This is a genomic window from Pelodictyon luteolum (assembly GCF_001622165.1).
GTDB classification, from domain to species: Bacteria; Bacteroidota; Chlorobiia; order Chlorobiales; family Chlorobiaceae; genus Chlorobium; species Chlorobium luteolum_B.
Genome location: NZ_LVWG01000034.1, coordinates 7,501 through 62,272, shown reverse-complemented (window position 1 = coordinate 62,272; position 54,772 = coordinate 7,501). Strand labels below are relative to the sequence as shown.

The 54,772-nt window shown below is 56.9% G+C and carries 65 protein-coding genes and 1 tRNA gene (1 of these 66 cut by a window edge); 33 read left to right on the top strand and 33 right to left on the bottom strand.

The window, feature by feature from the left end; all coding sequences use genetic code 11:
* The 8 genes in view from A3K90_RS08485 to obgE are tightly spaced (at most 24 nt apart) and all read right to left on the bottom strand, a layout consistent with a single transcriptional unit that may run on beyond the window.
* Positions 1 to 856, bottom strand: partial view of an oligosaccharide flippase family protein gene (locus A3K90_RS08485; RefSeq protein ID WP_303682184.1) — the 5' portion only. It extends 632 nt beyond the left edge of the window; the window shows 856 of its 1,488 coding nt (coding positions 1-856); its start codon is at positions 854 to 856; its stop codon lies off the left edge, out of view.
* Entirely contained in the window at positions 853 to 2,052 is a 1,200-nt protein-coding gene (locus A3K90_RS08480) for a glycosyltransferase (protein WP_303682232.1), read from the bottom strand. Before A3K90_RS08480 ends, A3K90_RS08485 begins: the two co-directional genes overlap by 4 nt.
* Complete coding sequence (locus tag A3K90_RS08475) at positions 2,052 to 2,738, bottom strand: methyltransferase domain-containing protein (protein ID WP_303682183.1); 687 nt, start codon at positions 2,736 to 2,738, stop codon at positions 2,052 to 2,054. The genes A3K90_RS08480 and A3K90_RS08475 overlap by 1 nt, the downstream gene beginning before the upstream one ends.
* Entirely contained in the window at positions 2,735 to 3,610 is an 876-nt protein-coding gene (locus A3K90_RS08470) for a glycosyltransferase family 2 protein (protein ID WP_303682182.1), read from the bottom strand. Before A3K90_RS08470 ends, A3K90_RS08475 begins: the two co-directional genes overlap by 4 nt.
* Positions 3,607 to 4,731, bottom strand: coding sequence for a glycosyltransferase (locus A3K90_RS08465; RefSeq protein WP_303682181.1), 1,125 nt, complete (start codon positions 4,729 to 4,731; stop codon positions 3,607 to 3,609). Before A3K90_RS08465 ends, A3K90_RS08470 begins: the two co-directional genes overlap by 4 nt.
* A 24-nt stretch (positions 4,732 to 4,755) precedes the next feature.
* Entirely contained in the window at positions 4,756 to 5,022 is a 267-nt protein-coding gene (locus tag A3K90_RS08460; RefSeq protein WP_011356933.1) for an HPr family phosphocarrier protein, read from the bottom strand.
* Positions 5,019 to 5,516, bottom strand: coding sequence for an N-acetyltransferase (locus tag A3K90_RS08455; protein WP_303682180.1), 498 nt, complete (start codon positions 5,514 to 5,516; stop codon positions 5,019 to 5,021). Before A3K90_RS08455 ends, A3K90_RS08460 begins: the two co-directional genes overlap by 4 nt.
* Positions 5,513 to 6,544 carry a GTPase ObgE gene (gene obgE / locus A3K90_RS08450; RefSeq protein WP_303682179.1) on the bottom strand — a complete coding sequence of 344 codons (1,032 nt, stop codon included), beginning with the start codon at positions 6,542 to 6,544 and terminating at the stop codon, positions 5,513 to 5,515. Before obgE ends, A3K90_RS08455 begins: the two co-directional genes overlap by 4 nt.
* Before the next feature lie 78 nt (positions 6,545 to 6,622).
* Between obgE and xseB the strand changes: the two genes are divergently transcribed.
* Positions 6,623 to 6,880: an exodeoxyribonuclease VII small subunit gene (xseB, locus tag A3K90_RS08445; protein WP_303682178.1), complete on the top strand. Its 258-nt coding sequence runs from the start codon at positions 6,623 to 6,625 to the stop codon at positions 6,878 to 6,880.
* 6 nt (positions 6,881 to 6,886) lie between these two features.
* Here xseB and gatB read toward each other — a convergent pair whose 3' ends face one another.
* From gatB to A3K90_RS08425, 4 genes are all read right to left on the bottom strand, one after another.
* Positions 6,887 to 8,314: an Asp-tRNA(Asn)/Glu-tRNA(Gln) amidotransferase subunit GatB gene (gene gatB, locus A3K90_RS08440; RefSeq protein ID WP_303682177.1), complete on the bottom strand. Its 1,428-nt coding sequence runs from the start codon at positions 8,312 to 8,314 to the stop codon at positions 6,887 to 6,889.
* 39 nt (positions 8,315 to 8,353) lie between these two features.
* Positions 8,354 to 9,058 (bottom strand): YSC84-related protein, encoded by a 705-nt coding sequence (locus A3K90_RS08435; RefSeq protein WP_369690418.1) that lies wholly within the window; start codon positions 9,056 to 9,058, stop codon positions 8,354 to 8,356.
* 92 nt (positions 9,059 to 9,150) lie between these two features.
* The gene (locus A3K90_RS08430) at positions 9,151 to 10,479 is read right to left on the bottom strand and encodes a Clp protease N-terminal domain-containing protein (protein ID WP_303682176.1); all 1,329 of its coding nucleotides are present in this window, start codon (positions 10,477 to 10,479) and stop codon (positions 9,151 to 9,153) included.
* Between the two features lie 168 nt (positions 10,480 to 10,647).
* A complete protein-coding gene (locus tag A3K90_RS08425) occupies positions 10,648 to 10,950 on the bottom strand; it encodes a hypothetical protein (RefSeq protein WP_303682175.1) in 303 nt (100 codons plus the stop codon).
* A gap of 62 nt (positions 10,951 to 11,012) precedes the next feature.
* Here A3K90_RS08425 and A3K90_RS10345 point away from each other — a divergent pair, with 62 nt between their 5' ends.
* The 10 genes from A3K90_RS10345 to proC all read left to right on the top strand — a co-directional run bounded on the left by A3K90_RS10345 (position 11,013) and on the right by proC (position 18,770).
* Positions 11,013 to 11,198 carry a hypothetical protein gene (locus A3K90_RS10345; RefSeq protein WP_369690417.1) on the top strand — a complete coding sequence of 62 codons (186 nt, stop codon included), beginning with the start codon at positions 11,013 to 11,015 and terminating at the stop codon, positions 11,196 to 11,198.
* An 86-nt stretch (positions 11,199 to 11,284) separates the two neighbouring features.
* Positions 11,285 to 12,331 carry a tRNA (adenosine(37)-N6)-threonylcarbamoyltransferase complex transferase subunit TsaD gene (gene tsaD / locus A3K90_RS08415; RefSeq protein WP_303682173.1) on the top strand — a complete coding sequence of 349 codons (1,047 nt, stop codon included), beginning with the start codon at positions 11,285 to 11,287 and terminating at the stop codon, positions 12,329 to 12,331.
* Positions 12,332 to 12,432: 101 nt separating this feature from the next.
* Positions 12,433 to 12,789 (top strand): preprotein translocase subunit YajC, encoded by a 357-nt coding sequence (gene yajC, locus A3K90_RS08410; protein ID WP_303682172.1) that lies wholly within the window; start codon positions 12,433 to 12,435, stop codon positions 12,787 to 12,789.
* Between the two features lie 7 nt (positions 12,790 to 12,796).
* On the top strand, positions 12,797 to 13,906 hold the full coding sequence (gene carA / locus A3K90_RS08405) for a glutamine-hydrolyzing carbamoyl-phosphate synthase small subunit (RefSeq protein WP_303682171.1): 1,110 nt from the start codon (positions 12,797 to 12,799) through the stop codon (positions 13,904 to 13,906).
* A 5-nt stretch (positions 13,907 to 13,911) separates the two neighbouring features.
* Positions 13,912 to 15,054: an alanine--glyoxylate aminotransferase family protein gene (locus A3K90_RS08400; RefSeq protein WP_303682170.1), complete on the top strand. Its 1,143-nt coding sequence runs from the start codon at positions 13,912 to 13,914 to the stop codon at positions 15,052 to 15,054.
* 38 nt (positions 15,055 to 15,092) lie between these two features.
* Positions 15,093 to 16,535: a radical SAM protein gene (locus A3K90_RS08395; protein ID WP_303682169.1), complete on the top strand. Its 1,443-nt coding sequence runs from the start codon at positions 15,093 to 15,095 to the stop codon at positions 16,533 to 16,535.
* A gap of 93 nt (positions 16,536 to 16,628) precedes the next feature.
* Positions 16,629 to 17,024 (top strand): cytochrome c5 family protein, encoded by a 396-nt coding sequence (locus tag A3K90_RS08390; RefSeq protein ID WP_303682168.1) that lies wholly within the window; start codon positions 16,629 to 16,631, stop codon positions 17,022 to 17,024.
* A gap of 185 nt (positions 17,025 to 17,209) precedes the next feature.
* Positions 17,210 to 17,542: a cytochrome c5 family protein gene (locus A3K90_RS08385; protein ID WP_303682167.1), complete on the top strand. Its 333-nt coding sequence runs from the start codon at positions 17,210 to 17,212 to the stop codon at positions 17,540 to 17,542.
* 149 nt (positions 17,543 to 17,691) lie between these two features.
* A complete protein-coding gene (locus A3K90_RS08380) occupies positions 17,692 to 17,946 on the top strand; it encodes a SemiSWEET family sugar transporter (protein WP_303682166.1) in 255 nt (84 codons plus the stop codon).
* A gap of 23 nt (positions 17,947 to 17,969) precedes the next feature.
* The gene (gene proC / locus A3K90_RS08375) at positions 17,970 to 18,770 is read left to right on the top strand and encodes a pyrroline-5-carboxylate reductase (protein WP_303682165.1); all 801 of its coding nucleotides are present in this window, start codon (positions 17,970 to 17,972) and stop codon (positions 18,768 to 18,770) included.
* A 6-nt stretch (positions 18,771 to 18,776) separates the two neighbouring features.
* Here the strand turns inward: proC and glp are convergent, their stop codons facing one another.
* From glp to A3K90_RS08350, 5 genes are all read right to left on the bottom strand, one after another.
* Positions 18,777 to 20,006, bottom strand: a complete 1,230-nt coding sequence (gene glp / locus A3K90_RS08370; RefSeq protein ID WP_303682164.1) for a gephyrin-like molybdotransferase Glp — start codon at positions 20,004 to 20,006, stop codon at positions 18,777 to 18,779.
* Positions 20,006 to 20,941: a bifunctional molybdenum cofactor biosynthesis protein MoaC/MoaB gene (gene moaCB, locus A3K90_RS08365; protein ID WP_303682163.1), complete on the bottom strand. Its 936-nt coding sequence runs from the start codon at positions 20,939 to 20,941 to the stop codon at positions 20,006 to 20,008. Before moaCB ends, glp begins: the two co-directional genes overlap by 1 nt.
* Positions 20,922 to 21,830 (bottom strand): glycerophosphodiester phosphodiesterase family protein, encoded by a 909-nt coding sequence (locus A3K90_RS08360; RefSeq protein WP_303682162.1) that lies wholly within the window; start codon positions 21,828 to 21,830, stop codon positions 20,922 to 20,924. Before A3K90_RS08360 ends, moaCB begins: the two co-directional genes overlap by 20 nt.
* An 11-nt stretch (positions 21,831 to 21,841) precedes the next feature.
* Positions 21,842 to 22,357: a hypothetical protein gene (locus A3K90_RS08355; protein ID WP_303682161.1), complete on the bottom strand. Its 516-nt coding sequence runs from the start codon at positions 22,355 to 22,357 to the stop codon at positions 21,842 to 21,844.
* A gap of 154 nt (positions 22,358 to 22,511) precedes the next feature.
* Complete coding sequence (locus A3K90_RS08350) at positions 22,512 to 22,820, bottom strand: hypothetical protein (RefSeq protein WP_303682160.1); 309 nt, start codon at positions 22,818 to 22,820, stop codon at positions 22,512 to 22,514.
* Positions 22,821 to 23,020: 200 nt separating this feature from the next.
* Here A3K90_RS08350 and A3K90_RS08345 point away from each other — a divergent pair, with 200 nt between their 5' ends.
* From A3K90_RS08345 to A3K90_RS08335, 3 genes are read left to right on the top strand one after another with little or no spacing between them, the layout of a single operon-like run.
* On the top strand, positions 23,021 to 23,191 hold the full coding sequence (locus A3K90_RS08345) for a YqaE/Pmp3 family membrane protein (protein ID WP_303682159.1): 171 nt from the start codon (positions 23,021 to 23,023) through the stop codon (positions 23,189 to 23,191).
* A 26-nt stretch (positions 23,192 to 23,217) separates the two neighbouring features.
* Positions 23,218 to 24,348: a bifunctional molybdenum cofactor guanylyltransferase MobA/molybdopterin-guanine dinucleotide biosynthesis adaptor protein MobB gene (mobAB, locus tag A3K90_RS08340; protein WP_303682158.1), complete on the top strand. Its 1,131-nt coding sequence runs from the start codon at positions 23,218 to 23,220 to the stop codon at positions 24,346 to 24,348.
* Positions 24,345 to 24,800 (top strand): universal stress protein, encoded by a 456-nt coding sequence (locus tag A3K90_RS08335; RefSeq protein WP_303682157.1) that lies wholly within the window; start codon positions 24,345 to 24,347, stop codon positions 24,798 to 24,800. The genes mobAB and A3K90_RS08335 overlap by 4 nt, the downstream gene beginning before the upstream one ends.
* Here A3K90_RS08335 and A3K90_RS08330 read toward each other — a convergent pair.
* The 5 genes from A3K90_RS08330 to A3K90_RS08310 form a co-directional block, all read right to left on the bottom strand.
* Positions 24,775 to 25,596 (bottom strand): metal ABC transporter permease, encoded by an 822-nt coding sequence (locus A3K90_RS08330; RefSeq protein WP_303682156.1) that lies wholly within the window; start codon positions 25,594 to 25,596, stop codon positions 24,775 to 24,777. The genes A3K90_RS08335 and A3K90_RS08330 overlap by 26 nt on opposite strands.
* A 4-nt stretch (positions 25,597 to 25,600) precedes the next feature.
* Complete coding sequence (locus tag A3K90_RS08325) at positions 25,601 to 26,359, bottom strand: metal ABC transporter ATP-binding protein (protein ID WP_303682155.1); 759 nt, start codon at positions 26,357 to 26,359, stop codon at positions 25,601 to 25,603.
* Positions 26,356 to 27,243 (bottom strand): metal ABC transporter solute-binding protein, Zn/Mn family, encoded by an 888-nt coding sequence (locus tag A3K90_RS08320; RefSeq protein WP_303682153.1) that lies wholly within the window; start codon positions 27,241 to 27,243, stop codon positions 26,356 to 26,358. The genes A3K90_RS08325 and A3K90_RS08320 overlap by 4 nt, the downstream gene beginning before the upstream one ends.
* Positions 27,243 to 28,922, bottom strand: coding sequence for a 2-isopropylmalate synthase (gene leuA, locus A3K90_RS08315; protein WP_303682152.1), 1,680 nt, complete (start codon positions 28,920 to 28,922; stop codon positions 27,243 to 27,245). Before leuA ends, A3K90_RS08320 begins: the two co-directional genes overlap by 1 nt.
* A 328-nt stretch (positions 28,923 to 29,250) precedes the next feature.
* Complete coding sequence (locus tag A3K90_RS08310) at positions 29,251 to 29,712, bottom strand: META domain-containing protein (protein ID WP_303682151.1); 462 nt, start codon at positions 29,710 to 29,712, stop codon at positions 29,251 to 29,253.
* A 219-nt stretch (positions 29,713 to 29,931) separates the two neighbouring features.
* Between A3K90_RS08310 and A3K90_RS08305 the strand changes: the two genes are divergently transcribed.
* The 19 genes from A3K90_RS08305 (at position 29,932) to pheS (ending at position 47,236) form a co-directional block, all read left to right on the top strand.
* Positions 29,932 to 30,003 (top strand) — tRNA-Asn (locus tag A3K90_RS08305).
* 99 nt (positions 30,004 to 30,102) lie between these two features.
* Complete coding sequence (locus A3K90_RS08300; RefSeq protein WP_303682150.1) at positions 30,103 to 30,642, top strand: DUF177 domain-containing protein; 540 nt, start codon at positions 30,103 to 30,105, stop codon at positions 30,640 to 30,642.
* A 25-nt stretch (positions 30,643 to 30,667) separates the two neighbouring features.
* The gene (rpmF, locus tag A3K90_RS08295; protein WP_011356901.1) at positions 30,668 to 30,859 is read left to right on the top strand and encodes a 50S ribosomal protein L32; all 192 of its coding nucleotides are present in this window, start codon (positions 30,668 to 30,670) and stop codon (positions 30,857 to 30,859) included.
* A 26-nt stretch (positions 30,860 to 30,885) separates the two neighbouring features.
* On the top strand, positions 30,886 to 31,911 hold the full coding sequence (gene plsX, locus A3K90_RS08290; RefSeq protein ID WP_303682149.1) for a phosphate acyltransferase PlsX: 1,026 nt from the start codon (positions 30,886 to 30,888) through the stop codon (positions 31,909 to 31,911).
* 64 nt (positions 31,912 to 31,975) lie between these two features.
* Positions 31,976 to 32,965, top strand: a complete 990-nt coding sequence (locus A3K90_RS08285) for a beta-ketoacyl-ACP synthase III (RefSeq protein WP_303682148.1) — start codon at positions 31,976 to 31,978, stop codon at positions 32,963 to 32,965.
* Positions 32,966 to 33,015: 50 nt separating this feature from the next.
* Positions 33,016 to 33,921, top strand: a complete 906-nt coding sequence (gene fabD / locus A3K90_RS08280) for an ACP S-malonyltransferase (RefSeq protein ID WP_303682147.1) — start codon at positions 33,016 to 33,018, stop codon at positions 33,919 to 33,921.
* A 45-nt stretch (positions 33,922 to 33,966) separates the two neighbouring features.
* Complete coding sequence (gene fabG / locus A3K90_RS08275) at positions 33,967 to 34,704, top strand: 3-oxoacyl-[acyl-carrier-protein] reductase (RefSeq protein ID WP_303682145.1); 738 nt, start codon at positions 33,967 to 33,969, stop codon at positions 34,702 to 34,704.
* A gap of 82 nt (positions 34,705 to 34,786) precedes the next feature.
* Positions 34,787 to 35,023, top strand: coding sequence for an acyl carrier protein (acpP, locus tag A3K90_RS08270; protein WP_011356896.1), 237 nt, complete (start codon positions 34,787 to 34,789; stop codon positions 35,021 to 35,023).
* A gap of 112 nt (positions 35,024 to 35,135) precedes the next feature.
* The gene (fabF, locus tag A3K90_RS08265) at positions 35,136 to 36,389 is read left to right on the top strand and encodes a beta-ketoacyl-ACP synthase II (protein WP_303682144.1); all 1,254 of its coding nucleotides are present in this window, start codon (positions 35,136 to 35,138) and stop codon (positions 36,387 to 36,389) included.
* 11 nt (positions 36,390 to 36,400) lie between these two features.
* Positions 36,401 to 37,231: a ribonuclease III gene (gene rnc, locus A3K90_RS08260; RefSeq protein WP_303682143.1), complete on the top strand. Its 831-nt coding sequence runs from the start codon at positions 36,401 to 36,403 to the stop codon at positions 37,229 to 37,231.
* A gap of 104 nt (positions 37,232 to 37,335) precedes the next feature.
* Positions 37,336 to 38,793: an aminomethyl-transferring glycine dehydrogenase subunit GcvPB gene (gene gcvPB, locus A3K90_RS08255; protein ID WP_303682142.1), complete on the top strand. Its 1,458-nt coding sequence runs from the start codon at positions 37,336 to 37,338 to the stop codon at positions 38,791 to 38,793.
* Positions 38,794 to 38,939: 146 nt separating this feature from the next.
* Positions 38,940 to 39,446, top strand: coding sequence for an HNH endonuclease (locus A3K90_RS08250; protein WP_303682141.1), 507 nt, complete (start codon positions 38,940 to 38,942; stop codon positions 39,444 to 39,446).
* Between the two features lie 101 nt (positions 39,447 to 39,547).
* Complete coding sequence (locus A3K90_RS08245) at positions 39,548 to 41,305, top strand: glycoside hydrolase family 3 protein (protein WP_303682140.1); 1,758 nt, start codon at positions 39,548 to 39,550, stop codon at positions 41,303 to 41,305.
* Between the two features lie 10 nt (positions 41,306 to 41,315).
* A complete protein-coding gene (gene bchZ, locus A3K90_RS08240) occupies positions 41,316 to 42,725 on the top strand; it encodes a chlorophyllide a reductase subunit Z (protein WP_303682139.1) in 1,410 nt (469 codons plus the stop codon).
* A gap of 236 nt (positions 42,726 to 42,961) precedes the next feature.
* On the top strand, positions 42,962 to 44,935 hold the full coding sequence (gene thrS / locus A3K90_RS08235; RefSeq protein ID WP_303682138.1) for a threonine--tRNA ligase: 1,974 nt from the start codon (positions 42,962 to 42,964) through the stop codon (positions 44,933 to 44,935).
* A 21-nt stretch (positions 44,936 to 44,956) separates the two neighbouring features.
* Entirely contained in the window at positions 44,957 to 45,577 is a 621-nt protein-coding gene (infC, locus tag A3K90_RS08230; RefSeq protein WP_303682137.1) for a translation initiation factor IF-3, read from the top strand.
* A gap of 44 nt (positions 45,578 to 45,621) precedes the next feature.
* Positions 45,622 to 45,819, top strand: coding sequence for a 50S ribosomal protein L35 (gene rpmI / locus A3K90_RS08225; RefSeq protein WP_011356887.1), 198 nt, complete (start codon positions 45,622 to 45,624; stop codon positions 45,817 to 45,819).
* A 28-nt stretch (positions 45,820 to 45,847) separates the two neighbouring features.
* On the top strand, positions 45,848 to 46,195 hold the full coding sequence (gene rplT, locus A3K90_RS08220) for a 50S ribosomal protein L20 (RefSeq protein ID WP_303682136.1): 348 nt from the start codon (positions 45,848 to 45,850) through the stop codon (positions 46,193 to 46,195).
* Positions 46,196 to 46,210: 15 nt separating this feature from the next.
* Positions 46,211 to 47,236 carry a phenylalanine--tRNA ligase subunit alpha gene (pheS, locus tag A3K90_RS08215; RefSeq protein WP_303682135.1) on the top strand — a complete coding sequence of 342 codons (1,026 nt, stop codon included), beginning with the start codon at positions 46,211 to 46,213 and terminating at the stop codon, positions 47,234 to 47,236.
* A 10-nt stretch (positions 47,237 to 47,246) separates the two neighbouring features.
* Here pheS and A3K90_RS08210 read toward each other — a convergent pair whose 3' ends face one another.
* From A3K90_RS08210 to A3K90_RS08160, 11 genes are all read right to left on the bottom strand, one after another.
* Positions 47,247 to 47,651 carry a DUF6858 family protein gene (locus tag A3K90_RS08210; protein WP_303682133.1) on the bottom strand — a complete coding sequence of 135 codons (405 nt, stop codon included), beginning with the start codon at positions 47,649 to 47,651 and terminating at the stop codon, positions 47,247 to 47,249.
* Between the two features lie 169 nt (positions 47,652 to 47,820).
* Positions 47,821 to 48,276, bottom strand: a complete 456-nt coding sequence (rplI, locus tag A3K90_RS08205; protein ID WP_303682132.1) for a 50S ribosomal protein L9 — start codon at positions 48,274 to 48,276, stop codon at positions 47,821 to 47,823.
* A 35-nt stretch (positions 48,277 to 48,311) separates the two neighbouring features.
* Complete coding sequence (gene rpsR, locus A3K90_RS08200; protein WP_303682131.1) at positions 48,312 to 48,584, bottom strand: 30S ribosomal protein S18; 273 nt, start codon at positions 48,582 to 48,584, stop codon at positions 48,312 to 48,314.
* A gap of 26 nt (positions 48,585 to 48,610) precedes the next feature.
* Positions 48,611 to 49,087 (bottom strand): single-stranded DNA-binding protein, encoded by a 477-nt coding sequence (gene ssb, locus A3K90_RS08195; RefSeq protein ID WP_303682130.1) that lies wholly within the window; start codon positions 49,085 to 49,087, stop codon positions 48,611 to 48,613.
* A 74-nt stretch (positions 49,088 to 49,161) separates the two neighbouring features.
* Positions 49,162 to 49,563, bottom strand: coding sequence for a 30S ribosomal protein S6 (gene rpsF / locus A3K90_RS08190; protein WP_303682129.1), 402 nt, complete (start codon positions 49,561 to 49,563; stop codon positions 49,162 to 49,164).
* Between the two features lie 188 nt (positions 49,564 to 49,751).
* Positions 49,752 to 50,531 carry an exodeoxyribonuclease III gene (locus A3K90_RS08185; RefSeq protein WP_303682128.1) on the bottom strand — a complete coding sequence of 260 codons (780 nt, stop codon included), beginning with the start codon at positions 50,529 to 50,531 and terminating at the stop codon, positions 49,752 to 49,754.
* The gene (locus tag A3K90_RS08180) at positions 50,528 to 51,535 is read right to left on the bottom strand and encodes a glycosyltransferase family 9 protein (protein ID WP_303682127.1); all 1,008 of its coding nucleotides are present in this window, start codon (positions 51,533 to 51,535) and stop codon (positions 50,528 to 50,530) included. Before A3K90_RS08180 ends, A3K90_RS08185 begins: the two co-directional genes overlap by 4 nt.
* Before the next feature lie 4 nt (positions 51,536 to 51,539).
* Complete coding sequence (locus tag A3K90_RS08175) at positions 51,540 to 52,067, bottom strand: DUF3856 domain-containing protein (protein ID WP_303682126.1); 528 nt, start codon at positions 52,065 to 52,067, stop codon at positions 51,540 to 51,542.
* Between the two features lie 35 nt (positions 52,068 to 52,102).
* On the bottom strand, positions 52,103 to 52,519 hold the full coding sequence (locus tag A3K90_RS08170) for a thioesterase family protein (RefSeq protein WP_303682125.1): 417 nt from the start codon (positions 52,517 to 52,519) through the stop codon (positions 52,103 to 52,105).
* Positions 52,520 to 52,659: 140 nt separating this feature from the next.
* Positions 52,660 to 53,808, bottom strand: a complete 1,149-nt coding sequence (locus A3K90_RS08165) for a hypothetical protein (protein WP_303682124.1) — start codon at positions 53,806 to 53,808, stop codon at positions 52,660 to 52,662.
* A 136-nt stretch (positions 53,809 to 53,944) separates the two neighbouring features.
* Complete coding sequence (locus A3K90_RS08160) at positions 53,945 to 54,688, bottom strand: response regulator transcription factor (RefSeq protein ID WP_303682123.1); 744 nt, start codon at positions 54,686 to 54,688, stop codon at positions 53,945 to 53,947.
* Positions 54,689 to 54,772: the final 84 nt, after the last annotated feature.

The window sequence follows — 54,772 nt, the reverse complement described above, 5'->3', positions numbered from 1 at the left end:
GGAGTTCTGCGAATATCGGCGCCGCCATTCCGGCAAAGGCCGGCATGACTGCCCGGATGAGACCTGCTGTCCGTGCTGCGGGGTGATAAAGGCCCACCGTTCCGGGATCTGTCAGCATGCCGAGCATGACAATATCGAGCCAGTGGGCCGTCATACTGAGAAGAGACACCAGAAGGAACGGCATCGCATATGAAAGAACAGGGAGTTCAACCGGAGCACTGCGTAGATCTCCCGGCTCCATCCCGGCAATGTCCCGGAGCCGTGGCCTGATCCAGAAAAACGTCACGGCAGCCGAGAGGGCGAAAGGAAAGAGCAGTGCTGACTCCCGTCCCGAGAAAGCGTTCAGGAGCAACGTGAAAGAGAGGAGCAGTACTGGGCTGAGCACCTGGGTGGCGATGATTTTCGGCTCTATGCGTCCCGTTGCCTGCATGGCATGACCGTAGAGCATGGTGGCCGCATTGAACGGCACCGCAGCCGCATAGCAGGTGATGGCAAGCTGGAGCATCCTGCCGCCGTTGAGCATACCGGCAAAGCTGCCGGCAAAAAGCTCAAGCAGCAGCATAACTGCAATGGAGAGTATGAACCCGGCTTTCAGCACAAACCCGATGACCCGACGCCTCCTGACGAGATCAGTCCGGTGCATGCCCGCAAAACGGAGCAGAGCTGAATCAAGACCGGCGATGGCCGCAACTTCGGCAATCTGTATGACGGCCATCGCGAGGGCATAGGTTCCGAGTGCATCGGCGCCAAGCAATCGAGCCACAACTAGGCTGAAAATGAAGCGCACCACCTGACCGATGATATAGCCGCCAAAGGAAAACCCCGCGCCAGCGGCAATCGAAAGACTTCTGCTCACAGCCTGCCCTCCCCTGAAGTCCGCTCAAGTTCGTTGACCATGGCGGCAGCAAGCGCGTCCCAGCTATGGCGGCGGGCAAATTCCTGGCGAAGCTCCCGCCGGTTATCCCCAAGTGCCTGAGGAACCATACTGACAAACTCATCCTCCGTTTCAGCAACCATCACCACCCCGCGAGCATCATCGACGGCATCACAGTAGTTGATGGCAAGCACGGGAACGCCGGCGGCAGCATATTCATACAGCTTGTTAGGGTTGGAGGCCCGTTTGAGCGGGCTCCGCTCAAGCGGCAATAGCGCAAGGTCGAAATGCTGCACCCAGCCAGGAAGCTCCGCGTACCCCACAAGGCCAGCATAGGTGACGTTCCCTAAAGCCCGAAGCTTGTCCTGCCGCTCCCACCAACCCCGTTCATAGGCGGGACCGACCAGCACAATCCGGCAGTCCGGCCAGGCTGCCGCAGTCCGCACGAGAAGCGCTATGTCCAGCCAGTCCATAGCACCGGCATATCCGAGGACTGGTCCGCCCGCGCCAGCAGGCAATCCCGGAACAAGGGCCCTGATGGCAGCAAAATGACTGAACTCCACACCGTTGCCAAGTTCCACGACCCTCATCTCAGAGGGCAGCTGAAGACGCTTTGTCATGGTTCGACTCACACTGAAAACCAACTGAGAACAACCAAGCCAGCGCTTGAGCTCCGGACTTAGCCAGGAGGGTGTCCCGGGAAAGGCGAGATGGTCGTCGTTGGCATCGTAGAATCTAAGGCTGCATTGGAGGCGCGAAGCAGGCCCCGCCGAGTAGAGGTTGCTCAGTCCAATGATGCGCTGGCGACCACCAAACCCCAGCACTGATATCCAGAAATGCATCAACAGCAAACCGGGAAGTCCCGCAAGCATGCGAATGGCAGGAACATCAAGGAGCCGGCCGATCTGAAACGGGACCCGCTTGAGAAACGGAACAGAGACAACCCACACCCTGCCTCGTCGAACCGGCAGCCAGTGATTCCGGCGACCGAGAGCAAAGGGCTCAATGAAGAGGATCGTCCAGTGTTCAGGGAACCGTGCAAGAAGCCGTTGCTTCCGTGTGGAAAGAAAATCCCACTGCACCTCGGAAAACCACACCAGGCGTCTCATGTCTCCCGGCTGCTGGTTCTCTCCGGACTTCGGCTGCTGATGCTTTCCGGACTTCGGCTGCTGATCCATCACACACCACCCCCCCGGACTTCGGCCGCGGATTCTCTCCGGACTTCGGCTGCTGATGTTTTTCGGACTTCGGCTGCTGATGTTTTTCGGACTTCGGCTGCTGATGTTTTTCGGACTTCGGCTGCTGATAACTCATACACCTGCACCCGTTCGAAAAAGAACCGCAGGAGCGGCTTGAATCCACTGAGATAGAAGAGCGGCCGACGGATACGGAACTCAGCACTCCGTTCCACCCTGAATCCCGACCGCTCAAACAGGGCGAGAGCTCCGGTTCGACTCATTTCATGGAAATGTTCCGGACTGCTGAGCAGTTCAGGCTGACGAAGCGGCATGGAAACAAACAGGCGCGCCTCGGGACCCGCCATCACATTTTTCACTTCAAGCAGTGCATGTAGCGGGTTGAACAGGTGCTCCAGCACTTCAAATGCGGTCACCACCCCATAGCTGCCAGAGAGCGCTTCTTCATCAAGATCCACCGAGCTTGAGTCGAATATACAGCCAAACAACGCTTCGGCGAACTCCGTCATGGGAGTCCGGTCACCAAGATCGAGCCCTGCAGGATGGAGCCCGGCTGGAACCCTCCACCCCTCAAGGAACCGGACACTCTTCTCCCACCGAACCCGATGGGCCTCTTCGGCAAGATATCGACCATCAATGCTGGTTCTGAATGTCCCTATAGCCCTCATGCCGCACCCTCCTCATTGCTGCGTGCTTCTGCATGAAGCACGCCCATCACGCGAACAGCAGCCAAGGATGCGGCCCCCCTGACAAGGCGGAAAGGCTCCAGAAGCATGAACAACATCATGCCAGTCCATGAACCGTGCTTCCGGAGCAGGCGCATGATCCCCATTGAGCGGAGCCAGATTTTTTTGAGCGGGCGCCCTCTATAGGATGCCGATACCCGGTGCCATACCACAGAAGAGGGTTCATAGTCGATACTGAAGCCAAGTTCCCGGACCCGGAGGGAGAGATCAACATCTTCGGCGTACATACCGAACCCCTCGTCAAAGCCTCCAACAGCCCTGAAATCCCTCGTACGCATGGCAAAGCAGCAGCCCGTCGCATACCCGGTATGCGACGACTGACTATAGCGAGGGCCATCCTTCCGCCGGATTCCCGTGTGCCGAACCATTCCTCGCGACAGATCAACCTCGCCCCCGGCATACCAGATCCTGCACGGCCTGTCTGCGTAAAGGATTTTCGGTACAACCATCCCCGCCGTCGGGTCCCTAGAGAGCACCAGAAGGAGCGATACTGCGAACAATGGATCCACCAGTGTGTCGTTGTTCAGAAAAATCACCGCCTTAGCACCAAGTTCCTCCGCACGGCGACACCCTGCATTACACCCTCCCCCGTAACCGAGGTTCAAGGGCAGCGCCAGCACCTCCGTCTCTGGGCAGGCCATGCGGATCCGGCCGGCTGATCCATCATCGGAGCCGTTGTCGACCACAAGCACCATGCAGCCAGATGAGCGAACAGGCTCTAGCGAACGAAGGCACCCGATGGTATCGTCAGCCCCATTCCAGTTAATCACCACGATGCAGGCCGGGCTGGTCATCGGCCGCCCTCCGGTGCATCCCCGAGAAAAACCGCAACTGCGTCTGCAAATTCAGTCCATGAGATGCTGCCGCTTCCTTTCGAAAGCCGCTGCTCCCCGCCCGGAGCATCAAGAAACGCTTCGATTGCACGGGCAATCCCTTCGGCGGAGCACGCGTCGGCAACAACACCTCCCGACCCTGCAGAAACGGCTTCGGCCAGCGACCCTGCAGGTGTGACGATAAGCGGCAGGCCGTATCCGCGGGCAAGCCCGGCTACGCCCGACTGCGTCGCACTCCGGTATGGCAGCACCGAGGCATCGGCTGCCGCGAAATACAGCACACTCCGCTCTGGCTCGACGTACCCGGGATGCAGGGAGACCCGGTCTTCGATACCCAGGCTGGAAATCAACGACCGGTATCGCTCCAGAGGCTCATAGAACTCGCCGGCCACAACAAGACGGAGTCCGGTGCGTGAAGGGAGAAGTGCGAGCGCTTCAAGCAACAGATCAAGCCCTTTATAGCGGCGGACATAGCCGAAAAACAGGAGCAGCGGCCCGTCCGGATCAAGCCCAAGGGTCCGGCGCGCCACCCCTTTCTGCGGAAGTTCGGCTCCCGGAGGGTAATCGGGATGACTGAGCATAAGGCGAGGTATGGAGGGCAGGGCCGATGCCACAGCACGGTCGACGGACGGCGACAGGGTGATAAACCCGTCAGCCGCAAAGCTGAGGATGCGACGCATCAAGGGTTCAAAGAAAAAGGATTCGTGCGAGGAAAGATTATGAAGGAGAACCACGGTCCTGAGCCCCGTCAGTCGATGAAACACGAAACAGAGCGGAGCGAGAAAGCCAGCCCAGTATGCAATCAACACAACATCAGGGCGAAGCCGTCGGAGCCTCAGGGAGGCCCTGATCCATGTCAGCGGATTGTAGAGTACAAGGTAAGCATCCTGCGGGAAGCTGGTGGCCAGGGGAGCTGCGGCACGGCCGCGGAGAATGAAGCGGGGATAGAGCGAGCGGAATCCTATGTGAAGCGGCTTGTGGCTCGCAGCCGTGAGTGCACGGGAGAGTTCAGTGCTGAAATGGGCAATGCCCCCCCTCAGCGGAGGAAAGGGGCTGACGAGGGCGATCTGCAGCTGCGTCAATGAACCTCCCCGGAGCCGCTCGGGCTACTGTTCCCCAAACCCCTGTTCGAAAAACTCGACAAGCTGTCGGGCAGCTTCATCGGCATCTTCGCCGGCAAGCTTGAGGGTAAGCTTGGTCCCCTTCGGTGCAGCCAGGCTCATGACACCGATAATCGACTTGGCGTTGATTTCAACGCCCTGCATCTCGATGAAAAAATCGGCCTTGAACCGGGATGCAAGTTTTACGACTGCGGCAGCGGGCCTTGTGTGCAGGCCCGCCCTGTTTTTTACTATGACTTCATGAACAATCACTGCAGGCTACTGTTTGTTGTTGACGGAACCAGTGTTTTCATCATGGCGATTTCATCGCACGCCATCAGCTTCGGGCAGTGGGTGCAGTCACGCCATATCTTCTGTGGAAAATACTCTTTTTCAACTTCGCTATACCCGAGACGAAGAAAAAACTGCCGACTGAGGGTCAGAACGAACACCTCATACACCCCTTCGTCCCGCAGTATGGACTCAGCTTTTTCAACCAGCTGTCGGCCGATGCCCTTCAGCTTCCAGCGGCCGAGCACGGCAAGGGAGCGGATCTCGGCCAGTGTCGGCGTATAGAAGGCGATGGCGCAACACCCTATGACCTCGCCGTCATGCTCGGCAATGAAAAAGTTGCGGATGTTTTCAATAATGTTCTCCAGAGGGCGCTCAAGCATAATGCCCTCGCCGGCATATTCCTTCGTCAGCGCGGCAATTGCCGATGCGTCATCAAGCATGGCGTTGCGGACCGTAATTGCAGCCTGCGTCATGGCGTAACGGCATCCCCGTCACACTCCGGGAGCGGAGATTCCTCGGGCCGGTCGCGCATCGAAACTTCACGCCACAGTTCGTCCTTTAACTCCTTCAGCCCCTTACCGGCAACACTGGAAATCGCAAGCACATGCACGCCATCCCCGGGCGAGGGAAGAGTGAAGTCTTCGGGCGCAATATCCATCTTCGTAACAACGAGAATCCTTGGCTTCTCGTTAAGGCCGCGGCCGAACTTCTCAAGTTCGCCGAGCAGCATATTGTATTCCGCCTCTGGGTCCTCTGAATCAGCCGATACCAGAACGGCAAGAATTTTGGTTCTTTCGATATGGCGGAGGAACTGCAGTCCCAGCCCCCTGCCCTCGGCCGCACCTTCGATGATGCCGGGAATGTCGGCCATCACGAATGACTTGTACTCTTCATAGCGGACGATGCCGAGGTTCGGCACGAGAGTCGTGAACGGGTAGTCGGCAATCTTCGGTCTGGCGGCACTGAGCACCGATATAAGGGTGGACTTGCCTGCATTGGGAAAACCGACCAGACCCACATCCGCCATCAGTTTCAGCTCCATGTCAAGCAGCAGTTCTTCGCCCTTCCAGCCCGGCTCGGAGCGTCGGGGTGCCTGGTTCGTGGATGTTGCGAAATGCTGGTTGCCCCTTCCGCCATGCCCGCCACGGGCAATCATCACCTCTTCTCCCTCCCCGGTCAAATCAGCCAGCACCTCCTGAGTTGCAGCGTTGCGAACCAGCGTACCGCACGGCACGTCAATGTAAATGTCGGCGCCTTTCCGGCCTGATTTCCGGGAGCCCTGCCCGTGGGATCCGCGGGGGGCGAGGTACTTTTTCCTGTACTTGAAATCCAGAAGCGTCGTCAGGTGGCTGTTCGTCCGCAGCCAGACGTTGCCGCCGTCCCCGCCGTCACCACCGTCGGGGCCGCCCTTCGGCACGAACTTCTCGCGGCGGAAGCTCACACAGCCCCGTCCGCCTTCGCCGGCCTGTACAAATATGGATGCGCTATCAACAAACTTCACCTATACACCTGCCTTTTTGAAATACTCTTGCTCTTTACCTATTATGTTGGAACGCCTAACCTTGAACACCGCCGCCATATGGCCGACACCGCATCAAAAAAAACATCGATCGAGACACTCATCAACCGCCTCGAAGAGATCACCCGCACCATGGAGAACCCCGATACCGGGTTGGAACGCTCGATTGACCTCTATGAAGAGGGAATCGCCATTGCAGAGCAGTGCAAAAAACGGTTGCAGGAAGCAAAGGCAAAAATCGAGCTGATAAAACCCGAGGCGGCTGCTTCCCGTCCCGAAGCCGGCCAGCCCAAAGGGCTGTTCGACATGGAACCCTGAGTCAGACTACTCCTCCAGTTTACGTTGCAGGACCTCGTTGACAACTTTCGGGTTCGCCTTGCCTTTCATCCTCGCCATGCACTGGCCCACGAAAAAGCCGAAAAGCTTCACTTTGCCCTCACGATAGCCTGCCAGCTGGCCAGGGTTGGCCGCAAGGATTTCATCGACTACCCGCTCAATCTCGCCGGTATCGGATACCTGCGCGAGTCCCTCTTTCTCAACTATTTCCTCCGCTGAAGCCTCAGACTGCTGCATCAGCTCGAATACCTGCTTGGCAATCGTATTGCTGATGGCGCCTGAACCGATGAGCTTGATGAGCCCTCCGAGTCTGGATGGGGCAACAGAGAACGCCGTGATGTCGAGATACTTTTCCTTCAGGGTCCGCATCACTTCACCCATCACCCAGTTCGAGGATACTTTTCCGTCTCCGGCAACCCCGACGACCGCCTCAAAATAGTCGGCTATCTCTCGCTCGACAGTCAGGACAGCCGCGTCATAAGCCGGAATGCCGTACTGATCAACGAAACGTGCGGCACGGGCTTCAGGCAACTCGGGCAACTCAAGGCGTATGCGCCGAAGCATCTCATCATCCACCACAACAGGCACCAGATCCGGATCAGGGAAGTAGCGGTAGTCGTGCGCGAACTCTTTGCCGCGCATCGAACGGGTCTCGCCCTTGTCAGCGTCCCAGAGCCGGGTCTCCTGAACGATGGTGCCGCCCGCATCCAGTATGCCGCGATGGCGTTCGGCTTCGTATTCAATGGCTTTCTCTACGTTCTTGAATGAGTTCATGTTCTTGATCTCAGTGCGGGTACCGTACTCCTCATCCCCGACCGGCCGGAGAGAGACGTTGGCATCGCATCGCAGGCTGCCTTCTTCCATGTTCCCGTCGGAAATGCCGAGATATTTCACGATCTGGCGGAGTTTCTGCAGATACGTTGAAGCCTCTCTGGCTGTCCGGATGTCGGGATAGCTGACAATCTCCAGCAGGGGAACCCCGCAGCGGTTGACGTCAATGTAGGTGTCGTCGCCAATGTCATGGATGGATTTGCCTGCATCCTCCTCGATGTGTATCCTGATCAGCCGTATCAGCTTCTCCCCCTCACCGGCGTCGACCATCAGGTGGCCCTCGATACAGATAGGCTCTTCGAACTGCGAGATCTGATATCCTTTCGGAAGATCGGGATAGAAATAGTTCTTGCGAGCCAGCACTGAATGGGGAGCGATGGCACAACCGGTCGCCAAACCGAGCTTCACAGCATCCTCCACCACACGGCGGTTAAGTACGGGCAGCGCCCCGGGAAGGGCGAGGCATACCGGGCAGACGTTGCTGTTGGCCGGCTTGCCGAACTGTGCCGAGCAACTGCAGAAAGCCTTGCTGGCAGTATTGAGCTGACAGTGAACCTCCAGGCCCACGACTAATTCATACTTCATGATACGCTTGACATTCGGGCCGTTCAGCGCCCGCTTTTGTTAATAGAGTGTTCCGCCCTGATCGGCCTTCTCAAGAGGGGTGTCATCGTAGGGCCGCGACTCATTATAAGGCTTTTCATCTGCGGAGATCGACGCACCGGGATAAGGCTGGAGCGGAGTGACTCCCTGCTGGGCAGGCGCAGGTACCGACGCCGGTGCAGCGGACTGCTGCAGGGGCTCATAGGAGAATTTCTGGCCGCCCACGGTGGCATCAGCCATGACGCCGGCCTTGGGGAGCACAAAGAGAGCTACGCCGTCCGAGTAGTCCGCATTCGTTGCGATACCCGAAGTCACCGCCACTGCAGTCATCTGCGCGTTGATCTCGAAATTGCCTTTCTTGAAATCCTCAAGGGCTTTGCGATCCTTGAAGAAGATGATCTCCGTGAAAGACTGCCCGCCGAACTGCGGACCGACGTTCAGCTGCGTAATGGTGGAACGGCCCACCAGCCGGCCGTATTCGTAGACATAACCGCGGCCGTGGCCGCCGCCGAACAGGAACAGGCCTCCCTTGTAAACATCAGGGAAAACCGCATAGCCATAGGCTTTGGAAAAGAATCTTTCCAGCGAAGGATCATGTTTTTTCAGGAAGGCGACAGCGTCCCGACCCTTGTCTGCCTCATCAGGATCCCAACCCGCATGCGCCGCCCCTGCAACCGTTCCGAGGAGGAACAGGGCAAGAAGGGCAATCTTCATCATTTTCATCATCTCTGTTGATTTTTTTGTGTTGCAATAAAACCAAACGGCCTCAAACATACAATAACGATACAACCTATAATATACGATTTCCCCACAACAAATTAACGGGATCCTCCAGCCTCAAGTTCACGCTTCAGGGCCTCCCGCTCGATTTCAAGACGCCGGATCTCGCGATTGAGCCGGTCGAGCTCCTCGGGGCTGCTGTCAATTTCCAGCCGGAGACGCGATGAGGCTTCGTCAATCAGATCGATCGCCTTATCCGGAAGGAACCGGTCGGAAATATATCGGTTCGAGAGCTCCGCAGCCGCCACGATGGCCGCATCCTTGATGCGCACCCCGTGGTGGATCTCATACTTCTCCTTCAGACCGCGCAGGATTGAGACCGTGTCCTCGACGCTCGGCTGGTCGACAACAACGGTCTGGAACCGCCGTTCGAGAGCCGCATCCTTCTCAATGTGCTTACGGTACTCGTCGAGTGTCGTGGCCCCGATGCAGCGCAGCTCACCGCGAGCGAGTGCTGGCTTCAGGATATTGGCTGCATCCATCGATCCTTCCGCCGACCCGGCGCCCACCAACAGATGGATCTCGTCAATGAAAAGAATGACCTCGCCCTCAGAGGCCTGCACTTCCCGCACGACGGCTTTCAGCCGGTCTTCAAACTCGCCCCGGAACTTTGCTCCGGCAACCAGCTGGGCGATATCGAGCGCGGCGATCTGCTTACTTTTCAGGTTTTCCGGCACATCGCCTGCCACAATCCGCTGGGCGATGCCCTCTACGATGGCTGTCTTACCCACACCCGGTTCACCGATCAGCACCGGATTGTTCTTCGTCCGGCGGCTGAGAATCTGCAGTACCCTGCGGATCTCGTCATCGCGCCCGATCACCGGATCGAGCTTGCCTTTCCGGGCCTGGTCGTTAAGGTTCCGTGAATACTTCTTCAGTGAATTATATGTCTCCTCGGCGCTCTGGCTCGTAACCCGCTGGGTGCCCCGTATGGAGGCAAGCACCTTAAGAATGGCGTCTCGGGTGATACCGGCATCCCTTAGCAGACGTGAAGCCGTCCCTCCGGTTTCGCTCATCGCGATGAGAAGATGCTCCGAGCTGATATACTCGTCCTTCAGCCCCTCGGCCTCTTTGAGAGCAGCGTCAAACACTTTTCCGAGATTCTGCGACATGTACTGGCCTGATGCCGACGCACCGGTGACTTTCGGCGCCCGCTCAAGTTCTCGGTCAAGCGCGGCAGCAAGGGTTTCAGGTGATACTTCCAGCTTCTGGGCTATCTGGACGGCCATACCCTGCCGGTCTTCAAGCATAGCCAGAAGCAGATGCTCCGGCTCAACCTGCTGGTGCTGGCGGCTGGATGCCGATGAAGCTGCCGCCTGAAGGGCTTCCTGAGCCTTGATGGTGAATCTGTTCGGATCAAACTGCATGGGTCTTCAAGATTTAGGGTTCATGTAGTCTCACCTCTTATAACAATGTAAACGCAAAAAAAGTTATCCCTGCAACCGGTCGCACGAGACTAAAAAAAAGCCGCGGGGCCATAATGGATCCGCGGCTGGAATGCCGGGCACTGTTCCCGCAGATGCGGGTACAGATATTCAGAACCGCGATGCGGCTTGATCAGCAGGAGGTTTCGGCCAGTTTTTGACGACGGCGCCGGCCACAACCCGCAGGATTTCGCTGCCGGTCGAGAGCAGTTCAGAGCCCTTCTCGACAATCCGGCTCTGGGTCTCGACCTGATCCTTGAAGAAATCAACGCTTGCCTTGTCGTAATCCCCCTCGGATACGTATTCGTCAATCACCCGTTCAGCTTCGCTGTACGGCAGGCTCAACACCTTTACGCCGAGTTTCGCCCGTTCAATAGGATCAAGGATCTTTTTTGTGCTGTTCTGCTGTTCCATGGCTGGTGCGGTTTATTGATCTCTGGGTGTCTGCCTTAAAAAAGAAAATGTAACATTTTTTTATGGCCGCAGCATCATCGGGGCCGGTAGAGGTGCCGGAATCCAAAGAGCAGGAGGGCAATGCCAGAGAGCAGCGCCGGCCATGTGTAAATGTCGGGGATGTAAAACAGGCCATTGAGAAAACCGACTTCCGGAGCAAGAAGCAGAATAAGATCCGCACCCGCAAGAATGAGCAGAACGTTGAGTAAACCGATCTTCACCCGGGGTTTGCCATTGCTATTGCCGGCCTGTTTGTTAGCTTTCCGCATATCTACCTAAAAAAAATTAGCACTGGATGATAATTCTCGGCCTGGAAACCAGCTGCGACGAAACCTCCGCCGCCGTGCTTGTCGATGGCAAGGTGCGATCTAACGCCATAAGCTCACAACTCTGCCACAGAGGATTCGGTGGTGTCGTTCCCGAACTGGCCTCAAGGGAACATGAACGGCTCATCGTCCCGATTACCGAAGCCGCCCTCTTTGAAGCAAATATAGCAAAAAAGGATATCGATGTCATAGCCGCCACCGCCGGACCAGGACTCATCGGGGCAGTGATGGTTGGGCTTGCGTTTGCCCAGTCGATGGCCTGGGCCCTCGGGGTGCCGTTCGTGCCGATCAACCACGTCGAAGCCCACATGTTCTCACCGTTCATCGACGAAGAGACTGCCGGCAGAGGTCCGGAAGGACCATTCATCTCACTCACGGTATCGGGCGGGCACACGCTGCTGGCAATTATCGGGGAGGACCTCTCCTACCGGATAATCGGCCGCACCCTTGATGATGCGGCAGGAGAGGCCTTTGATAAAACCGGCAAGATGCTCGGCCTCCCCTATCCGGCAGGCCCGGCCATCGACCGGCTGGCCAAAGAGGGTGATCCCCTTTTCCATCGCTTCCCGCGGGCGCTCACCAGTCAGTCGCAGACCAGCAAAAGCTATCGCGACAACTTCGATTTCAGCTTTTCCGGCCTGAAAACATCCGTCCTCACATGGCTGCGGAGCCAGGAAGAAAGCTTCATCGGACTGCACCGGGCAGACATTGCGGCATCCATCCAGGACGCGATTGTCGGCGTGCTCGTCGAAAAAGCGGTCGGGGCAGCACGAAGCAACAACATCGGGACCATCGCCGTTGCCGGCGGCGTAAGCGCCAATTCGGCACTCCGACAGGCCATGGAGGAGGCCTGCCGAAAGCACGGCCTTGCGCTCTTCATCCCCTCCGCGACTTACTCAACCGACAACGCGGCCATGATCGCCACACTTGCCGGGCTGAAGCTATCCCGGGGGCACCAGCCCATGCGCCGTTACGATACAGCGCCCTTTGCATCCTTCAGTGCAGCGGGGAACTAATCCGTGATTGAAATAGTTCGGCAAATGCATTACATTTCAGACCAATTCAACCGACTACTGAAGCTTACGGTCTTTTCATAATACTACAGAAGAACGCTCCCATGCACGACATCATCCAGACCATACTCCTCTTCGCCCCTCCCACGCAGGGAGGCCCGGCACCCAACCCTCTTGTCCAGCTCGTTCCGCTCGTCCTCATCTTCGTCGTCTTCTACTTCTTCATGATCCGGCCGCAACAGAAAAAGCAGAAGGATCGGGAAAAAGTGCTTGAAAGCCTGAAGCGCGGCGACAGGGTCGTCACGATAGGCGGCATCCACGGAACCGTGGCAGGCATTGACACAGAGAAAAAAACTGTCCTCGTGCAGGTCGCCGAGAACACGAAAATCAAGTTCGACCGTTCGGCGGTGGCAAACATAGAGAAACAGGAATCTGGCGACAAACTTACGACCGGAGAATAACAGGCACATGCAGTCAACACCAGCAATATTGGTATTGGAAAACGGATCCGTCTACCGGGGGACGGCATTCGGCCACGCCGGCGAAGCCGCCGGCGAGGTAGTGTTCAACACGTCGCATACCGGCTATCAGGAAATCCTCACTGACCCTTCCTATGCTGGCCAGATGGTCGTCATGACCTATCCCCTCATCGGAAACTACGGAATCACCCCCGACGACAACGAATCGTCCAGGATCTGGGCGAGGGCGTTCATCGTCCGCGAAGCCTCGAACGTCTACAGCAACTTCGAAGCCTCTGCCAGCCTTGACGACACGCTTAAAAAGGCAGGCGTGCTGGGACTTGCAGGCATAGACACCCGCAAGCTGGTCCGAGAGATCAGGGAAAAAGGCGCCATGCGCGGTGTCATCTCGACAATCGATACCGACGAAGCAAGCCTGAAGGCCAAAGCCCTTGCAATCCCTGAAATGACAGGGCTGGATCTTGTAAAAACCGTCACCACGGACAAGAACTACACACTTGAAACACCCGGAGCCCGGTTCCATGTAGCCGCCTTTGACTACGGCATCAAGACGAACATCCTGCGTCTGCTCCAGAACGCCGGATGCCGGGTGACCGTCCTCAAGGCCGGAACCACGGCAGATGAGGTAATAGCGCTCAATCCGGACGGCGTCTTCCTCTCGAACGGACCCGGCGACCCTGCCGCCGTGGACTATGCCATCAACACCATCCGCACGCTGGCTGAATACAGCCGTACCAACCGGCCGCTCCCGATCTTCGGCATCTGCCTCGGCCACCAGCTTCTCGCCCTGGCGCTCGGAGCTGGCACGTACAAACTCAAGTTCGGTCACCACGGAAGCAATCACCCGGTGAAAAACATGGCCTCGAAACGCATCGAGATCACCTCGCAGAACCACGGGTTCGCCGTAGGCATGGACTCGCTCCCGGAATCGGTCGAGATGACCCATCTCAACCTTTACGACCAGACCGTCGAGGGCATCCGGCACTCGGAGCTCCCCTGCTTTTCGGTGCAGTACCACCCCGAAGCCGCGCCTGGGCCGCATGACTCACATTACCTCTTCGACGAGTTCACCGACATGATGGAGAGGGCGAAAAACTGACCGGAATGAAAAAAAGACTCTTCACTCCCGGGCCAACCCCGGTGCCTGAAAACGTCATGCTCAGCATGGCCGCCCCCATCATCCACCACAGGAACCCGGAGTTCATGGAAATCCTCGCAAGGGTCCATGAAAACCTCAAGTACCTGTTCCAGACAACCCAGCCGGTCGTAGTGCTCAGCTGTTCGGGAACAGGCGGAATGGAAGCATCCGTATCCAGCCTCTTCAGGGAGGGAGATAAGGTCATTACCATCAACGCGGGCAAGTTCGGCGAAAGGTGGGGAGAGCTCGTACGCCTATACACCGGCGGCTGCATTGAGGAAACCGTGCCATGGGGCCGGGCCATTGAACCCGGTCGGCTGAAGGAGCTCCTCAGAGAGCACCCCGATGCCAAAGGCGTCTGTCTCACCCACTCGGAAACATCCACCGGCACAGCAGCAGACATCCAGATGCTCAGCGCTGTCATCCGCGAAGAGTCGGATGCGCTCGTGCTCGTCGACGGCATCACCGCCATCGGCGCCCATGAGTTCCATTTCGACGACTGGGGCATTGATATCTGCATCACCGGATCACAGAAAGGATTGATGATGCCGCCAGGCCTTGCCCTCATAGCCGTCTCGGAGCGAGCGCAGGACCTCATCAACAAAACGGAAGGCACCGCAAAAAACTTCTACCTGAGCCTCGCAAAAGCGCTCAAATCACACTCGGGCGATGACACACCCTTCACTCCCGCAGTGTCGCTGGTGATCGGCCTCGACGAAGCGCTCAAGATGATACGCCAGGAGGGAATCGAAACCACATGGGCACGGCACGAAAGCCTTGCATCGGCATGCAGGGCCGGCTGCACGGCACTGGGCATGGAGCTCTTCAGCACTTCACCATCGTTTGCAGTCACTCCGGTGTGGCTGCCCGAAGGAGTGGAGTGGAACGCGTTCAACAAGGCCCTCAAATACAGCAACGGCATCACCGTGGCCGCCGGCCAGGATGACTTCAAAGGAAAGATCTTCCGGATCTCACACCTCGGGTACTACGATGAACTCGACATGCTCACCATCGTCGGAGCCATGGAGCGCGCACTGAAGGAGATCGGCTACAGCTTCCCTGTCGGCGCCGGAGTAACGGCTGTCCAGCAGGCCTTCCTCGGCAACTGAAGGCGCCCCGGGGCACCGGAGCCCGGTCTTATTACCCCATGGGGACACTGAAAAAGGTACTGCTTGTATTCATACCCACCCGGAGCGGCGTGGATGGCGCCCGCTCCATCTATGGGGAGAGTGAACAGAGCCTTCTCACCAGAATGCTCGCCCGTCCATTACGCACGCTGATCAGAAAAAGTCCCTTCTCCATTCCCCCGCTTTCACTGATGATCCTCGCATCCATACGGGTGGAGGGTGTCGAACAGACTATCTGCGACCTCCGCTCAGAACCATTTCCCGAGCATGAGAAATGGGACCTCATCGGCATCAGCGTGCAGACTGGCACGGCGTCGGAAGCGTTCGAACTGGCCGATCATCTTCGTAGCCGGGGCACGATCGTGGCGCTCGGAGGGCCGCACGTCACTATGTTCCCGGAGGCATCGGCCCTGCACTCCGACCTCATTGTGCAGGGAGAAGCTGATGATCTCTGGCGCGAGGTCCTCACCGATCTCCGCCGGGGCACACTACAGAAAACGTACCGCTCCGAGGCCCCCCCTGATCTCTCCTGCTCACGGCCAGTCCAGAAGGAACAGCTCTCCACGGGGCGATACTTCACGACCAACCTCATCCAGACCAGCCGTGGCTGCCCCCATAACTGCGACTTCTGCAACGTGCATGTGCTCAACGGCCACCGGCTCCGCCAGCGCCCCGTTCGGGATATTGTTGAAGAGGTGGCGCGATTCAGAGCGCATGACCGCAGGATCTTCTTCTTCGTCGACGACTCAATCAACGCCGACCCCGATTACGCAGAAGAGCTTTTCAGGCAACTCACCCCGCTCCGTATCAGCTGGTTCGGCCAGGCCACGACGGCCCTCGGCATGCAGCCACGGCTCCTCGAAGCATTCGCACGCTCCGGATGCCGCGCACTCCTCGTCGGCATTGAAAGTGTAGAGCCCGCCAGCCGCCGGGCGCACCACAAGAACCAGAGCCGTAGCGAGGAACTGGTAGAGTCCGTCAGAAACATCCGTAGCGCCGGCATAAGCCTATACGGCAGCTTCATCTATGGGCTCGACGGCGACACGCTGGAAACACCGGCGGCAATACTTGACTTCATAAGCCAGACCGGGCTCGATGTACCGGGCGTCAACATCCTCCGTCCGACACCAGGCACTAAACTCTTCCTTCGCCTCCGGGATGAAGGCCGTCTCCTCTTCGACCCCGACGATCCGGCAGCCTTCCGCTACACCTTCGGCCAGGAGATGCTCTACCGCCCGAAACAGATACCGCTCGATAGATTCATTGAAAGCTATGGGGAGCTCACAAGCAGGATATTCACCCTGCCGGCCTCCTTGAAGCGGGCCATCGCAGCCCCATCGGCCAAAACGGCAGTCGGCGTCTTCAACCTTTTCTACACCCACCTCTACAGTCTGTCGCGCCATGACCTCAAGCGACAGGCCAGTCAATTCCATCAAAAAACCATTTTGCCATCCGGTGAATAATTTATAAACTGTACCTTTGCAATTTTACGGCGCTGCCTGCCGGAGAAGCCCGAAAAAGCAGCCACAACATACAACCAGCACACGGAGACGACAATGAAAAAATTCCTTCCCCTTCTTACCCTCGGCCTGTTTTTCCTCGGAGGATGCGGTCTTGAGAAACCCCCGGCCACACTTGAGTTCCCCGGTGAAGAAACTGAAGCCGAAGTGGCCGCGCCGGCAGTCGAAGAAGCTCCTGCTGATCCGAAGCTCGCCGCAGGCAAAGAGGTCTATACGGCCAACTGCGCAATGTGCCATGACTCCGCAATGATGGGCGCACCCAAGCCCGGCGACAAAGCCGCATGGGAAGCACGCGTTGCACAGGGCCTCGATGTCATGACCAAGAAATCTATCGAAGGCTTCGCCGGCATGCCGGCAAAAGGCGGCAACCCGAACCTCACCGATGAAGAGGTCGCAAACGCCGTTGCCTGGATGGCAGACACCGTCAAGTAAGAAACCCATCCATAAAAGATGCACAAACAGGGAGCTGCCGGATAGGCGGCTCCTTTTTTGCAGATGGAGCCGAAACTGTTTGGAAGGATGGCTCCGAAATGCTAAAATAACCGGATTGAGCAGATCAACATATGCTCACACAGACGAAACCAGTAACCACCAATATTTTTAAGGGAGAAACCGCTATGTCTCGTTTCCTGACCGCAGCAGCCTGCGTGCTGATTGCCGCATCGTTCACCGTTGACGCCAACGCCGCCTACAATGCTGCTGCAGGCAAAGCCGTCTATGACGCAAGTTGCGCCATGTGCCACAACACAGGCATGGCTGGTGCACCAAAAACCGGCGATAAGGCCGCATGGGCTTCCCGCATGGGTCAGGGCCTCGACAAAATGGTCGCCAAGTCTATCACAGGCTTCAAGGGCGCCAAAGGAATGATGCCCGCCAAAGGCGGCAACCTGAAACTCACCAACGTGGAAGTCGGCAACGCCGTCGCCTACATGGTGCAGCTGAGCAAGTAACTCTCCGGCACGGTACTCTGGAAGCCGGCGAGGGGGCGGGGTCATTCCCGCCCCCTCTTTTTTTGGGTAAAATGGCTGATGGAACGTATCTTTCTGCGGCACCCCGAAAAGCATCGGGGCAACACCAAGACACAGAGGAAGAGCTCCTTATGCACCAAACCGAATACATCGGCTACGCTGCAGGCATCATCACCACGCTTGCCCTTTTTCCGCAGGCACTCAAAATCCTCTCAACCCGCCATACCCGGGATATCAGCCTCATCTGGGCGCTCGCAATGAATGCCGGCATCATACTCTGGCTCCTCTACGGCATCGCGCAAAATGACCTGCCGATGATCGCGGCCAACGGCTGCTCCCTCATTCTCCTCATGATCATCCTCCTGCTCAAGCTCAGGTACGGATAAGCAACCACTAGACGATACGCACCATGGAACCCCTCCAGATAGGATTCATCGGAACGGGAAGGATCGCCCGCGCCATCATTGCCGGACTCGGCAGGGAAAAAGAGGCCGTCATGTTCGGCTATGACCGCGACCCCGGCGCGGTTGAAGCCATAGCTGCGAGCCATCCCCTCACCGGGTGCCCATCGCCCGCTGCTCTGGCCAAAGAGGCGAAGATCATCATCCTTGCCGTAAAGCCCTACCAGATTGAAGAGGTGCTCGGCGAACTCCGCCAGTCGCTCTCGGCCGATCACCTGCTCATAAGCGTCGCTGCAGGAATTTCGTCGGAGTTTATCAGGAAGAACGCCCTTGAAGAGACAAGAGTGATACGCGTCATGCCCAATACTCCGGCATTTGTCGGAGAGGGAATGACGGCTCTCTGCAGGGGAAAAATGGCAACTGAAGGGGACATCGAAGTGGCGAGCCGGCTGTTCAGCGCCATCGGAAGGGTGGCAGTGCTCGAAGAATCGCAGATGGATGCGGCGACCGCGGTGTCCGGCAGCGGGCCGGCCTATATGTTCAATATCCTCGCTTCGCTCTCAGAGGGCGGGGTCCGCTGCGGATTATCGGAAGAGGATGCACTGCTCCTGGCGGCTCAGACCATGCTCGGGGCAGCCAGAATGGTGCTCTCGGGAACCCGGAGCCCGGAAGAGCTGAAGCGGGAGGTCACCACCCCGGGAGGAACCACCGAAGCCGGGCTGAAGGTAATGGACGAAAGAGGCATCCGCGCCATTCTCATCGATGCCGTTGCTGCAGCCGACGCCCGTTCAAAAGAACTCAGGAAGTAAGCATCCTCAGCTGCGCAGCGATGCCCAGGGCAGAAGCGAACAGGCGATTGTCTCTCCTTCCGGCACCGGCGTGTCGAGAGGAGGCGACTCGATAATACAGTTCGCCCCGACGAACGAAGTCGCCATATGCGATTCCATGAGCCCGGTGGTCCGGCAGAAGAGCCGCCCCCCTTCCTCACGAAGCACGCCCGGCAGGAACCGGTACCGTTTCCTGTCGGCAGGAAAGGGCGCATCAAGAGTGGCCTGCAGCTTCGCCGGCAGAGTGAGACCCTGCATCTTCATGAGCGCAGGCACACAGTACTCCATGAAACAGACCAGCGCGGAAACCGGGTTGCCCGGCAGCGCAAACACCGCCTTCCCGCCGGGAGAACATCCAAAGTAGAACGGCTTGCCCGGCTTCTGCGACACCGTCCAGAACTTCTTTTCGATACCGAGCTGCGCGAGTTCCGCCTGTACGAAATCATACGCACCGGTTGAAATCCCCCCGGAGGTGACTGTCACGTCGGCCGTTGCAAGCGCCGTGGCAAGAACCTTCCGCACAGCCGCAGGATCATCTTCGGCATAAAGAACGATAACCGGATCAATACCTGCCGAGCGACATGCGGCTCGCAGCATGTGGCTGTTGGAATCATAGATGGAAGCCTCAGTCAGTGTTCCGCCCTGCCGTTGCAACTCATCTCCAACCACAACGAGAGCAACTGAAGGGCGGCACCATACAGGCACAGACTCCACCCCGAAAGAAGCCAGAACGGCTATCTCTGCCGGAGAAATCCGCCAGCCAGCCTCAAGCACCCGCTGGCCCATTGCGACCTCCTCCCCCCGATGCCGGACATTGGCACCAGCTTTCGGCAGGCGGTAGATTTCAACCTCGCTGGCGCCGAACCCGCTTGTGTTCTCGAAGGGCACGACCGTATCGGACCCATCAGGCATCGGCGCACCGGTCATGATCTCGGCGGCACTCCCCGGTGGCAGCGCAGCGGCAGAGTTGCTTCCGGCCGGAATACGGAGCGAGACCGGAAGGCGTACCGGAGTGTAGGAAGAGCCGACGGCAGCATCGGCCATACGGAAAGCGAACCCGTCCATCGCCGAATTGGTGAACCGGGGCATAGGAAAAGGAGCGGTAACATCTGCCGCCAGAACCCGGCCCTGAAGGTCGCCGAGAAGGCACTCCTCGAAGAGTGGCAGAGGAAGGGACTCCATCACAATGCGCCGAGCATCATCTACGCTTGTCAGCATCAGTGTCCCTCCCCATGCATCATTGAAAAGGCATGGAACAGGGCCGGCACAAGGACCTCAAGTGCATCGGAAGCAGCACCCGCGCTTCCCGGGATGCATACCACGATGGAATCACCGACCACTCCTGCGGCCAGACGCGACAACATGGCCGTGCGGGTCTTGCCCTGCCCCCAGCTGAAAAGTGCCTGTTCGACACCTGGAAGACGACGCGAAAACTTCGACATGAGGGTATCGACCGTGATGTCGCGCGGACCGAGGCCCGTCCCGCCGGAGGTAACGATGAGCTCCATACCCTCAGCAACAAGTGCATCGACTGCCGCCTCGAGTTCTTCGGATTCATCGGCAATGACCCGCACCCCGTCCACCCGGCACCCTGCAGCCAGAAACCCCTTCTGAAGGATCTCGCCGGATCGATCCTGGGCGGTGCCGGCAGCAATTGAATCGGAAAGCACAAGAATGGATGTCCTCGGTCTGTAACCGGTGGCAGCACTCTTACCGCCCGTCTTCGACACCAGCCGTATACCGCCGATCTCCATACCTTTATCGACAGCCTTGCACATGTCGTAGATGGTCAGGGCCGCGACCGAAACAGCTGTAAGGGCCTCCATTTCAACGCCAGTCGCTTCTTTCGTTCTTGCTGTAGCCATAATGAAGATTCCGTCCGGCTCAACCGAAAAAGAAAGGTCTACCCATGAAAGATTGAGCTGGTGGCAGAGCGGAATGAGAGCGGAGGCCTGTTTGGCCGCCTGAATACCGGCGATCTTTGCAGCAGTCAGCACATTGCCCTTCGGCATACCGTGCCCCTGCAACTGAAGCAGCGTGTCGGGATGCAGGCAAATGCGGCCCTCAGCCCTTGCAGTGCGGAGCGTTCCGGGCTTGGAGGAAACGTCGACCATAGCGACGTTGCCGTCATCATCAAGATGGGTGAATGCCATAAGGTTGAGGGTTGGTTGGGTCTTCGCTCAAAGCTGAGATGGAATATAGATAGCGATTGCCTCCTTCAGTTGCAAAACGAAGCGCCCGTTCGGGATGGTCGGTGATGATGCCGTCGGCTCCGATGTCCCGCAGACGGAGCATGACCGCGGGGTCATTGACTGTCCAGGGTGCCGTTTTGATGCCGCAGGCATGGAGATGGCCAATAAGAGCAGGGGTTGCAAGAGAGTAATGGGGATTAAGCCACTGAGGCCGGAAACCCAGATGCCGCAACGAGGAACGGATTGCCCCGACCCGTTCAACCAGTATGCCGTATGGGATGGTCGACATGCATTTCCATGCCTCCCGAACCACACGCCAGTCGAACGACTGGATGCGGATTCGCCCCAGCACTCCGGCGAAGCTGGCGGCATCGAGCACCAGGCGCGCAAACATCGCCGGAGGAGGATGGAACAGCCGGTCCCTCGAGGGCCACGATTTCAGCTCGAGATTGTATGTCATAAGTTCCCCCGGACCAACACCGGAAAGATGGATATCAACTGCACGAAACACGTCGCAGAGCAGGGGGCGTGATGCCCTGAGCTGCTGCTGCAGGGGGAAACGGGGATCGGGAGTACCGCAGTCATATCCGGCGACCTCGTCGGAATGCATGGAGTGGATGAGGCGCCGGCCGCCGGGCAATGTGATCCAGGGATCGTGGGAAACGACAAGCTGCATGTCAGCAGACACGACGAGATCGAGTTCGACAACCCGGATTCCGAGATCTGCCGCGCCGATGAATGCCGCAATGGTGTTCTCGGGAAACAGGGATCGAGCTCCCCGATGCGCCTGTATTTCAAAGGAGCCGGTAAGCGTGCGCGGGGCCGACGGCCCCGCAGGAACAGCTATCATGGCAGAAATAGCTACTCGACCACGAGCCAGTGGCGGAAGCCTTCGAAGATGCTCTCGAAAAAGCCTTCATCTTTGGCTTGGGGCTCCGGAGCGCCGTGGTTTTCGTGGCCAACCAGAGCGAAATAGACCGCTTTCTCGTAGAAGTGGTTCAGGCGGTGAGAAAACTCGATGGCCCGGTTCAAATCGATACCCTCAGTAATAATGCCCTCATCAAGAATGTAGCGCCAGATAAGGTCGCGCTCCAGCAAGAGCGAGTAAGTCATCTCGCTCACCTTGATAGCTGAGGCCGCACGCAGGGCGCCGATCTCGAGAAAGTGTTCGGCAATCTGCCGGTCCTGTCCATCTTTCTTCTCCACCCACTCTCCGAGCTTCCGGAAACGGCTGTAGACAATATCGTGGAGTTCCTGCTTCGGGAGCTTTGCATACCCGCCGGTCAGAGGGCTGGTACGGACGGCCTCAACCCATTTAGCCGAAAGGGTTTCAGCATGGTTTTCAATGAGGCGGATGAAACGATTGATGAGCAGCATGGCGATCACGTTTTATGATGGATGCAGGCGCGGACCCGCCTGCATCTAAAAGCTACGCATCTTCCATGAAGAGTTCAAATGATACCGGAGGAATGGATCCCTCGGAAAAGAGACCCCCAGACAAGGGGAGGGACAAGCGCAGCTGCTTTCCGGATCAGGCGTTACGGCGGCCTGAAGGGGATCGGAAGGATTTCTGGGAGGACTTCTTTTTCGGTTTTCTTTTCTGGACCCGGTTGCCCTCCGCGCCGCCCGGTGCGGTTCTGGGGCTCTGGCCGTTCACGCCGGGAGCTCCGGACGATGCCCGGCTCCTGCTTTTGTTGAAACGGTTTTTCCGGTACTTCTTTTCAAGGTCGGCGTAAGGACTGGGAGGGTCGGGCGAGGTATTGGGATTGTTGAAATTCGGCTCGTCGATAGCCTCGTCGAAATCATCCAACACGATGTCGGGATGAACTGTATTCACCAAGTTGATTGCAATTTATGTTCACGAGAACGAAAGCATGCCTGTTGACGCCAGGAATTATGCTGAAGGGAGTCTAATTTACCATTTTCAACTCAATTTGCAAGAAGCGCCCCGACCCCCGGCAATTTTGCATTGCAGGCCCCCGCTTCATATATTACCGGCACATACCGTTCATTGAACAACAAACCATCACGGAGCGCTTTATGGACACCAAAAGACTTATCCTTGCCTTCGTCCTCCCCCCCGCAGCAGTCATGAACAAGGAAGCGGGCACTATCATGCTCACAGGCATTCTCACGGTATTCGGCTGGGTACCTGGAGTGGTCGCGGCTCTCGTGATGATGGCGCAGGAACAGCGCCAAGAGAAAGCCTGAGCAGCACTGAGAGGGAAGCGGCCGCCATGCTGTTCCACCCCTACGAACTTGCATTCTGCGGCTATTCCGGCTCGGGAAAGACAACGCTTGCCACTACGGTGGTTCGTCACCTTGCGGGCAAGCATACCGTCGGCTACTATAAGCACGGTTGCCACCATTTCGATATCGATCGTGAAGGAAAGGACTCCGACCGTGCAGCCAAAGCCGGTGCGTCAACTGTCATGGTGTCAGGGCCAGGCAAAAAGGCAGTCATTTCGCACGCCCCGCCGGAACCCGTAGACTTTGAGCGCTTCGCATTCAACAGCTGCGACATCCTGATAATCGAAGGCCTCAAGGAACTCCCCATCCCCAAAATCATCCTCGTCGATGAGGCAAAAAGGATTCTCGAGCGCATCGAGGAGGGCAGCGTATCCATGGTGGCTGCGCTCGCAGTCCCCGATGACCCGTCCTCGTACCGCTTGCCCTCCCTTCCCGGAGTCCCGGTCATCCACCGCGACGACACTGCAGCCATAGCTGCCTTCGTCGAAAGACATCTAATGGCGCGCGCCGCTGCCTCGGCACCACTGACCGGCCTCGTGCTCGCCGGCGGAATAAGCTCCAGGATGGGTACCGACAAGGCTCTTATCGACTACCACGGCACAAGCCAGATACTGCATGCCCGGAGCTTGCTCGCCCCGTTCTGCCGGGAAGTCTATCTTTCCTGCCGTCGCGAGCAGACTGAAGAGTACGGTGCATCAGGCATTCCTCTGATCCCCGACAGCTATCTCGACATGGGGCCGCTCGGAGGACTGCTCTCCGCCCAGCGTGCGCTGCCTGAAAGGGCATTCCTCGTCATTGCCTGCGACCTCCCCTTTCTCGATGCCCAGACCTTGGGGCGCCTCGCAGCCGGTCGCAACCCGTTGCGCTTCGCTACCGCCTGGCGCGATCCGCTGTCGGGAAAGTTCGAACCGCTTGCGGCCTGTTATGAACCCAAATCACGTGAACCCCTGCTCCTCCGCCATGCTGCGGGCCTCAATGCATTATCAGGCTTTCTATCGACCACCGCCATAGAGGAACTGGAAGCACCGGAACCCGGTGTCATGCAGAACATCAACACTCCCGGGGAACGCTCCCGTGCCACCATGGCGTTTTCAGGAATAAAGAACACTCGACCATGAAACTTCTGGCAGCCATCGATTTCTCCGAACTGAGCGAGTCAGTCCTCCAGGAAACGGCAAAGCTGGCAAAGGCACTTTCTGCCGAAACAGTACTGCTCCACGTCCAACCTCCGGCCTCGCCGGCTTTCGACCTCTATCCGGAAACCGAGGTCATAACCCTTCCTGCCGGCGGCGCAGCACTGCCCGACGGCGGGGATGGCAACGGCAAGGAAAAACTTGAAACCATGGCCGAAAGGCTTCGCCGGAATGGTATCCGCGCCACAGGATCAACAGTTGAGGGCGATGAAGTCGATGGGATTGTTGGCGAAGGGCGTCGGATCAAGGCCGACATGATCATCGTCGGATCCCATGGCCACGGGTCGCTTTTCCACCTGCTGGTCGGCAGCGTCTCGGAAGGGGTCGTAAAAAAAGCCCCCTGTCCGGTCCTCATCGTGCCGCGCCGGACCTCATGAAGATACGTACCAGCTGCACCAGCATGAAGGCGGTGGCAGCAACGAGAATGATGGTGGCACCTGATGCGAGATTGAAAAGATAAGAAAGCATGAGACCAAGAGTGCTGAACACAAGAGAGAGTAGGGTCGAGATGGCCATCATGCCAGGCAGGCTCCGGCTGAAGTTTCGCGCGATGGCTGCCGGCACCGTCAAAAGAGCTATCACCATAACAATCCCCACCACCCGCATCATAACCACCACCGTCAACGCAATCAGACAGAGCAGAAGCAGATAGAATCCGGTTGCAGACACCCCCGAAACGGCAGCATACTCTTCGTCGAACGCTATGGCGAGCAGCTCCTTCTGGAAGAGAAACACCGTACCGACAATCACGACATCAAGCAGAAAAATCATCCAGAGATCAAAGGATGGCACCGTGAGGATGTTTCCGAACAGGTAACTGAAAAGGTTCGGAGCATAGCCGGGTGTCAGCCCGATAAGGATCACCCCGATGGCCATGCCAGCTGCCCAGAATGTCCCGATGGCCGTGTCTTCCGGCACCTTCGCCTTTTTGCTGAGCAGGCCGATGCCAAGCGCGGCGGCAAGACTGAAGGGAATGATGCCGAGAAGAGGGTTCACCCCGAGCCAGTAGCCAAGCCCGATTCCACCGAACGCAGTATGTGCGATACCGCCGCTGATGAACCCGATTTTCTTCACCACAACAAAGCTCCCTATGATGCCGCATGCAACGCTTGAAAGAAGAGCAGCAAGGAGCGCGTTCTGCATGAACTCATAAGCAAGAATATCGTGTAGCATGGGTTCAGTCTCCTGCCCGGTCCGAAGGATCAGGCTTATGGTGGCAGATGGCATCGACAGGATAGTGGTAGAGGTCGTCAAGGGAACCGCGCGGGAGGGATGAACCCTCTTCATGCATATCGAGGGTGCAGTTGAGACAGGCAACCCGCGTCACCCGTCGGCTGATGGCTCCTATGTCATGGCTGACCAGCATAATGGTCATGCGGCCGAGCAGCTGCTCCAGGAGGTCGTAGATGCTCGTCTTCATGTCGGGATCGACACTAGCGGTCGGCTCATCCAGCAGGAGCAGTTCGGGATCGCCGACAAGAGCACGGGCTATGAGGGCCCGTTGCAGTTCCCCGCCCGAGAGCGCACCGACAGCCCGATGTCGGATTGCACTGAGCCCGGTAAGCTCAAGTGCTTCATCCACCTTCAGCCGGTCGGCTTTGGTGTAGCGTTCCAGCAGGTGTTTCCTCGACAGCCGGCCCATCAGCACCAGACCGGCAACATCCAGCGGAAAATCGCGATCAAAAAACAAGCGCTGCGGCACATAACCGATTCTTCCGGGCGAAGCGCCCGGCAATCGGCCAAACACCCGGATGCTTCCCGCAGAGGGACGAACAAGTCCGAGAATGCAGCGAAGCAGGGTCGTCTTCCCCCCGCCGTTCGGGCCAACGATGCCGATGAAGTCTCCCTCGAAAACCGAAAGGGTCAGTCCCTTCAGCACGTCGACGCCACCAAGGCGGACCACGAGTCCTTCAGAAGCGATAACGGGGTCCTTCACCGGAGCGCATCCCGGAACGCCTCTGTGGCAAGGCGGAGGTTCCCCGGATAATCCAGCGCAAGCGGATCGACACTGCGGGTGAGCCCGCCGATTCCAGAAGCGATGGTCGAAGCCTGGGCCGAACTGAACTCAGGAGAGACGAACACCACCCGGATGCCTTCATTCCGTGCTTGGTCGATGACCTGCTGCATCTGGCGGGGAGTAAGCTCCTTCCCCCCGGATTCAGCAGCGATCTGCCGCAGACCGTAGGCGTGGGCGTAATACCCCCAGGCAGGATGAAACACAAGGAAACTGCCGCCATGCAATGGAGCGAGGGTTTTGCGGATTGAAGCGTCGAGCTCCCGAAGCTCTGTTTTGAGTGCCTCCGCATTGGCCAAGTATTCCCGGGCATGCTCCGGATCCCCTTCTGCCATACAGCGGGCAACAGTATCTGCAATCATGATCCCATTGGACGGATCGAGCCAGAAATGCGGATCCATCCGGTGATTGTCGTTATGATCCCGTCGGCCATCCTGGGCCTCACCGCCCATTTCCAGAAGCCGCACGCCTTCCGAAGCGTCGCACACCCTGAGCGAGGGATTGAGCTTGAGGAAACGAGGCATCCAGTCAAGCTCGAATTCCACGCCCGAACCAGCCTTCAGGAAGAGCGACGCATTCCCGAGCATGGTCATCTGACGGGGAAGCGGTTCGTAGGTATGGGGATTTCCGCCCGGCGGCACCATGACCTGCACCACGGCCCGGCTGCCGGCAATACGGCCGGCAAACCATGCCAGCGGCTGGATGGACACCACTACCTGCATGCGCTCGTCCCGTGGCTGACTGTTGCAGCCGGACGAGAGGGCCAGAAGGACGGCCAGGAAAGCCCATAGCACCCTCTTCATCATTACAGTCGGTTGAGTGCGCTGAGGGTTGCACGGATGGAAGCCAGGCTGATGTTGGAATCCACACCTGCTCCGAATGACACCCTGCCCTCAGGGCAGCCGATTCGGACATAGGCGATGGCACAGGCCCCTGCACTGTGGCCGATAGCATGCTCGGCATACTCCTCTACTGTGAACTCGAAGCCACCTGCCAGAATGAAACCCTTAACGAACGCGTCAAGCGGGCCGTTACCTTCGGCCTCGAACGACAGCTCCCTGCCGCCATATGAAACCACGCTGCTGATGAGGGTGGTGGTAGCTCCGGATGCCCCCCCGTCGCCCTCAGCCCAGCTGATGTTGCATTTCTTCAATGCAACTTCACCCTGAAGCCGGATATACTCCGAGTGGAACAGGTCATGGATCTTTACTGCCGACAGCTCTTCGCCCGTCCGGTCGGCTACCGCCTGGACCGCTTCGGCAAAATCGGGCTGCATCCATTTCGGGATCTGGATGCCGTACTCCTTCTCCAGCACATAGGCCACCCCGCCCTTGCCTGACTGGCTGTTGATGCGCACGATTGCCTCATACGTGCACCCGACATCCTCGGGGTCAATCGGAAGATAGGGTACCGCCCAGAGTCCGTCGCCCTTCTGGCCCCGGGCCTTCAGCCCCTTGCTGATGGCATCCTGGTGCGAACCGGAAAACGCGGTATAGACCAATTCACCCGCATAAGGGTGACGCGGATGCACATCCATGCGGGTACAGCGCCTGTATACCTCGCGGATCCGTGGCAGATCTGAAAAGTCAAGACAGGGGTTGACCCCCTGGGTCAGCAGGTTCAGCCCCATGGTCACGATGTCCATGTTTCCGCACCGTTCACCATTGCCGAACAGTGCACCCTCGACCCTGTCGGCCCCGGCCATCACGGCAAACTCCGCCGTCGCAACCGCCGTCCCGCGGTCGTTGTGGGCATGAACACTGATCAGCACCGCATCGCGGTCCTTGATATTCCTGCAGAACCACTCGATGCGGTCGGCGTAAAGGTTCGGGCGCGACATCTCCACCGTGGAAGGAAGGTTGAGAATGATTTTTTCATCCTTCGATGCCCCCCACGCGTCCATGACTGCATGGCAAACCTCAAGCGCATACTCAAGCTCGGTGCCGGTGAAGCTTTCCGGACTGTACTCGAAACGAATGCCGCTGTTTCGGCTTTCATCCTTCAGCTGCCTGACGAGACGGGTGCCCTCGATAGCGATTGCCTTCACCTCCTCCATGTTCTTTCGGAACACGACCTCGCGCTGCAGGGTCGAGGTGGAGTTGTAGAGATGGACGATTGCATGCCTTGCGCCACTGATTGCATCAAAGCTTTTTCGGATAAGGTGTTCGCGGGCCTGTGTAAGCACCTGGATGGTAACGTCGTCAGGAATGAGGCCATCCTCGACGAGGCGGCGGACGAAGGCGAACTCAGTGGCCGAGGCAGAAGGGAATCCGACCTCGATCTCCTTGAACCCCACTGAAACCAACAGACGGAACATGGCTATCTTCTCGTCCACGCTCATAGGAACAGGAAGGGCCTGATTGCCATCGCGCAAGTCGACACTGCACCATACCGGCGCATGCTCGATGGTCCTGTCCGGCCAGGTTCGGTCGGCAAGGCCGACAGTCGGATAAGGCGAATATTTAGTGAAGTTCATCGTTTTCATAACAGCTGTGTACCTCCTTTTTCCTTTAAAGCAGAAAAAGCCGCCTTTCCCCGGAGGGCGGCGGCTTCAAAACGCTCCTGCCATAACAACCGGCAGCAACAGACTAAAACGCCCCTCCAGCACACCACGCCCTGCATAGAAGCAGATGAGGCCTGGCAAGAAGAAGCAAACAGATATGTATGGTGGCGGTCATCCGTATTTATAACAATCAAGTTCATGCGCGCAACCTACGGCCGTGCGTCCGTCAAAATATAATAAAATGCTCAACTCACAGCAATCCACACTCTTTTGTTAGAACACCGGTCTGAACACGGCCGTTCCCCAATATTCAGCGGGTCTGCACCGCCATGAAAACAGCCACCTTGCTGCCGCTCCGGTCGAAGAGCGAGAGCCTCCCTCCCCGCTTCCGGTACCCGGCCGTTTTCGAGAGAGCAGCGAGAAAAGCTTTTTCTCGGACTGTAATCATCGGCGGGCACGGCCGCCTGTCCACCTTGATCGAAGAAAATGCCATCTGCGATTTTGTCATTGTATATGACCCGGACAGGTTGCTGCACCCAGAAGCTCCCCGGAAAGCGCCGCTTCGGTATAACACAAGTGAAACATCCAGTTTCTGGCCCTGCAGGAACTCTACCTTTGACCCATTGAGCTCCATGGCCCGCCACGTCGTCCCCTGAAGCCGCACATCCGGAACAATCGCCGCCTTCTGGCGGGTACAGCCCGCAAACACCGCAATCATAAGGACTCCAATGAACACCCGCCCCCCGAACATCATCACATTCATCTTCATCATAGCAATCGTCTCCATTCATCTCTGATTCAACTGAAAAACATCCCCCCTAGTATCAGAAGGGCGCCGTCTTTATGGTAACACCTTAACCATCCGAATCAAACTCCAGCTTCCGCCCCGGCAACGCGTTTTCGGAACCACAAAAAAAACATTTCCCGGACTTGGATTTAATAAAAACAGGTGTATATTTACCACCCATCTGCCTCGATGCAGAGATCGCATTCCGCGATAGCTCAATGGTAGAGCATGCGGCTGTTAACCGCAGGGTTGTAGGTTCGAGTCCTACTCGCGGAGCAAATGAAAAAGCAGAAGATCCGCGGCTCTTCTGCTTTTTCATTTTCCATCGGAATTTTTGTACATTGGTGTTCTTTTATTGAGAAACGATGGGTAGGAATGCATAAAGAACACGCGCTGATAGCTATCCGCACGACGGCCCTTATGCAGGGATGCCGTGATTTTGATTTCACCTGTACGGCAGGCGATTTCAAGGATCCGGAGATTAAGGAAGCGGGGTTTTCCGGACCAGTCCGGGTGAAGGTAACCGCAGAGAGAGCCGGCAGCGAAATAGCTCTTTTAATTGAGACGGTGGCCGGATGCGACTTCGCCTGCGATATCTGCCTAGCGCCCATACACCGGGAACTCAACGGATCCTATAGGCTCTTTTTCGACTGCAGTGACAGTGGGGCACAAGAAACGCCGGAAGCGGATAGCGACGAATACCGGATACTCGACAGAACTGCTGTAGAGATTGATTTGACCGAAGACGTCCGGGAAACACTACGCCTCTCGGTCCCGATGAAGGTGACATGCACAGGCAACCCCGACTGCAGACTGTACACCGGAACTCAGGAAGAGCAGGATGAACAGGCATCGGAAGGGAGCAGAAGTTCCTGGAAGGACGGCCTTGAGAAACTGAAAAAGAAGTATCGTTAACTGACTATAACAGAGAGAGACAACCATGGCAAACCCGAAAGCCAAAATGTCCAAATCACGGCGCGACAAAAGACGTGCCCAGTTCAACGCCCGGACTAAGGCGGCAACCACCGTCATCTGCCCGAACTGCGGAGAACCGACCCTGCCGCACCGCGCATGCCGTCACTGCGGGCAGTACCGCGGACGTGCTGTCGTCACCAAATCGGCGAACAGCTGACCGACAACCTCCAAGACCACTCCACAATGCTGACCATTGCTGTTGATGCCATGGGCGGAGACCATGCCCCGGCATGTGTCATAGACGGGGCCCTGGAGGCCCTGCGGGAAAGCGGCAACAGGTTCGAAATCATCCTCATCGGGCAGTCGGAAAAGGTTGAGCCGCTGCTCGGCAGGCATGACACTGCAGGCCTGAACCTGAAATTCATGCACGCGCCTGAGGCTGTCACCATGGATGACGTCCCCGCCACGGCGGTGAAAACCAAACAGAACTCATCGCTCGTCAAAGGCCTGCAGCTCTGCAAGACCAAGGAGGCAGCGGCATTTGTCAGCGCGGGAAACACCGGTGCGCAGATGGCCGCGTCGCTCTTCATTCTCGGCAGGCTCCCCGGTGTGCTCCGCCCGACGATCTACGCCTACCTCCCGCGCCTGCAGGAAGGGCTCACCAACATGGTCGATGTCGGGGCAAATATGGACTGCAAACCGGAAAATCTGGTGCAGTTCGCCGAAATGCTCACGATCTACCAGCGCTACGGCGCCGGCATCGAAAACCCGCAGGTCGGCCTTCTCAATATCGGCGAGGAAGAGGGCAAGGGATCAGAGACCCTCAAGCAGACCCATCCGCTCCTGAAAGCAGCACACGCTGCAGGCAAAATAAACTTCATCGGCAACATCGAAGGTCACGACATCCTCAAAGGCAACGCATCCATCGTGGTCTGTGACGGGCTTGTCGGCAACACCATCCTGAAGTTCGGCGAAAGCATCCCTGAATTCCTCAGTGTGCTCTTCAAGCGGGCCCTTGAAAAAAACGTTGCCTCCGGCAGCCTGGACCAGAACTCCGCCGTAGCAGTAACGACCATGTTCAAAGGCATGTTCGAACCCTTCGATGTCGAAAAATTCGGAGGAGTCCCCTTCCTCGGTGTCGATGGAATCTCCATCGTAGGTCATGGCCGATCGTCGTCACGGGCAATAAAGAACATGATCTACATGGCCGAGCACATGGTCGAGAGGAAGGTCAACGAACACATTGCCGAGGTTCTGGCGGACAAGTAGCCGCCGGCGGCCTTCAACCCTAGATGGACGGGGCCGCAAACACACTTTAACCCCACCCAACCGCATGAACGCTGCAATCACCGTAACTGCCAGATATCTTCCTGAAGGCGTGCTCAGCAATCAGGACCTCGAGCGCATGCTCGATACGAACGACGAGTGGATCCGCTCGAGGACGGGCATCAGTGAACGCAGGATTCTCAGGGACCCGAAAAAAGCCACGTCGTACATGTGCGGAGAGGTCGCCAGCCAGTTGCTCCAGAAACGCGGACTCGCAGTGGAGGACTTGGAGCTCATCATCGTCGCGACCATGACTCCCGACATGCTGTTCCCCTCGACTGCATGCCTCGTACAGGACATCATCGGAGCGAAAAATGCATGGGCCTTCGACATCAATGCCGCCTGCTCCGGCTTCCTCTACGCGCTGAACACTGCATCGCAGTTCATCAAGGCGGGGACTCATAAAAACGTCATGGTGATCGGCGCAGACAAGATGTCCTCCATTATCGACTACACCGATCGCTCGACGGCAATCCTGTTCGGCGACGGCGCAGGCGGCATCATTCTTGAAGCCGCTGAAAGCGAAGACTGCGGCGTGCTTGACGCCCGCATGTACAGCGACGGAAGGAGCGGCAAAGATCACCTCCTCATGAAAGGAGGCGGAAGCCTCAACCCCGCGACCCACGACACCGTGGACCAGCACCTCCATTACATCTATCAGGACGGCCGCATGGTCTTCAAGTCGGCGGTAACATCAATGGCCGACGTTGCGGCAGAAATCATGGAGCGCAACGGCCTCACCTCCGACGATGTCTCCTGGCTCGTTCCGCATCAGGCCAACCAGCGCATCATCAGCGCGACGGCCGAGCGCATGGGTATCGACGAATCAAAAGTCATTTCCAATGTGGGCCGTTACGGCAACACGACAGCCGGCACCATCCCGATCTGCCTCTCCGAACTCGATGATGGAGGACACCTCCGACACGGCTCGAACCTCGTGCTCGTCAGTTTCGGCGCCGGCTACACATGGGGCGGCGTCTATGTGAAATGGCAATGAGGAACTGAGAGGCAACAGACAGTCGAACAACGGACGAAGATCAAACAGCAATGAAAGCATTTGTATTTCCTGGGCAGGGATCCCAGTATTGCGGCATGGCCAGGGACATCTATGATACCTTTCCGGCAGCAAAAGCCCTCATGGAGCAGGCTAACGACATCCTCGGCTACCGCATCACGGACATCATGTTCACCGGTAGCGAAGAGGAGCTCCGTCAGACCATGTACACCCAGCCGGCAATCTTCCTCCACAGCATGGCCATTGCATCGCAACTGAGCCGGGATAATGTTGCCATGACCGCAGGCCACAGCCTCGGCGAATACAGCGCGCTCTGCTTCGCAGGGGCCATAAGCTTTGAAGAGGCAGTAAAGATCGTTGCCGAACGAGGCAGGCTGATGCAGCAGGCCGGTACAGAAAACCCCGGCACAATGGCTGCCATCATCGGCATGCAGGACAGCGCACTCGACGCGCTGCTTGCGGAAGCCGGCGCTGAAGGCATCGTCCAGGCAGCCAACTTCAACTCGCCGGGCCAGATCGTCATTTCAGGCGATATCGCGGCTGTAAAAAAAGCTGTTGAGCTTGCTCCCGCACACGGAGCCCGCATGGCAAAAGAACTGGTAGTCTCGGGAGCCTTCCACTCTCCGCTCATGAAGCCTGCAGAGGAAAAGCTTGCTGCAGCACTTGAAGCTGTTGACATCAAAGAGGCCACGATCCCCGTCTGCATGAACGCGGTTGCACGCCCGGTGACCGATGCCGCTGAAATCCGCAGAAACCTTGTACTGCAGCTCACCAGCTCAGTCCTATGGACCCAGTCCATCGAGGAAATGACAAAAGCAGGCATCGCCCGCTTCGTCGAGGTTGGCCCGCAGAAAGTGCTGCAGGGGCTGATCAAGAGGATAAGCAAAGGTGCAGAACTTGAGGGCATAGATACCGCAGCCGACATGCAGGGCGCCTGAAAAGAACCAAGAGAGATTACCGCAACCCTTTAAAAGAGAGCAACCATGTTCGAAGGAAAAATCGCAGTCATCACCGGAGCCGCAAGGGGGATTGGACAGGCCATTGCCTGGAACCTCGCCGCAGGCGGAGCCGACATCGTACTCTGCGACATCAAGGAAGAGTGGCTTCAGGACACGGCCGAAGGGGTCCGGAAAACCGGCCGCAAGGTCTGGTGCTTCGAACTGGACGTCACCAACACAGAAGCGGTCCAGAAGGCATTCAATGACATCGCCGCAGCCACAGGCACCATCGACATCCTCGTAAACAACGCAGGCATAACCCGCGATGGTCTTCTTATGCGCATGAGCGAAGAGGACTGGGACGCAGTGCTCACAGTCAACCTGAAAGGCACCTTTTCATGCACCAAAGCGGTCAGCCGCATCATGATGAAACAGCGCTCCGGCTCAATCGTCAACATTGCATCCATAATCGGCCTCATGGGCAATGCAGGCCAGGCAAACTACGCCGCGTCAAAAGGCGGCGTTATATCCTTCACCAAGTCGGTAGCCAAGGAACTCGCATCACGCAACATCCGCGTCAACGCCGTCGCACCTGGCTTCATCTCTTCGAAAATGACCGATGCTCTGTCAGATGAGGTCCGCCAGAAAATGCTCGAAGCCATTCCGCTCAGCCGTTTCGGCAATCCCGAGGACGTGGCCGACGTGGTATCATTCCTTGCCGGCGACCGCTCGGCATACATCACCGGCGAAGTCATCAACATCAGCGGCGGCATGGTGATGTGATTTGGGCAAGCTCTTTTTCTTTGTATATTGCACGACATTTTTTTCAGGTTTTTTTATCAACAATCAACACCGGAGAACGAACATGACTGAAGCAGAAATCAGAGACAAAGTATACGATATTATCGTCAGCAAGATGGGCGTCAACAAAGACCAGATCAAGCCGGAATCCAAGTTTTCCGACGACCTCGGCGCCGACTCGCTCGACACCGTTGAGCTGATCATGGAGCTCGAGAACGAATTCGACGTACAGATCCCTGACGAAGACGCAGAAAAGATCGGCACCGTCCAGCAGGCAATCGACTACATCGTCAAGAAGTAATTCCTCCAGAGAGGATTACACGAAACAGACGAAAACACTGCGAACCGCTGCAGGCAGAACGCCTGTAGCTGGTTCATGCAGTTGACAGACGCAAAAAATCAAACAACTACAGATGGGTCAGGAACGAAAAAGGGTTGTCATTACCGGCATCGGGGTGCTTACCCCCATTGGCCAGACAAAAGAGGAATTCTGGAACGCACTCGTCGCAGGAAAAAGCGGTGCGGCACCGATTACCTACTTTGATACTGCCGATTTTGCAACCACCTTCGCATGCGAACTGAAGGACTTCGTTGTCGAAAACTATATCGACAAAAGAACGGCCGACCGCATGGACCCCTACTGCCAGTATGCCATCGTCTCTTCTGACCAGGCACTCAAAGATTCAGGACTCGACCTGCAGGCAATCGATCCCCTGAGGATCGGCGTCGTGCATGGCTCGGGCATCGGGGGAATGACCGTATACGACCAGCAGTTCAGGCAGTATCTGAACCGCGGGCCACGACGCATCAGCCCCTTCTTCATTCCTATGCTCATCCCCGACATCGCAGCAGGACAGATTTCCATGCGACACGGGCTGATGGGACCGAACTACGCAACAGCATCGGCATGCGCGACCTCGCTGCACGCCATCATAGACGCCTACATGCTCATCCAGACCGGCATGGCCGACTACATGGTCTGCGGGGGATCGGAAGCGCCGATCACTCCGATGAGCGTTGGTGGATTCAACTCCGCACGGGCACTTTCAACAGCCAACGACATACCCTCGAAAGCATCGCGACCTTACGACCGCGACCGTGACGGTTTCGTCATGGGCGAAGGCGCCGGATCGCTTATCATGGAGAGCCTTGACTCTGCCAGAGCCCGCGGCGCTAAGATTTACGCAGAACTGGTCGGCATAGGAGCTACGGCCGACGCACACCACCTTACCGCTCCCCATCCCGAAGGAAAGGGCGCGCTCAACGCAATGAAGACCGCACTCTCGATCGCCGGCATCGGCACCGAGCAGATCGACTATATCAATACCCACGGCACTGCGACCCCGCTTGGAGACATTGCGGAAGTCACCGCCATCAAGAAGCTGTTCGGCGAACACGCTTATAAACTCAGTATCAGCTCTACGAAGTCAATGACCGGACACCTGCTTGGCGCAGCCGGCGTGGTAGAGTCAATCGCATGCATTCTTGCAATGCAGAACCAGACTGTACCGCCAACCATCAACTGCCAGAACCTTGACCCGGACATCGATGTCGACGTCACGCCGAACGAGCCGAAAAAACGCAGCATTCAGTACGCCCTCAACAACGGATTCGGCTTTGGCGGCCACAACGCATCGCTGATCTTCCGCAACGGCTCGTCACTCTGAGCCATTCGGCCATGGAGCCACTCTGGCATAAACTCACCGCCCTCCCTTTTTTCAGCAGCAAACCCGAAAAGGGGGAGGGGCCAGGTGCCTCCCCATCCCTCACCGCATTCATCCGGAGCCTCTTCAAGGGAAAAGCGCTCAACCTGGAACTTTACGCCACAGCCCTCACCCACCGTTCGATGGTGCACGACTCCACTGCACCAGAAATAACCCGCTCGAACCAGCGCCTCGAGTTTCTGGGGGACTCCGTTCTCGGCCTCATCATCTCCGAATACCTCTACCGTCGATTCCCCGACGGGGCTGAAGGTGAGCTGTCGAGCTACCGGGCTAAAATCGTGAACGGGAAGTCACTTGCCGGTTTCGCCCGAAGCCTCGATCTCGGCCAACACCTCATCATCGGCGAGTCCGCAGACCAGCAACGCATCCGCACCAGTACATCAACACTTGCTGACGCATTTGAAGCGCTCACGGGCGCCATATATCTGGACCGGGGCCTTGAAGCCGTCCGTGAGTTCATTGAGGAGCATATCATCGACAGCCCGGCCTTTGATGCGATGGTCAGCACAGAAAACAACCATAAAAGCCGCCTCATCGAACACACCCAGTCCAACCAGCTTCCGCCGCCAGTCTACACCGTCCTATCTGAAGAGGGGGCAGAACACGAAAAAACCTTCACCGTTGAAGTATCCTGCGACGGGCGTCCACTCGGCCGCGGCACAGCCCTGAGGAAAAAGGATGCAGAACAGCTGGCCGCTGCTGAAGCCATGGCTGCCATCGAAAACACCCTCTTTACGCCAACCGACCAGGAAACCTCATCACCTGCAGAGACAGGAATCGGCTGAACAAATTCACAGGGCGGCGCTTGAGCATGTGGGCGACGTCTGCTATATTGGATAAACAGCACACTCGCCAGAGTGATAGTTCATCACCGCCGCACAGCAAAACCATGAAAGAAAAACTGATTTTTGATTTTTCGGCAAGCGGCCGCAAAGGCTACAGCTTCTCAGGAAATGACCTGCCCAAGGCAACACCCGGGAGCCTCCTGCCTGAGAAGTTCCTGCGCAAGGAACAGGCCATGCTGCCGGAGGTACCCGAAAGCGAAGTGGTGCGCCACTTCATACGACTGTCGAACATGAACTACCATGTCGACAAGAACATGTACCCCCTCGGCAGCTGTACGATGAAATACAACCCGAAAATCAACGACTATACCTGCGACCTTCCGGGGTTCAGCGCCCTGCACCCGCTCCAGCCGGAGGAAACTGCAGGAGGTGCGCTCCAGCTGATGTACGAGCTCTCCCTGATGCTTGCTGAAATCGCAGGCATGAAGGCCGTGACCCTCCAGCCCGCTGCCGGTGCCCACGGAGAGCTGACCGGGATACTGCTCATCAAGAAATACCATGAATCGCAAGGCTCGAAACGCTCCACACTCCTCGTCGTCGATTCAGCACACGGGACAAATCCCGCCTCGGCGGCCCTGGCGGGGTACCGGACCGTTTCGGTGAAAAGCAACGAAATCGGTCGCACCGACCTTCATGACCTCGAAGCAAAGCTTGACGGCGATGTGGCCGCGCTGATGCTCACAAACCCGAACACCATCGGTCTGTTTGAAAAGGAGATCGTCAAGATCTCGGAAATGGTGCACAAGAACGGCAGCCTTCTTTATATGGACGGGGCCAACATGAACGCCCTGCTCGGCATTGCCCGTCCCGGCGACATGGGCTTTGATGTTGTCCACTACAACCTCCACAAGACCTTTTCGGCCCCCCACGGAGGAGGCGGACCCGGAAGCGGGCCGGTCGGCGTCTCGGAAAAGCTTGTTCCGTTCCTCCCGGTTCCCGTTGTAGAAAAGACGGAGGGTCCCGAGGGCCCCGTCTACCGGCTTGTTTCTAACCGTCCGGAAAGCATCGGCAGGATGATGAATTTCTACGGCAACTTCGCCGTTCTGGTTCGGGCGTACACCTACATCCGGATGCTTGGCGCCGAAGGGCTCAAGCGAGTGTCTGAAAACGCCATCATCAACGCCAACTACCTGCTCAGCCGCCTGACCGGCGCCTATGATCTCCCCTTCCCCAAGCAGGTACTGCACGAGTTCTGCCTTTCTGGCGATCGGCAGAAGAAATCGCATGGCGTCAAGACGCTCGACATCGCCAAACGGCTGCTTGACTACGGGTTCCACGCTCCGACCATATACTTCCCGCTCATCGTCAGCGAAGCGCTCATGATCGAGCCGACGGAAACGGAATCAAGGGAGACGCTTGACCTCTTCGCCGACGCGCTCCTGCAAATTGCTGAAGAGGCGGAAATGAGCCCCGAGACGGTCAAGGGGGCACCCGTGACAACTCCGGTCTCGCGGCTTGACGAAGCCATGGCATCTCGCCAGCTCAACATCTGCTGCATATAGTTGCCAGAGACGCCGCCGAAGGCAGAGGAGACTTTGCCCTCGGCGGGATTTACAGAATATTCACATAACACCTTTTGAAGTACCCAGCAATGCGTGTATAGTTATACTACGGTCCCGCGCCGCAACTAACCGTCCGGGAGACGCCAATGACCCGATCGAAAGTCCTGGTGCTGAACAGTAGCTATGAGCCCCTGAGCATCTGCGACCCCCAGAAAGCAATCCTTCTCCTCTTCGGCGGCAAAGCCGTCCCTGTCACCCATCACCCTGAACGATTCATCTGCACGGTCAGCAAAAGCTACCCCATGCCGAGCATCGTTCGACTCACGGTCTTTGTCCGCGTCCCCTACAAGCGCATCATGCTGAACCGCAAAAACATCATCCGCCGCGATGGCTTCCAATGCCAGTACTGCGGAAAAACCGACCAGCAGCTCACCATAGACCATATTATCCCCCGCTCGCGTGGCGGCGAGGATTCATGGGAGAACCTTATCACAGCCTGCAGAAAATGCAATGCAAAGAAAGGGAGCCGTACCCCGAAAGAGGCCGGCATGCCCCTCATGAAGCAGGCAGAACGCCCCAACCACCTCATGTTCATGCAGCAGCTCACCGCTTCGGTTTCCGATGACTGGAAACCCTACCTCTACATGAGCTGAAACGCATCGCTTCATGCCCCCATGAAAGCGGAAAGATTCAAGGGATTTTTTACCTTCAATGAATCAATGCCGTTTCACCTGAAGAACCCTTGACCTGCCACATGCAACCCGAATCTCCACGCATCACTGCACGATGGATACTAGCCATCATCGTGCTCTCGGCTCTTGCGGGAGGAACTCTCCATGCGGAACCTGCACTGCAGCCGTGGCATGCCGAGGCTGTCTTCCGAAAAGTCGACCCCGATATCGATGCAGCCCTTCAGGCAATGAGCCTTGAGGAAAAGATCGGCCAGATGCTCATGGCCGATAGTCCTGGTGCCTATATTGAAAAAGACGACCCTGCCCGCATAAAACTCGACCGCCTTGTTTCGGAAGGAAAGATAGGCGGTATCATGTTCCTAAAGGGCAGCATGTTCAGCGCTGCAATGCTGGCCAACCATTTCCAGTCCATCGCGCCGCACCCGCTCTTCATAAGCGCCGACATGGAGCGGGGCCTTGCCATGCGCCTTGAGGGAGCAACCCGGTTTCCATCCGCCATGGCGGTATCTGCGGCAGGAAGCACCGAACTGTCCATGAAAATGGGTGAAGCCATTGCTCTTGAGGCAAAAGCAACCGGCCTGTCATGGAACTTCGCGCCGAGCGTGGACTTGAACAGCAACCCCCTGAACCCGGTCATCAACACCCGTTCTTACGGCGACACCCCTGAGCTCGCATCACGCATGGCTGATGCCCTCATCGAAGGGATGCAGGCCAAGGGGCTTCTTGCCACCGCAAAACACTTCCCCGGCCATGGCAATGTGACAGTCGACAGCCACCTCGCCCTTCCCGTACTCCAGGCCGACAGCCTTCAGCTTGAAGAATATGAGCTAAAACCATTCCGTTCCGCCATCCGCCGTGGCGTCATGTCGGTCATGACCGGACACCTCGCCGTTCCGAAACTGACCGGCACCATGGACCCCGCTTCGATTTCAGCCCCCATCGTCACGGGGCTCCTCCGCCAGGCGCTTGGCTTCAAAGGCCTCATCGTCACCGATGCCCTGAACATGAAAGCCCTCTATGACGGTCATAACGTCGAGGAGATTTCTGTTCTGGCCGTAGCTGCGGGCAACGATGTGCTGCTTTTCTCTCCTGACCCTGAGCGTTCGTTCCACGCCATTCTAGGTGCTGTCCGGAATGGCTCCATCAGCGAAGAAAGGATAAACCAGTCGGTACGAAGAATCCTGCAGGCGAAGCGATGGGCTGGCCTCCGTCCAAAAGCCCTCGTCGACCTGAATCGGGTACCAGAAATGGCGGCGCCGGCCCGGCACATCGAACTGGCCGAATCGATCGCAGCCCGCTCCATCACCTTCACCGGAAAAAGTCGCCATATCTTCCCGATCCGCAAGAAAAAAAGCGGATCGTCCATCCTCCACATCATCCTTCAGGACCGCACGGATCCCAATACCGGTATTGGCTTCATGGCGGGAATGGATAGCGACTGGAAAACAGACCATATCCGGATAACACCCGGCACTACCACTGAGGAGTACACCGAGGCAGAGCGCATCGCAGAAACCGCTCCGGCAATCCTCATCTCGGGCTATCTTTCAGATCCCTCGAAACTCAACAGTCTGCAGCTTGCATTCATCCGTTCGCTCCAGAAACTCTACCAGGAAACCAGGCCGTTCGTGTTCGTGGCATTCGGTTCGCCTTATATGCTCCGGAGCTTTCCCGGAATGGAAAACTGCATCTGCACCTACGATGCAGAAAAAAACAGCGAACAGAACGCCCTAAAGGTGCTTTCCGGCCGGATGGAACCGAACGGGAAACTGCCTGTCGTGTTGCTTAGGGATGCAGCCGGGGAAATCAGCACACCATAATCACCGCCCCATGGGAAAAACCATTCGTGACGAATCAACCGCAAGCGCCTACTGGGCCGCCGTCAATACCTTCTGCCCGCTCAAGGACGTACATGTCATTGCCGACGCACCGGTAGGATGCTATAATCTGGTCGGAGTGGCGGTCATGGACTATACCGATGCAATCCCCTATCTGGAAAACTTCACACCGACCAGCCTGACCGAAAAGGAGATCGCTTCGTCAGGAACCACTGAAATCGTTCGGAACACCATTGAAAAACTCCAGGGTGATGGACGGCAGCTCATCCTCGTTTCAAGCGCAGAAAGCGAAATGATCGGGAGCGACCACGAGCATATGCTCCAGATGCACTTTCCTGAGGTACGATTCTTCCCTTCCGACTCGCTCGGAGAGAACGAGTGGCAGGGGCGAGACCGCGCTCTCTTATGGCTCCACAGCCAGTTCGACGACGGCAAATCCACCAACGTCGAGCCGGGCACCGTCAGCATCATCGGCCCCACCTACGGGTGCTTCAACAGCCCCTCCGACCTCGCCGAACTCAAGCGCCTCATTGCCGGAACGGGCGGGCGCCTGCAGCATGTATTTCCGTTTGAAAGCTCCCTGCGAGACATTGCGGATTTGAAAAATTCCGACGTCATCGTCGTCATGTACCGGGAATTCGGGCTTGCCCTTGCCGAAGCATTAGGAAGACCCGTCCTCTATGCTCCGATGGGCCTTGACGACACCGCCGCCTTCATCATGAACCTTGGGCGCCATATCAAGAAAGAACAGGAGGCAGAAGCCTTCCTGCTTGAAGAAAAACGCACCATCCTCAGACCGCTCTGGGACCTCTGGCGCGGGCCCCAGGCAGAATGGTTTCCCACCGTACGATTCGGCGTGGCAGCGGCCCGGACATATGCAGAAGGCCTCGAGCGTTTCCTCGGGCGGGAGATGGGAATGCAGTGCCTCTTCAGCCTCGACTCCGCTGTCGCCGACAATACGGCCCTGCGTCAGGATCTTGCAGGCAACCCGCCACAGTTCTTTTTTGGCAGGATCGTCGACAAAATCTATCTGGCAGAGCTTGACGCAAAGACCCGTTTCATTCCCGCAGGCTTTCCGGGACCCATCGTCCGCCGCGCTCTTGGAACACCCTTCATGGGCCACAGCGGAGCGGTCTACATCCTGCAGGAGATCGTCAATGCGCTTTACGACATGCTCTTCAACTTCCTGCCCATCAACCGCGTCCGGGCATCGGGCGAAGCACCCGCTCCGGAAATCCCCTGGAGCCCCGAAGCCGGCGAACTCCTCGACCGCATAGTCGCAAAAGCGCCCTTCATCAGCCAGATCTCTTTCGGCCGCGAGCTGAGAAAAAAAGCCGAAGCCCTTGCGGCAAAACAGGGAAAAGAAACAGTGACTCCCGACATCATTCAGCTCCTGCGCTAAACAGGAGCCCCGCTTGAGGACAGCCTGCTTTAGGCAGTTGCCTTATTTGGAAATTCAAAGAATTCTTCGTACCATTCAAGTCCACTTTACGGAACCGGGGTAGTGGGGCCCAAGAGCCCCGTAGCCCTCCCGGTCTGGATATACCATCAAAAAGAGGCTGCATTAAGATTTTCCTATACGGACGGTCGACCGAAAGGACGTCGCGCCGGCATGGATTTGAAACGACGAGACACACCATGTCTGACAATCTGGAATCGCAGGTTATGCTGTCCATCACCCTGCCCGACGGAACCATCAAGCAGTTTCCGAAAGGAAGCTCGGGCCTCGACATAGCACTCTCCATCGGGCGCAGGCTCGCTGATGCCGCAATTGCCGTCATGGTAGACGGACATGCGGCGGATCTCTCCATGCCGATTGAGATGGACTGTGCACTCTCCATCATCACCTTTGATTCGCCTGAAGGGCACGAAATATTCTGGCACAGCGCAAGCCATATCATGGCGTCGGCTATTGAGGAGCTCTTCCCCGGTTCGCGCTTCGGTGCCGGACCTGCAGTTGAGCAGGGATTCTACTACGACATCGCTTCCAGCCACCGCTTCAATGAAGACGACCTTCGCAACATCGAGAAAAAGATGCTTGAGATCGCAGGCCGCGACACCCCGATCGTCCGAGAAGAGATGACACGCGAGGCTGCCATCGAATTCTTTAAAACGGTCCGCAACGACCCCTACAAGGTCGAAATCCTTGAGGACACACTCAAAAACGTCCCGACTGTATCGCTCTACCATGAAGGGGGATTCACCGATCTCTGCACCGGCCCGCATCTCCCCTCGACCTCCAGGCTCAAGGCGGTACGACTCTTTAACATCTCGTCCTCGTTCTGGCGCGGAGACTCGTCTCGCGAGAGCATGCAGCGGATCTACGGCATTGCATTCCCATCAGAAAAGCTTCTGAAGGAGCATCTCGAACGCCTAGAAGAAGCCAGAAAACGCGACCACCGAAGGCTCGGCCAGGAGCTCAAGCTCTTCATGCTCTCTCCCGAAATCGGTAGCGGCCTGCCGGTTTGGCTCCCCAAGGGTGCCATCATCCGTCAGGAGCTCGAAACCTTCCTGAAGGACGAACAGCGCCGGCGCGGATACCTGCCGGTCTACACGCCGCACATCGGCAACATCGAACTCTACAAGCGCTCGGGCCACTACCCTTACTATAGCGATTCGCAGTTCCCTCCGCTGACATACCATGATGAGGACGGCAAGCAGGAGCAGTACCTCCTCAAGCCGATGAACTGCCCGCACCACCACCTTATCTATAGCTCCGAAATGCGGAGCTACCGAGACCTGCCGATCCGGCTGACGGAGTTCGGTACGGTCTACCGCCATGAACAGTCCGGCGAACTCAACGGCCTGGTGCGAGCAAGAGGGTTCACACAGGACGACTCGCATATCTACTGCCGTCCCGACCAGCTGGTTGACGAGATCTGCAATGCGATCGACCTTACGCAGTTTGTCTTCCGCACACTCGGATTTGATTCGGTGGAAACTCGCCTTTCTATGCATGATCCGGAGAATCAGGCCAAATACGGCGGCACCCCGGAGGTCTGGGAACAGGCCGAAAAGGATGTAACGGAAGCCGCGGACCGCATGGGCATCAAGTATTTCATCGGCATTGGCGAGGCTAGTTTCTATGGGCCCAAGATAGACTTCATCGTCCGCGACGCGCTCGGCCGCAAATGGCAGCTCGGCACGGTCCAGGTCGACTATGTCATGCCGGAGCGATTCGATCTCTCCTATGTCGGAAACGACGGACAGAAACACCGCCCTGTCGTCATCCACCGGGCGCCTTTCGGCTCGATGGAGCGCTTCATCGGAGTGCTCATTGAGCATACCGCAGGCAACTTCCCGCTCTGGCTCGCACCGGTTCAGGCCGTCGTCCTGCCGATCGCTGAAGATGTTCACGAGTACGCTCGCAGGGTTAAGGACGCCATGCTCGCGGCAGGCATCCGCACTGAACTGGACCTGCGCAGTGAAAAAATCGGAAAGAAGATCCGCGAATCGGAACTTTCGAAAATCCCCTGCATGGTCGTTGTCGGCCAGAAGGAAGAGGAGAAGGGAGATGTCTCGCTCCGCCGCCACCGCAAGGGCGACGAAGGCACCCTCAGCATACAGGACATGATTGAGAGACTCCGGGAGGAGATCGACCGAAAAGCCTGATCACCAACCAAACCAGAACGCATGAAGAAACAGAAGGCGACATCCCAGAAACCGAAAATCACTTATCGGGTCAATGAGCAGATCCGCGTGCCCGAAGTCCGCATCATCTTCCCGGACGGAACGCAGCAGGTCATGAAAACCATTGATGCCCGCCGGATGGCAGAGGACCGCAATACGGATCTGATAGAAGTGCAGCCGAACGCAGAACCACCCGTATGCAAGTTCGATAACCTCGGCAAGTTGCTCTACAAGATGGCGCAACGTGACAAGGACCTGAAAAAGAAGCAGAAAACCACGACCCTGAAGGAACTCCGCTTCCATCCGAACACCGACAAGCATGATTTCGATTTCAAGACGGCTCATCTCGAAGAGTTCCTCCGCAAAGGGAACCGCGTCCGGGCCACTATCGTCTTTCTGGGCCGTTCGATCATATACAAGGACAAGGGCTTAGAACTGGCCGATCGCCTGACGGAGCGCCTCAGCGTCGTCGGTAACCGTGAGGGAGAGCCGAAGTTCGAAGGAAAGAAACTGTTCGTCTACTTCGAACCCGACAAGAAAAAGATCGACGCCTACGAACGGATCCGTTTGAAAACGGGAGTCCCGCTGGCACCTCTCGAAGAATCGGCCGATGCCGAGGACTAGACACGAACTTTGCACATTCTTTTGATAAAAAAACAACGACAGTCATGCCTAAAATGAAATCGCACCGCGGTGCATGCAAACGGTTCAAGGCCACCGCATCAGGAAAAATCAAGCGTGAACGGATGAACGGATCGCACAACCTGGAAAAGAAGAACAGGAAACGCACCCGCCGCCTCCACCAGTCGACCATGCTGGACAACGCGACCAAGGAGAAGCAGATCAAGCGGATGATCCTTGCCTGACACATTCAAACATTAACCTTACACAACGATGCCTAAAGCAAATAACGCTGTCGCCTCAAAGGCCCGCAGGAAAAGAGTATTAAAGAAAGCCAAAGGATACTGGGGATCGCGCGGCAATATCCTGACCGTCGTCAAACATGCTGTTGACAAAGGCGAACAGTACGCCTACCGCGACCGCCGCGCTAAAAAGCGCAGCTTCCGCTCGCTCTGGATCATTCGCATCAACGCAGCGGCCCGCCTGAACGGCACAACCTATTCAAGGCTGATGGACGCAATGATCAAAAAGAACGTTGAGATAGACCGCAAGACCATGGCTGACATCGCCGTCAGGGATCCCGAGGCGTTTACCCAGCTTGTAAAAACCATCATTGACTGAGATTCCCCGCAGTAAATGGAAAACAGCATTCGAAGCCTCCGGGAGGAGATCGCAGGATTCAGGATCAGCTCTGCCGATGAACTTGAGGCGTTCCGCCTCCGGTACACCGTACGCAAAGGACTGATTGCAGGACTCTTCGCACAGTTGAAATCGGTCGATCCCGCCCGAAGGCCCGAAATCGGCAATATGCTCAACCAGCTGAAAGCCGAAGCCGAAGCCAGAGTGGAAGAGGTTGCCGAATCGCTAGAAAAAAAGGCATCGAAAGCGGGCCCATTGATTGATCTCTCGCTCCCCGGGCGACGCCATTTCACCGGCAGCGAACACCCCGTACAGAAAGTGCTCGGCGAGATGAAGCAGATCTTTTCCGACATGGGCTTCACTATCGCCACGGGCCCCGAACTGGAACTCGGCAGCTACAACTTCGATATGCTGAACTTCCCCCCCGACCATCCGGCCAGGGACATGCAGGATACATTCTTCGTCAAGCGCGACGGCACAGAGAATGACGTTCTTCTCCGGACCCACACCTCTCCGGTGCAGGTAAGGGTGATGCTTGACCGTAAGCCGCCGATCAGGGTGATATGCCCCGGGAAAGTATACCGCAACGAAGCCATCAGCGCACGAAGCTACTGCGTCTTCCATCAGCTTGAAGGCCTCTACATCGACAAGGGCGTGACCTTTGCCGACTTGAAAGCCACAATCTACTCATTCGCACGCCAGATGTTCGGTAGCGATGTCCAACTCCGCTTCCGGCCGAGCTTTTTCCCATTCACCGAGCCCTCGGCAGAGGTCGATGTCACCTGCTACCTCTGCGGAGGCAAAGGGTGCAGGGTCTGCAAGAAATCAGGCTGGCTTGAGATCATGGGATGCGGCATGGTACATCCAAACGTCATGCGCAGCGCAGGTATCGACCCTGAAATATGGAGTGGCTACGCGTTCGGCATGGGTGTAGACAGGACAGTACTCCTTAAATACAAGATCGACGACATCCGGCTCCTCTTCGAGAACGACCTTCGTATGCTCCGCCAGTTCCCCGCCTGAAGAACCGCCCCTACGCATCTCCGCTTCTGTCCCGAAGCGCTTTCGTCCATGACTCCATGGCCTCGTTGGCTGTCGGATTTGGCGCCTCGAGAAAGGTGACAATAAACCCGTTTTCCACTTCGGCAACCCCTATGGAGCGCGGTCGTACCGCCAGCACATAGGGAGTCGGCATCTCTTTGCCGAAGCAGAACAGAAGGTTTCTTGCTGCCTTGATTCCCTCACCAATCACCCCTCCAGGAAGCGCGGCCGTGTGAGCATAATGATCGAACTCACCGATATAGGCGACTGCCGGGTTTGCATCAATGCAGCGTTTGAAATGAGCGATGATATCATCCACACTACGGCAACTGGTCTCGCTACGGTCAAATTGTGTGGTAAAGACGGGATATTTTTCCTGCAGAAGGGTCTGGATCATTGTATAGGGGTGCTTGAGTGGAATGATGCTTTGATGTTATGAATAAGCAGCTGACGGGTAGAATGAAAAAAGCTCCACAGTCCAGAAGAACGCGGAGCTTTCAACTTACAACGTGTGGATCCATAGGTGGGAGATTCCCGCCTTTGGATCCTAGCGCAGGAGGAGACCCTTAAGCCTCCGCCCCTTCAGCTTCAACCTCGAAAGTCACCTTCACAGTGACGTCCGAGAACAGCTTTGCCTCGGCCTCATACTTACCGAGCAACTTTACAGGAGCCTCCAGAGTGATCTTGCGCCTGTCGATTTCCACACCGGCAACCTTCAATGCATCGGCGATGTCACCGGCGGTGACGGTACCGAACAGCTTGCCGGACTCACCGGCCTTTGCCTGCACTTTCAGGACCATCTGCTCAATCTTCTGTGCGAGTTCACGAGCACTCACTCTCTGCAGCTCGACTTTTCTTGCCTGCTGCTTTTTCTCTGTCTCAAGAGCTTTGAGGGTTCCCTCGGTAGCCCTCGTGGCCATACCCTGCGGAATAAGGTAGTTGTTGGCGTAACCGTTCTTCACGGAAACAACTTCACCTGCATCGCCAAGGGCAGCCACATCTTTTCTTAAAATGACTTTCACGTCTAGCTTCCTTGTTTCAATGGATTGCGAAATTTTTATTTGTACTCGTCGGCAACGTAGGGGATGACCGCGAGGAACCGTGCCCACTTCACTGAATGGGTCAGGAGGTTCTGCTCTTTTGCGGTAAGGCCCGTGATGCGGCGGGGGATAATTTTACCCTGGTCGTTGATGAATCTTTTCAGCTTGCGCTCGTCACGATAGTCAAAGAACACGACCTGATTCTTCGACACCTTTCTCTTAGAAGCCAGGGCGTTGCTGATGGACTTATTGCCCTGCGCCCTTGTGGTTTTCTGTCTCATTGGTTTCATGTGCAGATTTTGCTTGCCCCCGCCTCTCAGTCGGAGGACAGGTATTTGTATTCATAAATGTGGTCATTGTCCTCACCGTGTGCATCTTCATGATGGACATCATGAAAATCATCCTCGATGAAACCGTCGTGATCGTCCTCGCCGTCGTCCTTTTTGCGTTTGTTGAGGAACTGGATCCGTCGGGCCTTGATCTCGACCACTGTCCTTGATGTTCCGTCCTGCGCCTTCCATGTCCGGCTCTGTAATTCGCCGTCTACAAGGACCGCTGAACTTTTCCTGAGATTGTCCCGGCAGCTCTCGGCAAGCTTGTTCCACGCAACCACACCGACGTAGCATACGTCTTCCTGCCACTGGTGGTTGCTATCACGGAACCTGCGGTTGCAGGCAATTGAGAAATTTACAACCGGAGTGCCTCCTGAATTAGTCTGCCTGAAAACAGGGTCTTTGGTAAGATTGCCAGCAATGATGACGCTGTTAATCTCAGGCATTTTCAATTCAGCCATAACATCTTCTCCGTTTGTTTCTCAATAAGTCCTATCAATCCGCTACTACTGCGTCAAACCTTCAGTCACAATTCTCACTTGGAGGCCTTTTCGGCTGCATCCGTTTCGCTGGCTACGTTGTCTTCAGGGCTGCCGATGACCACGCTGTATTTCTCGACGCGCTTGCGCATCTCGAGGAGAGGGGTCGTCAGATGCACGATCAGATAGCGAAGCAGGACTTCTTCGTAGCGGAGTACCCGCTCGATCTCTGCAATGACCGGTGTTGCTGCGGTAAATTCAATGTGGGCATAATACCCGATGGTTTTCTTTTTGATCGGATAGGCGGTCTTGCGCCTGCCGATGTCAAGGACGCTGCTGATGCTTCCGCCCTTTTCGGTGATGACCTTCTGCACCATCTCCATCGCGGCTGCGATTGCTTCATCCTGAAGCCCGCCGTCAATGATGACCGTACATTCGTACAGTTTGTTTGTTTCCATAGCGCAATGAAATAATGATTGAGAGTACTCAGCTGCTTGCATGCGGCGAGGGTCCGGGTTTGCGCAAACCGGCCCCACGGCTTCACGCGTTCAGGCGTGAACACCGCGTGCAAATTTGGACCTTAAATGTAAGACATTGCAATCTTTTTTCCAACCGCCGCAACATCCCGAGAAAAAGATGGGCCCTCCTACCGGGAGACGGCCGCCGGAAGGAATTCAAGAATGATTGGCGCATGATCGGAATTTTTCTCCGGCACGTCGACCTCTGCCCGGAGAATCCGATCTTTTCGATATTCGGAAAGGTAAAAACAGTCAATCCGCCAGCCGAGATTGCGTTCCCTGGCCATTCGCCAGTAAGGCCACCAGGTAAAAAGATCATCCCGTTCCGGGTTCATCTCGCGCATCACGTCGGTGAGTCCAAGCGCAATCAGGCGGTCGATCGAAGAGCGCTCCTCCGGCCGAAGCCCCGTTGCACCGGGTTTGTTCTGGGAGTGGTGAAGATCAATCTGGCGGTGAGCCACGTTCATGTCGCCGGTCACGAGCACCTGCCTTCCGCTGGCGAGAAGTTCCCGGACGTACTCCCGCATGGCCTCAAGGTAGCTGAGCTTGATGCCGTAGTGCTGAGGAGTGTCGCCCCGCGGCACATAGGTACCGATGATGGATACCGGTCCAGCATGCACCGCCACCGTCCTGTTCTCAATATCGAAGGGTGGGATTTCGAACGATGCACCCTCATGTTCGGAGCTCTCCTTCATGAGAATTCCCGTTCCACTGTATCCCTTTTTAAACGATGAGCCGTTCCAGAACGAACGGTAGCCGGCAAGCGACATGATGCTCTGGGGAATTTCCTCGACAGAGGCCTTCACCTCCTGCAGGACGAGGACATCCGGAGAACATTGCCTGACCCATGATGCAAGCGCAGCCTCGCGCGCCCTGATACCATTGACGTTCCATGATGCGACTTTCACCCCTGTGCCTCCCTGAGGAACGCAATGATTCTGGCAGACACCCGCTCAGAAGAAATGTCCGTCATGCAGCGGAAATGACCTTTGGGACAATGGTCCCTTCCGATATGGGAGCAGGGCCTGCAGCCAAGTCCCGGAACTTCGAAAAGCTCGAACGTCGAGCGGTAGGGCAGGAACCCGAAGGCCTGTGCCGAGGAGCCGAACAGCACAAATAGGCGTTTCTCGAACGCAGAAGCCATGTGCATCAATCCCGTATCGTTTGTAAGGACTGCGTCGGAGCGCTGCAACAGCGCAGCTGTCTCCATGAGAGAACAGCCTCCGGCAAGATTGCGCACTGACTCAGAAACACCGGCCGGCAACAGTGCCATGATCTCCAGTGCATGTACGGCATCCTCATTTCCCCCCAGGAGCACAATCCTTAATGGGGAAGCACCATCAAGAATATTGATGATTGCCTCAGCGAACCGGGCTGGGGGCCAGCGTTTGGTAAAATGGCGGGCACCGAAGCAGACTGCCAGCACCGGGCCATTACCCGGTAAAATCCCGCCAGAAAAAGCCGTATCAGATGCTGATGGCCATAGTTCGCATCCGGGATCGTCGCTATTGACTCCAAGCCCGGAGAGCGCCGAACCGTACCGTTCGACCACGGAGGGTGCTTCACCGTATACATCAATCTTAAAATGCACGAGAAGCCACTTCTTCCAGTTGCCTTTACGATACCGGACCGTTTTTTTAGCCTCGACTTTCCTGAGCAGAGCGCGCGAACGCCGGTTGTTCTGAAGATCCACAACAAGATCATAGGACGAATCCGCAGGCAGGCCTTCAGGAGTAAAGAGCCCTGACAGCCGGGGGTTTCCTGCGAGCAGGGGGATAAACTGGCTTCTGGTGCAGAAATCAATTTTGGCTTCCGGCCACCGGGCCCTGATCCAGCGTACCACCGGCGTAGTAAGGATGATATCTCCAATAGAGCTCAGACGGACAACGAGTATCGACTGCACAGTCTCCATGGTGTCAGGACCAGAATTCCCACCAGGCACGGTAGCCAGCGGGTTTTTCAGGCTCAGTGGGGCGGCCGAGCCGCACCAGAGCATCGGCGGCGGCGTTTCGAAGCGCCTCAAGCCCCCCTACCCCTCCCTTCCGCTCATCGAGCATCTCTCCGGCCATCCTGAACGCCTGAAACGCTTCATCCCTCCGGCCGAGCCCCTCAAGGGCAGAACCCCTTGAAAATACTGCCCGAATCCATAGTTTGCCACCGTCTTCCTCCAACTCTCCACGACGATTGAAATAATAGAGCGCACGGTCTGCCGACTCCAGCCCGGCACCATGCTCTCCGAGCCCCGTAAGGGCCCCGGCAAGCACTGCGTGGACAAATGCCTCGAATCCTGCATGATCAAAGGCCTCCTCAGAAGGAATCGAACGAGCCGCATCCGTAGCGCCGCGGCAGCTTGCCGCCGCCTCGGCGTGAAGGCCATCTTGAAGCTGGCGCTCCGCCTCGCTCAGCGCAAGGTAGGCTTCGGCAACCGATCGCAGTGGTTTCATATGCTAGAGGGGGTAATAAGGACTGATTTATGTTGTTATGCCTCTCCAACGCCCATGAGAGCCGCCAGCGCCGACGGGATCTCAGGGCGCCCCCGGCCGTTCAGGGCGGTACCGATGATTTTAGCGTTGAGCGCCGGCTTCATGTCTGGCAGACAGAGTATATCCTGATAGAATGCAAACTTGAGTGTGGATTCTCTATGTAGCCGCAGGGTGACCAGAAACCGGTCGCCGCTCTTCAGGGGAGAGCGGTAATCAAGCTCGGCGCGGACGACAACGAGGTTGACCCCCATCCGGGTGTACTCGCTGAAATCAATACCGACGCTTTTGAGATACTCGTGCCGGGCATGCTCCAGATAATTCTGGTAGACACTGTTATTGACAATCCCCTGCATGTCGCACTCATAGTCCCGTACATCCATCTCAAGGGTGAACGTATGCTGCTCTCTTTGCATCAACGCATCTGTTCCGGTTCATGAAAGAACATGGCCGGATATCCAGCCATGCATTGCAAAAGAAGCCCCAGAGGGAGCCGCAGCAACAAAATAACACAGTCTCCACTGAATTCCCACTCCCGAAGGATGCTGAAACATGCTCAGTAGCGGTAAAGGGCAGCAATCCCTGTCATGGAGGGCATCTCGGATGAAGAGAGGACAAGCACCTCGCCGCCCTTCTGGCGAACGATTTCTCCGATGTCATCCAGGACATCATCAACGGTCGGGTCTTCCAGCGAAACAAACTCTACAGTACCCGTAACAGGGTCTACCTTTCCCGCAATGAGTTTTTCCCGATCAATGAGCAGGCGTGCTATCCGACCACCAACTGCGGCTACGGCAGCATCTTCCGGATCGATTGTACCCATTCCTGAAGCAATGGCTTCAGCACAGGCTTCAGCCGCTGACCGGATCCGACCGGCAATGACCGGAGCCATGACATCCCAGGCCTTTTCCCTGAGTACTTCAGTTGTCATGCTTTGCGGATCTGCCGAAATCCCTGCTTCGAGCAATGATGCGTTTCGGCTGATTTTGCGAAACAGACCCTGATGTTCGGGAAGCGCGGCGAGCATTAGCGGTAGGCCGGAAGGGTTTGAATAGCGCTCCAGCACGCCCGTGTCGACCGCTCGGAAAAACTTTTCATTATCCAGCTCCTCCTCATCCCGCTTTGAACTATGCCCGTGGCGGATAACTCCACCGGCGCCGGCGGAACCGAATGAAGCAATGGTTATCTCAGGCCCCGTCGTTTCGCTTCCAAGTACCTGTAGCATGTTCCGGGGCATATCCGGCGGCAACTCGATCTCATCGACGGCGTAGCGATCTGCATCAAACAGTCTGATGTTCTGGCGCGTGAGGCAGAGCAGGTGGAAGCGCTCGGTCGACTGCATCACACGGAGGAGCGGCTTGGTATGAAAACTATCGGCCGACACCGCCAACTCACGTGGCACGTGAGGAAATCGGTAGGTTCGGAAGACGCCCTCGGCGCCAAACACGGCAAGCCCATCGAGGGTATGGTTCCAGAACCCATCATCATCGCCGAGCGCGCGAAACGGTTCCAATAGCGGTAGGGTATCACGTGCGGGATACTTTCTCTGGAGGGACTCTTCGAGAGCGTTGACTAAATTTTTATAGCGGAGCCGGTCCTGACGGTTATCGGGATAGCTGCGGTGCGTTTCCTGATAGAGCGAGAGGCAAGGTGAAGCGGGGCGTTCATCGAGTCCCGGAAAGAAGCCGGGCAGTGAAGTAGCCATATATTCCTCCTGTTTTCATTGAAACATTTTTCATGCTCATAATCAATACGGCATGAAGACGCATCTATATCAACACAGGAAGAAAGGAAAGCGTTCGGGCGAGCGACTCATCCTCGTCCCGCACAAATCCATATGCTTACACCAGCGCAACCTCAGTCGAGAACCCCCATCCAACTCCGTGCGCAGTCTCAATCAATGTACCTCCGGCAACTTGCGTTTTCAGGCGTAGCCGATGAACGACGGCCTCCAACGCCTTGTTGCCATGCACGTCGTTCCTGTAGCCCATATGTGCAAGTATCGCATTGCGTGATACAGCCATCTGATTGGATGATGCCAGAAGCGACATGAACTCGAACTCTTTGATTGTCAGCTTGACCATAGTACCTCGCGGCCCGGCGAGCACCCATCCGTTTCTCAGGATTTTCCATTTCGAATGATGCCCCTGCTGCATGTCCATGCTGTTGACCAGCACTTCAGCATGGGCAGCTTGGCCCCGGTTCAGAAGGTTGTTAACCAACACCGAAAACTCTCCAAGGTCGACAGGCTTACAGAAGCATGCCAAAGCGCCTGCATGGTAGACGGCCAGCCGGACCTTTCTGTCTACAGAACCGGCCAGCATGATGGAAGAGATTGTCGTATTTCGCTTCAGGAACCTTGCTACGAGAAGTCCGTTCTGATCCGACAGCTCGGCTTCAAGCACAGCCAACCGAAACTCCCTATGTGCAAGAAGTCCGTAGAACTCCAGTGCGGATGCAGCAGTATCTACATCATGCCCCTCATCCTGAAGCATCGCCGCAAGTCGACCCCGGCATTCAGGGTCGCTCACCACAATGACGATCCTTCTGCTGGCCGGCTGCTCAATCCGGTATGAATTGCTCATATGGGAATCCGTTGTAGTGAAATGCAGTTATTTTTCACTTTAGCCAACAACCGCATACTATTCAACAAATAATTACCTACTTCT

Bases quoted from the DNA above. Each gene is read 5' to 3' on its own strand.
- glp (WP_303682164.1), bottom strand. From the start codon at position 20,006: ATGCTGACAAGCGTAGATGATGCTCGGCGCATTGTGATGGAGTCCCTT.
- A3K90_RS08210 (WP_303682133.1), bottom strand. From the start codon at position 47,651: ATGATCCAGACCCTTCTGCAGGAAAAATATCCCGTCTTTACCACACAA.
- rpmF (WP_011356901.1), top strand. From the start codon at position 30,668: ATGGCAAACCCGAAAGCCAAAATGTCCAAATCACGGCGCGACAAAAGA.
- A3K90_RS08330 (WP_303682156.1), bottom strand. From the start codon at position 25,596: ATGCTACACGATATTCTTGCTTATGAGTTCATGCAGAACGCGCTCCTT.
- ssb (WP_303682130.1), bottom strand. From the start codon at position 49,087: ATGGCTGAATTGAAAATGCCTGAGATTAACAGCGTCATCATTGCTGGC.
- mobAB (WP_303682158.1), top strand. From the start codon at position 23,218: ATGCTGTTCCACCCCTACGAACTTGCATTCTGCGGCTATTCCGGCTCG.
- A3K90_RS08455 (WP_303682180.1), bottom strand. From the start codon at position 5,516: ATGACGCAGGCTGCAATTACGGTCCGCAACGCCATGCTTGATGACGCA.
- A3K90_RS08175 (WP_303682126.1), bottom strand. From the start codon at position 52,067: ATGAAACCACTGCGATCGGTTGCCGAAGCCTACCTTGCGCTGAGCGAG.
- A3K90_RS08320 (WP_303682153.1), bottom strand. From the start codon at position 27,243: ATGATGAAGAGGGTGCTATGGGCTTTCCTGGCCGTCCTTCTGGCCCTC.
- bchZ (WP_303682139.1), top strand. From the start codon at position 41,316: ATGGGAAAAACCATTCGTGACGAATCAACCGCAAGCGCCTACTGGGCC.
- infC (WP_303682137.1), top strand. From the start codon at position 44,957: ATGAAGAAACAGAAGGCGACATCCCAGAAACCGAAAATCACTTATCGG.
- A3K90_RS08165 (WP_303682124.1), bottom strand. From the start codon at position 53,808: ATGGCTACTTCACTGCCCGGCTTCTTTCCGGGACTCGATGAACGCCCC.
- A3K90_RS08245 (WP_303682140.1), top strand. From the start codon at position 39,548: ATGCAACCCGAATCTCCACGCATCACTGCACGATGGATACTAGCCATC.
- fabG (WP_303682145.1), top strand. From the start codon at position 33,967: ATGTTCGAAGGAAAAATCGCAGTCATCACCGGAGCCGCAAGGGGGATT.
- rnc (WP_303682143.1), top strand. From the start codon at position 36,401: ATGGAGCCACTCTGGCATAAACTCACCGCCCTCCCTTTTTTCAGCAGC.
- A3K90_RS10345 (WP_369690417.1), top strand. From the start codon at position 11,013: ATGGCCGCAGCATCATCGGGGCCGGTAGAGGTGCCGGAATCCAAAGAG.
- tsaD (WP_303682173.1), top strand. From the start codon at position 11,285: ATGATAATTCTCGGCCTGGAAACCAGCTGCGACGAAACCTCCGCCGCC.
- leuA (WP_303682152.1), bottom strand. From the start codon at position 28,922: ATGAAAACGATGAACTTCACTAAATATTCGCCTTATCCGACTGTCGGC.
- A3K90_RS08345 (WP_303682159.1), top strand. From the start codon at position 23,021: ATGGACACCAAAAGACTTATCCTTGCCTTCGTCCTCCCCCCCGCAGCA.
- A3K90_RS08170 (WP_303682125.1), bottom strand. From the start codon at position 52,519: ATGCAAAGAGAGCAGCATACGTTCACCCTTGAGATGGATGTACGGGAC.
- acpP (WP_011356896.1), top strand. From the start codon at position 34,787: ATGACTGAAGCAGAAATCAGAGACAAAGTATACGATATTATCGTCAGC.
- A3K90_RS08180 (WP_303682127.1), bottom strand. From the start codon at position 51,535: ATGGAGACTGTGCAGTCGATACTCGTTGTCCGTCTGAGCTCTATTGGA.
- A3K90_RS08360 (WP_303682162.1), bottom strand. From the start codon at position 21,830: ATGATAGCTGTTCCTGCGGGGCCGTCGGCCCCGCGCACGCTTACCGGC.
- A3K90_RS08470 (WP_303682182.1), bottom strand. From the start codon at position 3,610: ATGACCAGCCCGGCCTGCATCGTGGTGATTAACTGGAATGGGGCTGAC.
- A3K90_RS08430 (WP_303682176.1), bottom strand. From the start codon at position 10,479: ATGCAGTTTGATCCGAACAGATTCACCATCAAGGCTCAGGAAGCCCTT.
- A3K90_RS08400 (WP_303682170.1), top strand. From the start codon at position 13,912: ATGAAAAAAAGACTCTTCACTCCCGGGCCAACCCCGGTGCCTGAAAAC.
- yajC (WP_303682172.1), top strand. From the start codon at position 12,433: ATGCACGACATCATCCAGACCATACTCCTCTTCGCCCCTCCCACGCAG.
- A3K90_RS08425 (WP_303682175.1), bottom strand. From the start codon at position 10,950: ATGGAACAGCAGAACAGCACAAAAAAGATCCTTGATCCTATTGAACGG.
- xseB (WP_303682178.1), top strand. From the start codon at position 6,623: ATGGCCGACACCGCATCAAAAAAAACATCGATCGAGACACTCATCAAC.
- A3K90_RS08395 (WP_303682169.1), top strand. From the start codon at position 15,093: ATGGGGACACTGAAAAAGGTACTGCTTGTATTCATACCCACCCGGAGC.
- A3K90_RS08385 (WP_303682167.1), top strand. From the start codon at position 17,210: ATGTCTCGTTTCCTGACCGCAGCAGCCTGCGTGCTGATTGCCGCATCG.
- A3K90_RS08380 (WP_303682166.1), top strand. From the start codon at position 17,692: ATGCACCAAACCGAATACATCGGCTACGCTGCAGGCATCATCACCACG.
- A3K90_RS08480 (WP_303682232.1), bottom strand. From the start codon at position 2,052: ATGGATCAGCAGCCGAAGTCCGGAAAGCATCAGCAGCCGAAGTCCGGA.
- rplT (WP_303682136.1), top strand. From the start codon at position 45,848: ATGCCTAAAGCAAATAACGCTGTCGCCTCAAAGGCCCGCAGGAAAAGA.
- A3K90_RS08435 (WP_369690418.1), bottom strand. From the start codon at position 9,058: ATGATGAAAATGATGAAGATTGCCCTTCTTGCCCTGTTCCTCCTCGGA.
- rpsR (WP_303682131.1), bottom strand. From the start codon at position 48,584: ATGAAACCAATGAGACAGAAAACCACAAGGGCGCAGGGCAATAAGTCC.
- A3K90_RS08250 (WP_303682141.1), top strand. From the start codon at position 38,940: ATGACCCGATCGAAAGTCCTGGTGCTGAACAGTAGCTATGAGCCCCTG.
- thrS (WP_303682138.1), top strand. From the start codon at position 42,962: ATGTCTGACAATCTGGAATCGCAGGTTATGCTGTCCATCACCCTGCCC.
- A3K90_RS08310 (WP_303682151.1), bottom strand. From the start codon at position 29,712: ATGATGAAGATGAATGTGATGATGTTCGGGGGGCGGGTGTTCATTGGA.
- rpmI (WP_011356887.1), top strand. From the start codon at position 45,622: ATGCCTAAAATGAAATCGCACCGCGGTGCATGCAAACGGTTCAAGGCC.
- moaCB (WP_303682163.1), bottom strand. From the start codon at position 20,941: ATGGCATTCACCCATCTTGATGATGACGGCAACGTCGCTATGGTCGAC.
- A3K90_RS08285 (WP_303682148.1), top strand. From the start codon at position 31,976: ATGAACGCTGCAATCACCGTAACTGCCAGATATCTTCCTGAAGGCGTG.
- fabD (WP_303682147.1), top strand. From the start codon at position 33,016: ATGAAAGCATTTGTATTTCCTGGGCAGGGATCCCAGTATTGCGGCATG.
- pheS (WP_303682135.1), top strand. From the start codon at position 46,211: ATGGAAAACAGCATTCGAAGCCTCCGGGAGGAGATCGCAGGATTCAGG.
- rpsF (WP_303682129.1), bottom strand. From the start codon at position 49,563: ATGGAAACAAACAAACTGTACGAATGTACGGTCATCATTGACGGCGGG.
- carA (WP_303682171.1), top strand. From the start codon at position 12,797: ATGCAGTCAACACCAGCAATATTGGTATTGGAAAACGGATCCGTCTAC.
- A3K90_RS08335 (WP_303682157.1), top strand. From the start codon at position 24,345: ATGAAACTTCTGGCAGCCATCGATTTCTCCGAACTGAGCGAGTCAGTC.
- proC (WP_303682165.1), top strand. From the start codon at position 17,970: ATGGAACCCCTCCAGATAGGATTCATCGGAACGGGAAGGATCGCCCGC.
- gcvPB (WP_303682142.1), top strand. From the start codon at position 37,336: ATGAAAGAAAAACTGATTTTTGATTTTTCGGCAAGCGGCCGCAAAGGC.
- fabF (WP_303682144.1), top strand. From the start codon at position 35,136: ATGGGTCAGGAACGAAAAAGGGTTGTCATTACCGGCATCGGGGTGCTT.
- plsX (WP_303682149.1), top strand. From the start codon at position 30,886: ATGCTGACCATTGCTGTTGATGCCATGGGCGGAGACCATGCCCCGGCA.
- A3K90_RS08390 (WP_303682168.1), top strand. From the start codon at position 16,629: ATGAAAAAATTCCTTCCCCTTCTTACCCTCGGCCTGTTTTTCCTCGGA.
- A3K90_RS08355 (WP_303682161.1), bottom strand. From the start codon at position 22,357: ATGCTGCTCATCAATCGTTTCATCCGCCTCATTGAAAACCATGCTGAA.
- A3K90_RS08300 (WP_303682150.1), top strand. From the start codon at position 30,103: ATGCATAAAGAACACGCGCTGATAGCTATCCGCACGACGGCCCTTATG.
- gatB (WP_303682177.1), bottom strand. From the start codon at position 8,314: ATGAAGTATGAATTAGTCGTGGGCCTGGAGGTTCACTGTCAGCTCAAT.
- A3K90_RS08475 (WP_303682183.1), bottom strand. From the start codon at position 2,738: ATGAGGGCTATAGGGACATTCAGAACCAGCATTGATGGTCGATATCTT.
- A3K90_RS08160 (WP_303682123.1), bottom strand. From the start codon at position 54,688: ATGAGCAATTCATACCGGATTGAGCAGCCGGCCAGCAGAAGGATCGTC.